Source organism: Chitinophaga sp. Cy-1792, from assembly GCF_011752935.1.
In the GTDB taxonomy this organism is placed as follows: Bacteria; Bacteroidota; Bacteroidia; order Chitinophagales; family Chitinophagaceae; genus Chitinophaga.
In genome coordinates this window covers 2,883,572-2,941,242 of sequence record NZ_VWWO01000001.1, presented here as the reverse complement: position 1 = coordinate 2,941,242, position 57,671 = coordinate 2,883,572, and the positions used below count along the sequence as shown (strand labels likewise).

41 protein-coding genes (1 of these 41 cut by a window edge) are annotated in these 57,671 nt (G+C 46.0%); 10 read left to right on the top strand and 31 right to left on the bottom strand.

What is annotated here, in order from left to right; genetic code table 11:
- Window positions 1-600: the 5' portion of a MoxR family ATPase gene (locus tag F3J22_RS11995; protein ID WP_167017410.1), read on the bottom strand. 402 nt of this gene lie to the left of the window's left edge; only the first 600 of its 1,002 coding nucleotides appear in the window; the start codon lies at window positions 598-600; the stop codon falls past the left edge of the window.
- A gap of 176 nt (window positions 601-776) precedes the next feature.
- On the opposite strand from F3J22_RS11995, the gene F3J22_RS11990 reads away from it, so the two are divergent.
- The 4 genes from F3J22_RS11990 (at window position 777) to F3J22_RS11975 (ending at window position 2,834) form a co-directional block, all read left to right on the top strand.
- A complete protein-coding gene (locus F3J22_RS11990; RefSeq protein WP_167017408.1) occupies window positions 777-1,397 on the top strand; it encodes a DUF4159 domain-containing protein in 621 nt (206 codons plus the stop codon).
- 472 nt (window positions 1,398-1,869) lie between these two features.
- The gene (locus F3J22_RS11985; protein WP_167017407.1) at window positions 1,870-2,043 is read left to right on the top strand and encodes a hypothetical protein; all 174 of its coding nucleotides are present in this window, start codon (window positions 1,870-1,872) and stop codon (window positions 2,041-2,043) included.
- A 99-nt stretch (window positions 2,044-2,142) separates the two neighbouring features.
- Window positions 2,143-2,310 (top strand): hypothetical protein, encoded by a 168-nt coding sequence (locus F3J22_RS11980; RefSeq protein ID WP_167017405.1) that lies wholly within the window; start codon window positions 2,143-2,145, stop codon window positions 2,308-2,310.
- Window positions 2,311-2,378: 68 nt separating this feature from the next.
- On the top strand, window positions 2,379-2,834 hold the full coding sequence (locus F3J22_RS11975; RefSeq protein ID WP_205195189.1) for a GNAT family N-acetyltransferase: 456 nt from the start codon (window positions 2,379-2,381) through the stop codon (window positions 2,832-2,834).
- A gap of 467 nt (window positions 2,835-3,301) precedes the next feature.
- Here the strand turns inward: F3J22_RS11975 and uvrA are convergent, their stop codons facing one another.
- Together uvrA and F3J22_RS11965 are read right to left on the bottom strand one after the other, a co-directional pair.
- Window positions 3,302-5,794: an excinuclease ABC subunit UvrA gene (gene uvrA / locus F3J22_RS11970; RefSeq protein WP_370459412.1), complete on the bottom strand. Its 2,493-nt coding sequence runs from the start codon at window positions 5,792-5,794 to the stop codon at window positions 3,302-3,304.
- A 117-nt stretch (window positions 5,795-5,911) separates the two neighbouring features.
- Window positions 5,912-7,060, bottom strand: coding sequence for an aldose epimerase family protein (locus F3J22_RS11965; RefSeq protein ID WP_167017400.1), 1,149 nt, complete (start codon window positions 7,058-7,060; stop codon window positions 5,912-5,914).
- Window positions 7,061-7,384: 324 nt separating this feature from the next.
- Between F3J22_RS11965 and F3J22_RS11960 the strand changes: the two genes are divergently transcribed.
- Entirely contained in the window at window positions 7,385-8,596 is a 1,212-nt protein-coding gene (locus tag F3J22_RS11960; protein WP_167017398.1) for a histidine kinase dimerization/phospho-acceptor domain-containing protein, read from the top strand.
- A gap of 54 nt (window positions 8,597-8,650) precedes the next feature.
- Window positions 8,651-9,997: a sigma-54 dependent transcriptional regulator gene (locus F3J22_RS11955; protein ID WP_167017396.1), complete on the top strand. Its 1,347-nt coding sequence runs from the start codon at window positions 8,651-8,653 to the stop codon at window positions 9,995-9,997.
- A gap of 103 nt (window positions 9,998-10,100) precedes the next feature.
- Here the strand turns inward: F3J22_RS11955 and F3J22_RS11950 are convergent, their stop codons facing one another.
- Window positions 10,101-11,453, bottom strand: coding sequence for an outer membrane beta-barrel protein (locus tag F3J22_RS11950; RefSeq protein ID WP_167017394.1), 1,353 nt, complete (start codon window positions 11,451-11,453; stop codon window positions 10,101-10,103).
- Window positions 11,454-11,829: 376 nt separating this feature from the next.
- Between F3J22_RS11950 and F3J22_RS11945 the strand changes: the two genes are divergently transcribed.
- Entirely contained in the window at window positions 11,830-12,399 is a 570-nt protein-coding gene (locus tag F3J22_RS11945) for a hypothetical protein (protein WP_167017392.1), read from the top strand.
- Window positions 12,400-12,927: 528 nt separating this feature from the next.
- Here the strand turns inward: F3J22_RS11945 and F3J22_RS11940 are convergent.
- From F3J22_RS11940 to F3J22_RS11885, 12 genes are read right to left on the bottom strand one after another with little or no spacing between them, the layout of a single operon-like run.
- Entirely contained in the window at window positions 12,928-14,667 is a 1,740-nt protein-coding gene (locus tag F3J22_RS11940; protein ID WP_167017390.1) for an alkaline phosphatase family protein, read from the bottom strand.
- A 25-nt stretch (window positions 14,668-14,692) separates the two neighbouring features.
- Complete coding sequence (locus F3J22_RS11935) at window positions 14,693-16,351, bottom strand: LamG-like jellyroll fold domain-containing protein (protein ID WP_167017388.1); 1,659 nt, start codon at window positions 16,349-16,351, stop codon at window positions 14,693-14,695.
- A 31-nt stretch (window positions 16,352-16,382) separates the two neighbouring features.
- Window positions 16,383-17,852, bottom strand: coding sequence for a M60 family metallopeptidase (locus F3J22_RS11930; protein ID WP_167017386.1), 1,470 nt, complete (start codon window positions 17,850-17,852; stop codon window positions 16,383-16,385).
- A 25-nt stretch (window positions 17,853-17,877) separates the two neighbouring features.
- Complete coding sequence (locus F3J22_RS11925; RefSeq protein ID WP_167017384.1) at window positions 17,878-19,623, bottom strand: alkaline phosphatase family protein; 1,746 nt, start codon at window positions 19,621-19,623, stop codon at window positions 17,878-17,880.
- Window positions 19,624-19,649: 26 nt separating this feature from the next.
- Complete coding sequence (locus F3J22_RS11920; RefSeq protein ID WP_167017382.1) at window positions 19,650-21,290, bottom strand: DUF5008 domain-containing protein; 1,641 nt, start codon at window positions 21,288-21,290, stop codon at window positions 19,650-19,652.
- Between the two features lie 20 nt (window positions 21,291-21,310).
- A complete protein-coding gene (locus F3J22_RS11915; protein WP_167017380.1) occupies window positions 21,311-22,021 on the bottom strand; it encodes a hypothetical protein in 711 nt (236 codons plus the stop codon).
- An 18-nt stretch (window positions 22,022-22,039) separates the two neighbouring features.
- On the bottom strand, window positions 22,040-23,545 hold the full coding sequence (locus F3J22_RS11910; protein WP_167017378.1) for a RagB/SusD family nutrient uptake outer membrane protein: 1,506 nt from the start codon (window positions 23,543-23,545) through the stop codon (window positions 22,040-22,042).
- Between the two features lie 33 nt (window positions 23,546-23,578).
- Window positions 23,579-26,770 (bottom strand): SusC/RagA family TonB-linked outer membrane protein, encoded by a 3,192-nt coding sequence (locus F3J22_RS11905; RefSeq protein WP_205195188.1) that lies wholly within the window; start codon window positions 26,768-26,770, stop codon window positions 23,579-23,581.
- Between the two features lie 48 nt (window positions 26,771-26,818).
- A complete protein-coding gene (locus F3J22_RS11900; RefSeq protein ID WP_167017376.1) occupies window positions 26,819-27,850 on the bottom strand; it encodes a DUF5007 domain-containing protein in 1,032 nt (343 codons plus the stop codon).
- 39 nt (window positions 27,851-27,889) lie between these two features.
- Complete coding sequence (locus F3J22_RS11895; protein WP_167017374.1) at window positions 27,890-28,558, bottom strand: fasciclin domain-containing protein; 669 nt, start codon at window positions 28,556-28,558, stop codon at window positions 27,890-27,892.
- 8 nt (window positions 28,559-28,566) lie between these two features.
- On the bottom strand, window positions 28,567-30,102 hold the full coding sequence (locus tag F3J22_RS11890; protein WP_167017372.1) for a RagB/SusD family nutrient uptake outer membrane protein: 1,536 nt from the start codon (window positions 30,100-30,102) through the stop codon (window positions 28,567-28,569).
- 20 nt (window positions 30,103-30,122) lie between these two features.
- The gene (locus F3J22_RS11885) at window positions 30,123-33,167 is read right to left on the bottom strand and encodes a SusC/RagA family TonB-linked outer membrane protein (protein WP_167017370.1); all 3,045 of its coding nucleotides are present in this window, start codon (window positions 33,165-33,167) and stop codon (window positions 30,123-30,125) included.
- 735 nt (window positions 33,168-33,902) lie between these two features.
- Between F3J22_RS11885 and pepE the strand changes: the two genes are divergently transcribed.
- Entirely contained in the window at window positions 33,903-34,610 is a 708-nt protein-coding gene (gene pepE / locus F3J22_RS11880; RefSeq protein ID WP_167017368.1) for a dipeptidase PepE, read from the top strand.
- 63 nt (window positions 34,611-34,673) lie between these two features.
- Here the strand turns inward: pepE and F3J22_RS11875 are convergent, their stop codons facing one another.
- From F3J22_RS11875 to F3J22_RS11820, 12 genes are all read right to left on the bottom strand, one after another.
- Complete coding sequence (locus F3J22_RS11875) at window positions 34,674-35,201, bottom strand: hypothetical protein (RefSeq protein WP_167017366.1); 528 nt, start codon at window positions 35,199-35,201, stop codon at window positions 34,674-34,676.
- 69 nt (window positions 35,202-35,270) lie between these two features.
- A complete protein-coding gene (locus tag F3J22_RS11870; protein ID WP_167017364.1) occupies window positions 35,271-36,590 on the bottom strand; it encodes a DEAD/DEAH box helicase in 1,320 nt (439 codons plus the stop codon).
- Between the two features lie 162 nt (window positions 36,591-36,752).
- Window positions 36,753-37,364, bottom strand: coding sequence for a hypothetical protein (locus F3J22_RS11865; protein WP_167017362.1), 612 nt, complete (start codon window positions 37,362-37,364; stop codon window positions 36,753-36,755).
- Between the two features lie 46 nt (window positions 37,365-37,410).
- Window positions 37,411-38,448, bottom strand: a complete 1,038-nt coding sequence (locus F3J22_RS11860) for an SO2930 family diheme c-type cytochrome (protein WP_167017360.1) — start codon at window positions 38,446-38,448, stop codon at window positions 37,411-37,413.
- Between the two features lie 35 nt (window positions 38,449-38,483).
- On the bottom strand, window positions 38,484-39,758 hold the full coding sequence (locus F3J22_RS11855; protein ID WP_167017358.1) for a parallel beta-helix domain-containing protein: 1,275 nt from the start codon (window positions 39,756-39,758) through the stop codon (window positions 38,484-38,486).
- Between the two features lie 25 nt (window positions 39,759-39,783).
- Complete coding sequence (locus tag F3J22_RS11850) at window positions 39,784-42,531, bottom strand: TonB-dependent receptor (protein WP_167017356.1); 2,748 nt, start codon at window positions 42,529-42,531, stop codon at window positions 39,784-39,786.
- A 107-nt stretch (window positions 42,532-42,638) separates the two neighbouring features.
- On the bottom strand, window positions 42,639-43,547 hold the full coding sequence (locus F3J22_RS11845) for a LytTR family DNA-binding domain-containing protein (RefSeq protein WP_167017354.1): 909 nt from the start codon (window positions 43,545-43,547) through the stop codon (window positions 42,639-42,641).
- A 126-nt stretch (window positions 43,548-43,673) separates the two neighbouring features.
- Window positions 43,674-44,570 (bottom strand): hypothetical protein, encoded by an 897-nt coding sequence (locus F3J22_RS11840; RefSeq protein ID WP_167013031.1) that lies wholly within the window; start codon window positions 44,568-44,570, stop codon window positions 43,674-43,676.
- Between the two features lie 241 nt (window positions 44,571-44,811).
- Window positions 44,812-45,792 (bottom strand): type I glyceraldehyde-3-phosphate dehydrogenase, encoded by a 981-nt coding sequence (gene gap / locus F3J22_RS11835; protein WP_167017353.1) that lies wholly within the window; start codon window positions 45,790-45,792, stop codon window positions 44,812-44,814.
- 28 nt (window positions 45,793-45,820) lie between these two features.
- Window positions 45,821-46,822 carry a GlxA family transcriptional regulator gene (locus tag F3J22_RS11830; RefSeq protein ID WP_167017351.1) on the bottom strand — a complete coding sequence of 334 codons (1,002 nt, stop codon included), beginning with the start codon at window positions 46,820-46,822 and terminating at the stop codon, window positions 45,821-45,823.
- 102 nt (window positions 46,823-46,924) lie between these two features.
- Complete coding sequence (locus tag F3J22_RS11825) at window positions 46,925-47,995, bottom strand: serine hydrolase (protein ID WP_167017349.1); 1,071 nt, start codon at window positions 47,993-47,995, stop codon at window positions 46,925-46,927.
- Window positions 47,996-48,068: 73 nt separating this feature from the next.
- Entirely contained in the window at window positions 48,069-48,644 is a 576-nt protein-coding gene (locus F3J22_RS11820) for a dihydrofolate reductase family protein (protein WP_167017347.1), read from the bottom strand.
- 114 nt (window positions 48,645-48,758) lie between these two features.
- Between F3J22_RS11820 and F3J22_RS11815 the strand changes: the two genes are divergently transcribed.
- Window positions 48,759-49,751 (top strand): GlxA family transcriptional regulator, encoded by a 993-nt coding sequence (locus tag F3J22_RS11815; protein WP_167017345.1) that lies wholly within the window; start codon window positions 48,759-48,761, stop codon window positions 49,749-49,751.
- Between the two features lie 57 nt (window positions 49,752-49,808).
- On the opposite strand, the gene F3J22_RS11810 is transcribed toward F3J22_RS11815, so the two are convergent.
- The 3 genes from F3J22_RS11810 to F3J22_RS11800 all read right to left on the bottom strand — a co-directional run bounded on the left by F3J22_RS11810 (window position 49,809) and on the right by F3J22_RS11800 (window position 56,499).
- A complete protein-coding gene (locus tag F3J22_RS11810) occupies window positions 49,809-50,273 on the bottom strand; it encodes a DUF1772 domain-containing protein (RefSeq protein ID WP_167017343.1) in 465 nt (154 codons plus the stop codon).
- A 444-nt stretch (window positions 50,274-50,717) separates the two neighbouring features.
- Window positions 50,718-51,509, bottom strand: coding sequence for a helix-turn-helix domain-containing protein (locus tag F3J22_RS11805; RefSeq protein ID WP_167017341.1), 792 nt, complete (start codon window positions 51,507-51,509; stop codon window positions 50,718-50,720).
- Window positions 51,510-53,859: 2,350 nt separating this feature from the next.
- Window positions 53,860-56,499, bottom strand: a complete 2,640-nt coding sequence (locus F3J22_RS11800) for a glycoside hydrolase family 2 protein (RefSeq protein WP_167017339.1) — start codon at window positions 56,497-56,499, stop codon at window positions 53,860-53,862.
- Window positions 56,500-56,980: 481 nt separating this feature from the next.
- On the opposite strand from F3J22_RS11800, the gene F3J22_RS11795 reads away from it, so the two are divergent.
- Window positions 56,981-57,577 (top strand): PAS domain-containing protein, encoded by a 597-nt coding sequence (locus tag F3J22_RS11795; RefSeq protein WP_167017337.1) that lies wholly within the window; start codon window positions 56,981-56,983, stop codon window positions 57,575-57,577.
- The last annotated feature ends 94 nt before the right edge of the window (window positions 57,578-57,671 follow it).

Here is a 57,671-nt window from a genome sequence, read left to right as displayed (position 1 = left end):
GCCGGTGGTACCGGCGAGGATCGCTGTTTCTTCCTGTTCGCCGGGGTAGCCGATGCGGATATACAGGAGGAACCTGTCCAGCTGCGCTTCCGGCAGCGGGTAGGTACCAGATTGCTCGATGGGATTTTGTGTAGCCAGGATGAAGAAGGGCCTGTCCAGCGGGTATGTTTGTCCGGCGTAGGTCACTTCAAACTCCTGCATTGCCTCCAATAGTGCAGATTGTGTCTTCGGTGGTGTCCGGTTTATTTCATCCGCGAGGATGATATTGGCGAATAGCGGGCCCTTATTGAATTTAAAGAAGCGTTTACCGGTGATATGATCTTCTTCCAGCACTTCCGTACCGATGATATCTGTGGGCATCAGGTCGGGTGTAAACTGGATACGGCGGAAAGGCAGGTCCAGGGCTTGCGCCAGGGTGCGTACCAGGAGCGTTTTAGCCAGGCCCGGCACCCCTTCCAGGAGGCAGTGGCCACCAGCCAGCATACTTACCAACACCTCATCCAGTACAGTTTCCTGGCCTACAATAACTTTTTGTATTTCCCGGCGGAGCACAGGCAATTTTTGCAGTAACTGCTGCAACATATTCTCATTAAGCATCATACCATCGGTTTAGCGAAGAAAGTTGGTTGTGGCAAATTTCCATTAGCCGCCCACAAAGTAATAACAATCACTTACATTTAATAACCGGTCATCCTTAATATGCTGCGTCCGTCTATCCATCTTTCTGATAAAAATTAAAAAATGCCTTATCTTGACCGTCGCTGCTTATAAGAACTATGGCTGGGAATACATTTACATTTGTCCGACTACGATATCATTCCGGCGACTGGGATACCGACCAGCGCATGCCTTCCAATATTCTCAATTCGTTGATAGAATATACCACGATTCCTGTAGCTATGCAGGAGAAGGTCATTGATTTGAGTAGTCCGGAGATTTTTCAGTATCCTTTCTGCTACCTGAGCGGGCATAAACTGGTACAGTTCGACAGTAAGGAGGCGGCCAATTTCAAACAATATGTGCAGCATGGCGGATTTGTATTTGTGGACGACTGCAACCATGATATAGACGGGCTGTTTGCCAGGTCTTTCGAAAAACAGATGGCGGCGCTGTTTGGCGCTAATGCATTAAAAAAAATCCCCAACAACCATGCGATTTATCACTCCTTTTTCAAGTTTGAGCAGGGTCCGCCGAATACTTCCTTTGAACTGAATGGCTGGGGCGACGACCTGGTACATGAGTATTTAAAGGCTATTGAAGTGAATGGTCGTATAGGCGTATTGTATAGCAATAAAGACTATGGATGTGAGTGGGATTATGATTTTCGCAACAAGCGATTCTTAGCGGAAGATAATACGAAATTCGGCATCAATATAATCGTGTATGCATTACAGTGATAACCATTTTATCATTTTGACAAATCCGCTGTAACCCTTTATTTTATTGGACTTACCCAACCTTTTACAACAACAATTTATTAACAAAATAATTTTTCTTTAAATAGAAAAAGCGGTTTAATTTTGGTCATCATTAACCCTCAATCGTTACAACAAAAGATGATTAAACCGATTCATGTAGCGCCGATTATCGGAGGATAAGAAAATATTCCCGGTACGCATTGTTCCTCTCCAGTGTGCGTCCGGAATAGATAGCAGAAAAACCTGCAGCATGCTACGATGCTGTTTATTCATGATTGAATAGTGATGCAACCTGAGATTGCGCTTTTATTTATGTCCTTATTTTTTTGGGAAGATGGGAATGCAGTATAGCTGTGTTTATGGGATTGCATTTCATTGACGGGGATTTTGTGGGATATACTTTTAGAATGTATTTAGGTAAATATTTTTTTAACAATTAAAAACGATGACCATGTTTAAACCAGTATCCAGACCAATCGCAGACACACCTGCCTTATATGGCAAGGCGGCAAAAAAGTTCCGTAAAGAAACGGAGAAAAATGCTCACAAAAGAACAAGTCCAGAGGAAATTGAAAGGATAAAGAGAAATTTTGAAAAATTTAAAGCCATACAACAATTCGAATGACATCTTTGAAACAACTGCCTTTTAAATACAAAGGCCGACAACAAAATATTGTATCTCCGAAGTATATTTTTCATCTAAATAAATTTTAAACTTAAAACTATGGCACGTCCAATTGCAGAAACGCCGCATTTAAAAGGTAAAGCGGCTAAAATTTTCCTTGATGATGTCAGGAAGAATGCTCACAAGAGAGCCACAAAAGAAGAAAAGGAAAGAATAAAAAAAAATTATGAAATGATAAAATCCATTGCGCGATTCGAATGGTCATAAATAGGTTCAACCTTGTCAAGTTAACCCAAAACACAATCATCAAACCCTTTAACTGTGGAGATCAAGACTTGAATGATTTCTTATTCAATCATGCTCATAGATATTCAAAGGAGTTATTAACAGTAACCTATCTTGTAGAAACTGATACTGAAACTGTAGCTTTCTTCAGTTTACTGAATGACAAAATTTCATTTGAGGATGCAAGTAGCAAAAATCAATGGAAGAAAATACAGGGTCATTTGCACGGTAAAAAAAGAACACCTGCGAATAGTTTCCCAGCTGCAAAAATAGGCCGTTTGGGTGTTACAGATTCTATCCAAAATCAAGGTATTGGTGCCTCCATACTGGATTTCATAAAGAATCTTTTTCTAAATAACAACAAAACCGGTTGTAAATTTATCACTGTAGATGCATATCACCAATCGGTCAAATTCTATGAAAAGAATGGCTTTAGATATTTTCCGGCCAAATCAACAGACGGCCATACAGCAATGATGTATTTTGATTTAATATATCTTGATTAACCGACAAAATAATAGTCTAGTTAGTCAACTGAACTGAACAATCCCCTACTACTAATATCCGAGCCAATGCTTTGCTTGCAAACACAAAGCATAACCGGCTATCCTCAACAACCATCTTGCTGGGCCTTCCTTCAGCAATGAATGAACCACTTCCTGTGTCTTTACAATTAGTGTCACCTGCATAGACAACTATGTAGAATGGCAGTCTATTGTATAGATCAGGGAAAATTTGCTGTTTGTAGTAGTAGGAAGAGGAGATTACAGGCTGTTGTAAAACATAAAAGCTATATCACAGCAAACATACTGTGATATAGCTTTTATAAATATTGCCATAATACCAGATTTCACCGCATGGCACGAGGATTTTATTATTAGTAGTGATGCGACGCATTACTGTATAACTTATTGCATATATACTGAGCAGCGCTACTTGGCGTGCTATTATCTCACAACAGCTAAATGCAACATCACGCAGGGAAATAGCGTTTCAGAAATTCCGCTGTCCGGCCAATACCGCCGTGAGCCACACTTTCAGGCGTACCGGCCGCTACAATCTTCCCGCCTTCTTCGCCGGCACCCGGCCCTATATCGATGACCCAATCCGCGCCGGCCAGCACCCGCATATTATGCTCTACCACTATCACGGTATTCCCGGCTTCTACCAATAAATTCAACTGCGACATCAATCTGTCCACATCGGCAGGATGCAGGCCTGTTGTTGGCTCATCAAGGACATACAACGTATTTCCTTTGCCCATACGCTGCAACTCCGTAGCCAGCTTTATACGCTGTGCCTCTCCGCCGGAAAGCTCCGTGGCCGGTTGTCCCAGGCGTAGATAGCCCAGCCCTACTTCCTTCAGCACATGCAAAGAATGATGAACAGCTGCATCATCCCCAAAAAATTCGTAGGCATCATTTACCGTCAGTTGCAAGACATCGGCAATAGATTTCTCTTTATATTTTATCTCCAGCGTTTTGGCATTATACCTGGCGCCATGGCAGGTAGGACAAGGTGCATATACGCTTGGCAGGAATAATAATTCTACCATAACAAAGCCTTCTCCGTTACAGGTTTCACACCGCCCCTTCGGCATGTTGAAGGAGAACCTGCCGGCATCATATTTCCTGGCCTTAGCCGCAGGGGTAGCCGCAAATATTTTTCTTACATGATCGAATAAGCCCGTATAGGTAGCGAGATTAGATCTGGGCGTACGGCCTATCGCCTTCTGATCTACCAGCACCAGGCGTTTTACCTGGTCCATTCCTGCCGTGATACGGCCATCCGTAGTAGCTGCCGATTGCTGGTCTATATCAGCGGCTTCTTCCTCGGATTGGATATTGGTGCCAAGGTGCCCGGCTACCAGTTCTACCAGGGCCTGACTCACCAGGCTGGATTTTCCAGAACCTGAAACACCCGTTACTGCCGTGAAGCAATGTAGCGGAAAGTTGGCTGCCAGTTGATGCAGGTTATTCCTGGTAACATCTTTTAGTTTCAGCCATGCGTCGGTGCTACGTGGCGAATGCGGAATCAATTTTTGTTTATTGAACAGGTAGGCGGCAGTAACAGAAGTAGCTATTTTTTCCAGATCAGGCGTACGGCCACTGAAAAGCACCTGCCCTCCTTCTGTGCCGGCACGGGGCCCTACATCTACGATCCAGTCGGCATGACGGATAACATCCAGGTCATGTTCCACTACAAACAATGAATTGCCGGCAGCTTTGAGTCTGTCCAGGGCACGTAGCAATGCCTGCGTATCGGCAGGATGCAGTCCGGCAGAAGGTTCATCCAGCACGTATACCACCCCGAATAAATTGGAGCGTACCTGTGTGGCGAGGCGGAGGCGTTGCAGTTCTCCGGGGGATAGCGTTGGCGTGCTTCTGTCCAGCGAAAGGTAGCCAAGCCCAAGGTCCATGAGCACCTGCAAGCGGGCTACGAGGTCGCCGGCGATGCGTTGTACCACGATTGCTTTCTCCGGATGCTTTTTATCTTCCTTCGGTTGCAGCTTTTCCTGCATCAGCTGAAAGAGTCTTTTTAGTGGTAGCTGCGCCATGTCTGCGATATCCATGCCTGCAAATTTTACAGACAGCGAAGCAGGTTTCAGGCGCTTACCATGACAGGTGGGGCATTCTGTACTGAGCATATACTGCGACACCCTTTTCTTCATCATAGCACTTTGGGTGCTGGAGAAAGTATGCATGACATATTTTCTGACGCCCATGAAAGTGCCCATATAACTGGGTTCAGCTTTTCGTTTCAGGGCCGCCTTCACCTCTTCCGGGGTAAAGCCGGCGTATACGGGCACGGTAGGCTGTTCATCGGTAAAGAGTATCCATTGTCGTTGTTTTGCCGGGAGATCTTTCCAGGGGATATCTACATCGTAACCCAGGGTCGTGAGTATGTCGCGGTAGTTCTGGCCCTGCCAGGCGGTGGGCCATGCGGCAACGGCTCTTTCCCGTATGGTGAGGGTATTGTCGGGCACCATGGATTGTTCCGTAACATCGTAGATGCGGCCCATACCATGACATTGCGGACAGGCACCTTCGGGGGAATTAGCAGAGAAGGCTTCGGCATGGATGATCTCCTGGCCTTTGGGATAATCGCCGGCCCTGGAGTACAACATGCGCACCAGGTTACTCAGGGTGGTTACACTGCCAACAGAAGAGCGGGTGGTGGGAGTACCGCGTTGCTGCTGCAGGGCTACGGCTGGTGGCAGACCGTCGATTTCGTCGACTTCCGGTACCGGCATCTGGTGAAATAGTCTGCGGGCGTAGGGAGATACCGATTCGAGGTAGCGGCGCTGTGCTTCGGCATATAGGGTACCGAATGCCAGCGAGGATTTGCCGGAGCCGGAAACACCAGTAAAAACTACCAGGGCATCCCGGGGTATCTGCACGTCAATATTTTTGAGGTTATGTTCACGGGCACCTCTCACATTCACAAAGCCTGCTAATGGGCTCACAGGGGATTTTTGCTGCATAGGGCAAGCGCCACAAAGATAATGCCGTTGACAAAAAAGGCTGATCTCTATTTAGCAGAGATCAGCCTTTGTCAGGAAAATACTGTCAATCCAGTATAATTATTTTACAGAGAATTTATATACAGTTGTTTGTGCGTAGGTTTCACCTGGTTTCAGGATAACATTCGGGAATGAAGGCTGATTAGGTGAATCCGGGAAATGTTGTGTTTCCAGGCACAATGCACCATGTTGTGGGTATTTTTTTCCACCAGCGGTGAATTGTAAGGTTCCATCCAGGAAGTTGCCGGAATAGAACTGTATACCAGGTTGTGTGGTAGCCACTTCCATGTAGCGGCCGGAGGCCGGATGATAGAGGGTTGCTACTGTTTCCAGGTCTCCTTCTTTTTTGTCCAGCACCCAGTTATGGTCGAAGCCACCTTTCACTGCGGCAATGTCTTTACCTACCTTTTTAGGAGCGGTGAAGTCCATCGGTGTGCCTTTAACATCTGTAAGTTTGCCGGTAGGTATCAGCTGATCATTTACAGGAGTGTATTTGCTGGCTTTGAGCGACAGTTCATGGTCGAGGATGGTGCTGTCTGCGCCGGCAGAGAGGTTAAAATAGGCGTGGTTGGTGAGGTTTACCGGGGTAGCCTTATCTGTAGTAGCTTTATAGTCAATACGGAGGGCATTTTCCGGTGTGAGTGTATACATCACTTTGGCAACGAGGTTGCCAGGATAGCCTTCTTCTCCATCTTTGCTGCTATAGGAGAGCTCGAGGGTACTGTCGCCCTGCTGTGTGGCCTGCCATACTACCTTATCGAAACCTTTGAGGCCACCGTGGAGTGTATTGCCATGATCGTTGGCTGCCAGCGGATAGCTTTGGCCATCGAGGGTAAATTTAGCATTGGCGATACGGTTGGCATACCTGCCTATCAGGGCGCCGAAGTATGGCTGTCCTTTTTGCTGATAGCCTGCCAGCGTGTCGTAGGATAATACTACGTTTCCAAGGGTACCGTTTTTATCCGGAGTGATGATATCGGTGATGGTACCACCGTAGTTCAGGATTTTCACCTGCATGCCGGCGGCGTTGCGGAGGGTATATTGCAGTACCTGCTGACCATCCGACTCGCCGTAGGGGCGTGCCTGTTGTGCTGCTATCATTGTATCTTTTTTAGTTGCTGTCTCTGTGGTGCCGGATTGATTGTGACAGGATGCCAGCGTTGCGCCGGAGATCAATAGGGTGGAAAGTGCCCTGGAGCTGAATTTCATAACGTAACAAAGTTATTTTGTGTAAGAAAATACAATAACTAAATATCGTGATTATCTCCCTAACCCCAAACACTAAACGCACTACTTTATGTTAATCATTGGTTAGTCCGACAATCCAACAGCACAAATTAATTCTTAGCATCCAGGATTGCAAGCCACCCTCCCAAAATGGAAAACCACCTCCTCATTTTGATATACCCTGTCTATCTTCCCAAAACAGCAACAAAACACAATCATCTGCAAATCAATTAATTATAAAAATAACATTTTGTATAGCAGTGCTGGCATTTCATTCGCTGCAACTTTTATATAAATAATCAGGAGATGACATTAAGAACAAAGCTAACGCTGGGGCTCACCTTCCTTTTTCTGATGGCGCTCGCCATCAGTATGACGGGAGTATACCAGATATACCGCTATAACGACAACGTGAAACAGGTGTTAAAGCAGAACCTGCATTCCATCATGTTCTCCAACAATATGCTGCAGGCAATGGAAAGCCGGCCAGTGCAGTTTGATTCGCTGCAGTATAACCTTCAGTTGCAACAAGCCAATATCACCGAACCGGGAGAAGCCAACGTTACCGAAAAAGCGGTATCACTCTCCCAAGACCTCCGGCAACACCCCGATGACGCAGCGCTCACGGAACAACTACGGCTGGCCATCCTGCAGATATCGTCCATTAACCAGCAGGCCATCATCCAGAAAAATGCGGCAGCGTCTGTCGTAGCCAACAGAGCCATGCTTACACTGTCTGTTATCACGATGGTACTGCTGGGCGTGTCTATCATTTTCATCGCCAGCTTCCCGGCCATTGTTACCAAACCTGTACAACTGCTCACCGCAGGCATACGCCAGGTATCCAACAAACACTACCAGACCCGCATTAACGTCTCCCGAAAGGATGAATTCGGAGAACTGGTGGCTGTTTTTAATATGATGGCGGAACAATTGCATGCCTACGACACCAGTAATACAAAACAGATAAAAACGGCCAAAAACAATATTGAAACAATCATTAACCAGATTAATGACGGTATCATCGGATATGACAAGGATCAGCATCTGATTTTCGCGAATAGTATTATCAAAGACATCAGTGAAGCCAGGAAGCAGTCTGGCCAGGAATTCCTGCAATCGATACACTCCGCCCCTCCCGGATCACAGTTGTGCCTGCCCTACAAGCAAGACAACCGCGTATTTGTCAAGGAAGTGTTTAAAGTAAGCAACGAACATGACGAGACAGGAGAAGTGATTGTATTGCGGGATATCAGCGCTGCAGCGGCATTTGCGGCTGAAAAAACAAAATTCATCGCAGCAGCATCACATGAACTTAAAACACCGATCGCCTCCATGAAAATGAGTATTTCCTTGCTGCAAGACAGTCGCACCGGCCCACTGGGCGGTGAACAGCTGGAACTACTCCAAAGCATACACGAAGACACCGAACGCATCTTACAAATCAGCAGCGACCTGCTGGAATTTACGCAACAAAAGATAGCGGCCATTCCTGGGGCATCATCCTATCAGCGCTGATTATAAACAGCGCTGACAACAACATACTGGTTACAACAAAATAAGCTACAACAAATGCATACGGGAACCGTACTGCTGGTGGAGGATGAGGAAAAACTCCGCCAGCTTTTAAAGCGCATCATTGCGCTGGAAGGCTTTCAGGTACTGACAGCAGAAAATATCAAAGCCGCCAGGCACTTACTTCACACCGAACAACCAGACGTCATTCTCAGCGATGTCATGCTGCCAGACGGCAATGGCATTGACCTTGTCAGCCATATCCGGGAACGGGGCATCATCGCAGAAATCATACTGCTCACTGCCTACGGCAATATCGCCGATGGCGTACGCGCCATTAAAGACGGGGCTTTCGACTACATTACCAAAGGGAATGACAACATGCGCATCATTCCACTCCTGCACCGTGCCATGGAAAAAGTACAGCTGCAACGCAGGATCCAGCAGCTACAAACCAAGCTACAGGACCATCAGCCTTCCTTTGATACCCTGATAGGTTTCAGTGCCGCCATCAAAGAAGCGAGGCAGCAGGCAGCCCAGGCAGCACCCAGCGATGCGGCCGTATTACTCTCCGGCGAAACAGGATCAGGGAAAGAGATGTTTGCACAAGCCATCCACCGGGCCAGCAGCCGCGCCCATAAAGACTTCCTGGCCATCAACTGCAGTGCCATCGGCAGAGATATTATGGAAAGTGAGATCTTTGGCTATAAAGCCGGCGCCTTTACCGGCGCTATCAAAAATAAAAGAGGGCTGATTGAAGAAGCCAGCGATGGTACGCTCTTCCTCGATGAAATCGGCGAAATGCCGCTGGACCTTCAGGCAAAACTACTGCGCGTACTTGAAACAAGCGAATTTATTAAAGTTGGCGACACCAAAGTAACGAAAGTGAATATACGAATTATCGCGGCCACCAACCGCCGACTCGAAGAAGAAATAGCACAGGGGCGGTTTCGCGAAGACCTTTACTATCGCCTGAATGTTTTCATGATACACCTCCCTCCCCTGCGTGAACGCGCCGAGGATATCCCACTTTTTGCCAGCCATTTCCTGCAATATTTCGCAGGTAAAACAAATAAACAGATAGATGGTATGAGCCCGGCCTTCCTCCAACAATTAAAAGACCATTCCTGGAATGGTAATATCCGTGAACTTAAAAATGTCATGGAAAGGGCCATCATACTTACTTCAGGGAACATACTCACGCCGGAAGTATTACCACTGGAGTTCAGACTGGAACGTAACCCGGCGAAAAACAGGTCCACCTTTGATCTTGCAGTAGTAGAACAACAGCATATCCGGTGGGTCATCGACTATGTAAACGGGAATAAGTCGAAAGCTGCCAGGTTATTGAATATAGGGTTATCGACCCTGTATAGGAAAATGGAGGAGTATAAGTTATCTTAATATTTTTCCTGTAAACAAAAGTGGGTCTCTACTTCGTAGAGACCCACTTTTGTTTTATTTTTTATTGCCCTGCCTGCGGCAGGGCAATAAAATTCTTTGAGCGCTAGAATCTTACGATTAGATCCATGGCACCAGTAAACTGATATCCTTTAGTACCGTTATCGTATGGTGTGGCATCATTTGTCCAGGCTTTTTCATAGCGGATTTCAGGGCGTATCCTGATCAGGTTATTGAAATGATGCACCCATCCGATGGTGTGGCTGCTATAAGCAGTAGTAAAGCCCGTACGGTTTCCCTGGGGATCATTCAGGAAATCATTCCTGATGGAGAGGTAGTCTTTCTTAGGTGACAGCTGGATTTCGAAGTAGTTTACGGCGCCTACGGCAGATGCTATACCGGGAATAGTGGCACCGAGGCCTGTACCCATATACCAGTCTTTGCCGGGGCCTTGTATGGCCGTACCTCCCACTGCCGCATCATGTTGCCACATGTAATATACCTCTGTATTCATGTGCACTTTCTCACTGAATTTATGCCCCCAGGTAGTCACGACCATTTGCAGGTTATCGTGTGCATCTTTATAATAACCACGGCCGAGGGAATTGATACCGCCATATAATGAGTTGCGGTTATTATTGGATACCCAGCGAACCATGAACAGTCCGTTCAGACTTGCGGAGCTGCTCCATGGCGCCATATCATTACCTGCATGGGCGCCGGCAGCCAGCTGCCAGTGTTCATTCAATCGCAGTACGGCGTGTACACCGGTAAACGTATAGGGATCTACGGTAAACATCAGCGAGTGAGAGTACAGGTAATTATCCGGCGCCCACTGCGCTTCAATATCCGCAGGAGAAATAAAACGACCTACTTTAATGAGCAAGCCCTGTGCTACCTTGGGGATGTAGAGCATACCATATACCTGTGTCGGATCATAACCATACAGGTGATTATATTTCAAGAGCTGATCACTGAAGATACCTTTAGCGAGAGTATAACGATAATCGGTACCAAAGATATTATCTACCACAAAACCCCAGTCTACATGGTCGGTCTGGACTGTATTGGGTTGTCTTTCTGCGCGTAAAATCAGCTGGTCGAGTACGGGCCTGTTGGGCACGAGGTTATAGCTGGTAGGCGCATTGGAATTTTTGGAGGTGCTGACGTTCATACCTACACTTGCCCAGCCATAAATTTTAATACGGCTTTTACTTCCTGCCAGTCCGAGTGCTTTTGTCAGCGGATAATCAGGCGCGTCTGCGGGGATACCGATAACGGGGCCGCCTACCCATTCTCCGCTGGGGAATGGTGGTGAAGAGATAGGTGATGGCAATGATCTGCCGTTACTTCCGTCTACTGATACAGGTTGGTGTTTTACGGTGGTCGAGTCTACCTGGGCGTATCCCTGATACATGGCACTGGTCAGGATAAGCCCCATTAAAAATACTTTCTTCATGTTTTGGCATGTTTTTTCAAATGCTGCCCAGGATAATCGAATAGTATGCCCTGTTGCAAGAAAATAATGCCGTAAACGGCAAAACCTATACTATTCAATACTTCCCGCATGTAACATTATTGGCATCAGGAAAGTTTGATCTTAAAAAGATATGCAGAAATGGAAAAACCATGTCAAAATGAGAAAAAGACATGTCGGGGGAGGGAAATGTTTCCCATTTTGATAAATATTGTCAAAATGATATGCTTTACCTTTGCAGGAATAGGGAGCGTAGGAAAATTAAGATCCGCTACCATAGCATCTTTACACCAATATTTATAAAAAACAAAAGACAGGCATCTGTCTTGTTTATTATCTACCCAAAAGCAGCACACTCATGAAAAAGCACTTTAAAATGGCAGGCAGCGTGTTACTGGTGATCTCTTTGTATGCTTTGCCAGTAAAGTCACAGGTGAAAACATATGGCATTTACAGTACAATATCCGACTATTTAAATAACCGCCCTTCGTACGGGCCCGATAGTCTGCACAGTGGCAGTTTATACCTGCATGATTTTATCAGCAAGCCTTATATCAGTCTTAAATACAATGGAAATACCCGGCAGATTCCTAAAACGGAGATCTACGCCTTTACCGGCGCCAATGGCACCGTATATCGCCTGCAAGACAACAACCGGTATGAAGTCCTGAATAAAAACGGTCAGTTGCAGCTGTACAGAAGAAAGCAGCAACATACCGGCAAGGATTTATACACAGAAAAATATGATTACTATTTCAGCGCCCGTGGCGGTAATATTCAGCCACTGACAACCTGGAATGTCAAACGTGCCTTTCCGGAACATAAAGAGCTGGCGGATAAAATCGACATCAACTTCCGGCAGGATAATGAGTTATGCGTGTTTGACACCTATCATGGGATGTATAAGCTGGAGTGGTTGTTACAATAGTTTCATTTTGTAGTTAAATAGAGAATCAGTTATACTGAGTCTACGTAACGATTATATAGTGGCGCCTGTTTTTACAGGCGCTTTTTTTATATAGATTTTTAGTTTTCATTTTTTCAGATGCCTTCGGCATCTGAAAAAATGAAAAGGGATCTCACCGCCTACGGCGGTGAGATCCCTTAAACCCTGAAAGAGATTACTTGCGGCGCAACACCCTTAAACCTTGAAAGGGATTCCCTAAGCGGAAACCTCTAATCCTGAAAGGGATTGTCTCAGGCGCGGCACCCTTAAACCTTGAATGGGATTCCCTAAGCGGAAACCTCTAATCCTGAAAGGGATTGTCTCAGGCGCGGCACCCTTAAACCTTGAATGGGATTCCCTAAGCGGAAACTTCAAATCCCGAAAGGGGTTGCCTCAGGCGCGGCCCCCTTAAACCTTGAAAGGGATTCCCTAAGCGGAAACCTCTAATCCTGAAAGGGGTTGCCGCAGGCGGTGAGACCCCTTAAACCCTGAAAGAGATTACCCAAAAAACTATTTAGTTCCAATTACCTGAATGCGATTGATACCTGTCGGCATTGTAGAAGCAGGCAATGAAATACCTATCCAGCTTAGCACAGACGGGAAGATATCTATATTAGAAGGCGCAGTGGTGGCACTCTTGCCATCGAGCACATAGCCAAGCGCATCCCAGCGGTATTTTCCCACTACCTTGAAATCTTTTTTGTAACTGCTATTATCATGCAATACGTTGCCGCCATGATCGTTACCACGCCAGTCGCCAATCAGATTGGCATAATACGGATGCGTAGCATCGATATTACTTAATGGCGCATATTTCTTAATAACATCATCCGGCAGTACCTTATTCCAGATCCTCACATCCATCATATACATATCGATTTCATTATTATCGTTGTATATCACCGGTCTGTAACCAATTACCAACGGGCTCTCCGTCACAATTTCAGGGGCGCCGCCATCAAATGATTCCGATTGCTTTGCCTGACCGTCTACAAATATACTTGCCGTATATCCATGACCGTGAGCAGCACTATACGTATGTTGGAGTGTAGCCGTTATCGTATGAAAGTTACCATCCGCGATGCTGGCAGCAGGGCGTACTTCATCCGCATTGATACCATCCTGGAACGTAAAAGCGATATCGTCATTATCTCTGTAAAATGCCCAACCGGGAATAACATCATCCAGCGAATCACATTTACTCAGAAATGGCGGATACTGATACCGGTAGTTGTTTCTCGGGCCTTTGTTGAATCTTACCTTAGCCTCAATCGTCAGTTCCCCGCTACCTAAATTGTACAATCCACCGTCATAGTTTTCTGCACGGATATAGTTGGACAATCCACCGGTATAACGAACGCCAAGATCGTAATACGCAGGACCATCGAGTCTTTGCGGCGTAATAAGCGGACTATAGTAAATCGTCATGTTATTGCGGTCACCGACAGAGGCCCCTCCCATCTGATTGCCGGTACCACCGCTGGTGTTCTGAATGACTACCAGCCAGTCTTCCTTGGCGGCGTTCTTTCTCGCTTTCAGCGCTGCCAGGATACTACCAATATAGGTATCCACATCCGTCACCGCTTTTCTGTAAGCTGCATTATCCGTAAAGCCCGATTGCAGCCCGGCCAGCGCAGGCCCGTTGAAATTGGCTATCAGCACATCCGGATTATTGCTGTTCAGCTCCGCAACCGTTGCATCAGCCACCGTTTTATCGCCACCACCATTTACGTTGTAGATCTTGTCTGCCACATTCATGGTGAAATAGTTCAGGTCCGCCCACTGTGAAATGCTGGAGACCTTCGCCTGGTTATTATCGTCCTTGATATAATATAAAAAACTATTATAGTAAGTGATGGCAGTGTGGCTGCCTTCCACAGATCGCGGAATCAACGTACTGTCAATAATTTTGTGCGCTGCCACTGTTCTTCCGGTCATAATGGTAGACCATGCCGCCGCCGGCGTGCTGATCGTATCATTGATGCCGGAGAAAGTATAAACACTTTGCGGCAGCAGCCCTGTAATCACCGGTGTCTTAAAACTCTCCACCAGTGAGGCAACGGCGCCATCAATGCCTATCAGCAATACTTTCCTGTCTTTAAGGGTAGCAGTACCGATCAGCTGCCTGGAGGTATCGGTGTCGTACCGCACCGGCTTCAATACTTCCCTGGTACAGGCACTCAGCGCGATCATTCCCGCCATCGCGGCACCAATCCCGCATTTCAGATATCCTGATAATATTTTCTGCATAGTTCAGTTTTTTAGGAATGTCGTGTTAAAAGAATTTCAGCCAGAGACGCCCGCCAATTTCCCAGTTAGGATCAATCTTAAGATCCATCCAGTAAGATATCTGGTAGAACAGATCTGTAGTAGCCGGAGGCGCCTGTAATCCCATATTTCCCTGGCAAGGCAGTGTGTAGTTGAGCAGGTCCCACCTGGCCACCGCAGACATGTTAAAGTCCTTACCGGTGGCATTGGGGGCCTTATTCCTCAGCACCGTTCCCTTACGCTCATTCAAAGGCCAGTAGCCTATCAACTTGTTGTAATAGGGATGAGAAGCATCGATAACATTGGTACAGGAATATTTGGAGATAATATCTGCCGGCAAGGAATCAGCCCAGATACGCACGTCAGAGATATACATATTCACTTCGCCGTTACCGGGAATATAGCCTAGTGTCAGCGGTGCGGGCGTGCTGATAGATGCGAAAGAGGTAAACTCTGTCTGGTTATTGTACAAACCATCCGTATAGGTACGCATATACTTTTTACCATCTGCTCTTTTGGTGATGGTGACTGTCAGGTGGTGCCAGTTCTTATCAGCGATGGTAGCACCTTTACACTGTATATTTCCTTTACCGGTATTACCCATATTGATCTGCCACAACGTGCCTTCCTGGAAGAAACACCATCCGGTAGCGCCACTGGTAAAGGAAGGGCGTTTTGAAAAGAAAGGCGGATAATAGCGGTTGTTGGCATCCACAGATTTCACCTTCATCTCCAGCGTCCACTGACCACCTGATGCGAAATCGTATGCGGTATTATCATTCAGCACAGCATTGGCAGCGCTTGCATCAGCGCCATGAAAGGCCACCCCGTACTGGATCATCTGTGGCTTATCTACCTGGTATTTAAATAAATCAGGGCAATAATAGAGTGAGAAAGCATTCATTTCCTCATCAGAATCGCCACCATACGACTTGTTCAATCCACCATGGGTAGACTGCACAATTACCAGCCAGTTTTCATTACTATAATCCGGGCGGCTTTTCATGGCCGTCATAAGATCATTGATATATCCGTCTATGGTAGTAATGGCAGTTGCATAACCGGCATTAGAAGCGGTGAATCCGCCGCTGGCACCGGCTTTATTGATGCTGTTAAACTGTACAAACATCAGATCCAGGCTGTCTGACTTTAACCTGCCGGCAGCAGAATCTCTTACAGCAACGTCATTGTCTGCCACATTTACTTTTACGGTAGCATCTGCCAGCAGGGTCTTATTTACCTGCGACCAGGCGGTAACAGAAATCGTTTTCAGCTGACGTTGTCCTGATTTTTTTATCAGGGAGAGAAAAGGCGCGTACCGGGCACCACTGACAGAAGCCGGCGTTAAAGCACTGTCCCTGATTTCATTCTTCCCAACGGCCACACCTGTATAAATAGCTGCCAGCGAAGCACCATCGGTCGTGATGGTATCGGCCTGTGTTTCATAGCTATAGGTGCTATGCTCCATCATCGCCATTAATGCGGGCGGACGCACGGCTTTCAGCTGCTGTCCTGCAAGTCCGTCTACAATTACTACCAGCACTTTACTTTTATCAGAGAACTTCGGTTTCTCTGCATTATCTCCTGGTACCGTATCCACCTTGGTGCAGGAAGTAGCCATACCGGCCAACAGCACACCGCCAAGGATATATTTTATAAATTTCATGTTCCTGTTTTTTGGTTGATAATTGGTGCGATTACCTGATATCATTCAGCCAGATCTTTTCTTTCAACAATGGCAGGTTACTGACTTCTGCTCTTGCTGTTGGAGAAACAAAGATTCCCCAGTAGCGGAAGAATGGATAAAGATCTGTTTGTGCATATTTGCTGGCACTGGTATATAAAAAATCTTTCTTTACCTGGTCGATATAGGTAACACGCTGTTCATGGCGTGCTTCGCGGCAGATATATCCCATCATGCCGTATCCATAGCGCTGGAACAGCTGAACAAATGGCACCAGCCGCTGGAATACATCCGTTATGCCGGCGAAGTTTTTCGTGGTGTTGACAGTATCTGTTTTTGCCCAGTCCAGTGCGGGCTGCACGAAATTCTGTCCGGCATCGTATATGCGTGGGGGTTTCTTTCCGTGCCTGTTGGCCACCTGGAATACAAAGAGGTTATTACTGGTTTCTGTCAGTGCCTCCACGCCGCCCCAGCTCCAGGTGTTGGTCATCTGGTGGTTATGGCCGATTTCATGGCAAGGGCCCCAGCTGGCGCCGGTATTGATCACTGCGGTATCCAGGAAGTCGCTGTGCCAGTCGAGATAAGCCATACACGGATAGCCGCTATGGCCACTACCCAGTGATATCTGAATATCCAGTACAAAGCGGTGCGGGGTTCCCGGCGCCTGATCGATAGGATCCGCGGGGTTATCAGAAAGGCCATACCAGTCGTTATAATCTTTCTCTATTACCTCATCCCAGGTTTTCATCACTGCTTCCGCATTGAAATTATCCAACAAACCTAACAGCACCTTTCTGTACATGGTGATGACCAAACGTTTGCCTCTCAGCTCCACCACCGGCACCTGTGATTTACGCAGGCGGTCTTTCCATTCTGCATCAGCAGATTCTCCCAGCACGAAATCAGGAGATTTGCAGACATTACTCAGCTTCACGGTGATTTTTTTATTGGAAGGACCTGTAGGTATCAGGTATATCGGGCCGCCATAGATATTACGGATATAGTTCACGCCCGGCAGTACCGTTTTAGCAGTAACGATGAGGCCTGCACGAAGTTGCGGTGCTTTGCCCGTAACATTATCCGTATGGGCGCCCACCTGAACCGTCATACCTTCTGTACCCTGCGGGATTTCTATTTTCACCAGCTCGCCGGGGCCGGCATAATAGCCTGTGCTCAGCCAGTAGCCCGGAGGAGAAGAAATGCGAATCTGTGGAGATACTATCTTGAAGTTCAGGTCCAGCGTAACCGCCTGGTCATTGAGTCGGGGCTCTACAACAGATACAAGGCCGGGGAATTTTCTGGCATCGGGGAAACCGCTGCTGTCAATTTTATTAAGACTGGTATCCATCGACCCAATGCCAGTGGTATCAATGGCTTTAGGTTGATCGTAACCATCTTTAAAATTATAACTCTTGGTACATGCTGACAGCATGGTGGTGATAGCAGCTATGCCCAGGAAAGTTTTTAAAGTGAATATGTTCATGCGTTCATTTTTTGGATAAAAAAGATCATCTGCTTACCGGTGGAAAATCACGGAAGTTTGCCGGCCACGATTTGGCATCCAGCGACCAGTCAAGGCTGACAGGTTCATTCATCCAGTTGAAAATAACCATGGGCAGATCTACTGTATTAGGCACATAGCGCTCGAAGTTGGGAATAGCTGGATACAAGTACCCGCTCTGATCTGCAAATTCATCCCACTTATAATTTCCAACCAGGTTAAAATCATGCTTATTGGTAGTTTTATCAAGATATTTACTACCGCTGCCATCGAGGCATGGCCAGTACCCGATGAGATTTGCATAGTAAGGATGCGCTTTGTTTACTTCTGTTCTTTCGCCCCATGTTTTGATAACATCGTTCGGAACGGCTGTACTGAAGATCCTCACATCTACGATATAGGCATCTAAATACCCCCCGCTGAACACTTCCTTAAAAGGACCGATGATCGTATTGGCAGTGCTGGTAATATTGGCTACGTTGGCTACAGCGATGGAGCCCTGGTCTACCTGAACACCATCAATCAGCAGGGCTGTGTTAATAGTATTGGTGCCCACCCTGACAACCCCCGATATGTTATGCCAGTTGCCATCACTAAGTTCAGGACCTTGCGAACCTATTTCTGCTTTATTGGAGCCATCTGCTACAAAGAAGTTAATTCTGTTACCATTGCGGAAGAACGCCCAGCCAGGGTTATTACTGGACCTGGCGGAAATCTTACCCAGGAAAGGAGGGTAAATGTAGGAGTAGTTACCGTTGGCGTTCTTGTTCATTTTCATCTTACACTCAAACGTCATATTTCTTCCCTGCAGGTTGAAAGCCCCGCCATCATTACATTCTGCACGTACATAGGTATTGCTGGGATCACCGTACATGCGTACTGCTTTTCCTTCAAAGGCGACACGCACCTTTTCAGGCCTGGCGATAGGATCGCTGATAAAGCGTGGATTATAGAGGAAAGTAAATGTATTTACATCCGGTACGCTGAAGATAGTACCGTCATCATCTGCTGGCGCTACCGGCCAGCTACCGCCTTTACTGGAAGTAATGATGACCAGCCAGTCTTCCTTTGCATAGGTTTTGCGGGCACGCAGCACGTCCATGATGTCACCGATATTTTTATCGGCAGCAGCGATGGCATCGGTGTATTGCGGCACCGATTCATCGTAGCCGTATTGCGCGCCGGCTTTATCTACTTCGTTAAACTCTGCAAAAACGATATCGGTACTATCTTTCGTCAGCTGATCGAGTAATGCAGCTTTTACTGCTGCATCAGAAGAGAATGTTTTATTAACATCCATACTATTCCCTATCAGCTGCTGACTCAGCGTTGCACTGGCGCAAAAGGCCGCAGTGTTTAATTTCATACCTGCATCTTTGAGACGGGAGGTAAAAATGGGGTATGCCGATAGTTTGGCGGCAGACAAATCATTGCTATTGACGCCGTTTTTAGCGGCCAGTACGCCCGTGAGCATGGCCGTCCAGTTGGCGCCGTTCGTAGCGGATTTTTCGGCGATGCCCGTCCAGGTATAGATGGCGCTGTCGCGCATAGACCACAGCACAGGTGGCTGCATGGCACGCACCGTAGTTCCTCTGGCACCATCAATGACCAGGAAGAGTACTTTCTTTTGTTTGTCTGTAAGGCCGGCATCATTCTTATAATCTTTGCCTGCCAGCATATTGGTTTGCTCCTTGTTGCAGGCGACAGTCATAAGAATGGCAGCAAAGCCCAGCAGCGACATTATTTTTTTCATACTATATGCTGATTATGATGATGTAATTATTTGGCCAGGATAATACGGCAGATATTTCCGATAGGATTACTATCGAAGGACATCAGTACGCCATAAAGTATTACCGCTGTTTCTCCTTCTGCAGAGGTAGTTTCGACAATACCATATACTACACCTCCCAGCGCGCCGGTATTATTATAGGCCGCAGCATAGGAGCCATCTGCATTCAGTATTACTAATCCTACTTTGCGTCTGCTGCCATACTTTTCGAAGGAACCTGACACCAGTATCATTCCGTTCTTCAGCTGGCCGGCATGTAACGGAAAACCATTACCGAATATGTCGGTATTAAATCCAGGTACCGGCGAACCATCTGCATTGAGTAACATCACACCATTGCAGGGCTGACCATTATAGCTGGTAAAACGGCCGGAAAGAAGGTACTTTTGCGTAGTAGGGTTAAAGGTGATGGAGTAGATGTCGCCATCGGTACCTGTACCTGATTTGAAGGTTTTATCTACCTGACCGTTATTATCTAACCGGACGATATTGTTTGCCGGCTGGTTATCAAACTTCGTAAACTTACCTACCAGCACGATTTTCCCATCTGTCTGCATAATACCATCTTTTATTGAGCCGTCGGCACCCGATAAGCCCTGATGCTGCCCCAGATCATAGTGATAGGAAGAGTCCAGGTTACCGTCCACGTCTGTAGACATAATGCTATTAACAAACCGCATATCTGTTACTTTAGCATTCCTCGTGCTGCTCGGGTAATAGGTCTGAAAATAGGCATACAGACTACCAATGGAATATATCCTGTTGTTATAGTAATAAATCCTTGCCCCACCGAATAAGCTACCACCGTTAAATGCAGAAACGGTGTCTTTGGAATTGGCTTCAGTCATATCTTTTCCGCCGCTATCGGGATCGTAGTTGCCCATTTCCGGAATAACGGTTTGTACTACCGTATCGATCTGCCCGACAGAATTGACACGTACCATGTTGGAGATATTCCGTTTATAGCCGTAGGTGCTGAAGTTGCCACTCAGTATAAAACCGCCGCCGGGAAGTTCTGCGGCCGAATACAAAGTACCGAACCTGCCTGCTGCCGAATCCGTTTTCATATCGCTAACGTATTGTCCGTTTTTCTCAATTTTGGCGATACCATTGAGCCAGTTGCCCTGGCCATTGCTATTATAGAGGTGAAAGGAACCCGTGAGCAGGTAGCGGTTATCGCTGGTAGGAGTGATCTGATAGATCGGCCCATCTGTTCCCAGACCGGCTTTAAAGGTATTGTCTATTCTAACCTTACCGCTTACACGAAATAAGGGGGAAGAAAATACCTGTGCCCCAATGGCCACCCATCCTGTACCTGAACTGGCAGCTGCCGGCATTACCACTGTCAATGTGGAATCAGTCACATTTACGATCTGCGCCAGCTCACCATTCTGATAGAAGTGGATTGAATCTTTATGCGCCAGTAAGCCCACGACTTTATACACCACCTGCGCGCCGGCAGGGCCAGTATTCGGCGTGGGCAACACATCACTGAAAGCTATGCCCAGCGGCTTCTTACCGCCGGCATACGGATCAGGATAGTATTTGTCGTTATCCTTTTTACAACCTGCGAAAACGCCGGTCATCAACAGGAAACAAGCTATATGATATCTGAATAATTGCTTCATACTTCTTAGTTGAATGATTACTATTTATGCCCTACGCCATAGAAAATGCAGCGGTTATAAAATTCGAACAGACTAAACCCAAACAGGTGTGTCTTTGTCTGTATAGCATGCACGACGCCATTGGTGGGCTCTATGTTCACGGAGGCAACCGGCGCTATAAAACTCGGCCCCGAGGACAATTCCGGTGAAGGGGCATAGGATATAAACAACTGCCTGTACCCAACGTATTTCGCACTGCCTTCGTCGTGGTACACGACGCCAAGGTGCATGATCACATCATCGTAGGATTTCATATACTCGCCGTGATAGGTGGAAAATAAAGACCAGTCTACCTGTGGTACATCATTCAACATAATTTTACCACGGAAGATGTACCTGCCCAGCATTTCCCGCCATACCTGCGGAGGTACATCAGCAATGGATTTGATGGTATCCAGTCCGGTAGCGTATAACATCAGGTTGGTATAACGGATGGTACTATCGATGGAGGCATCACCCGGCGCGAAGAAGGTGATTTCTTCTTTGGAGAGAATATCTTCCATCTGCGCCATTTCTATCGTTTTCACCAGGTTCTTGAAATAGTCCGGGCGTGCTTTCAGGTACTGCAGTACGGTACCATCAAATTTTCCTTTAGCGAGGCCGCTATCCTGGTAGTAATCTTTTTTGCAGGCGCTGAACAGCAGCAGTACTGCTGCCAAACCTATCAGAAAAGGGAGCGGTTGTTTTTTCATTTTCATCTGTTATAAGGTTTAGAGCCAGTAATCATTGAGTTTCATCAGTGGGTTGTTGGTGAGTGCGCTGGCATCGATAGGCCAGGTCCAGGCACCACGCAGAAATGCAGAAGGGCTGATTGGCGCCGTACAGTATTCACTGTTGATAATACGATGTGTACGTACCAGGTCATAGAAGGCATGTCCCTCTCCCATTAGCTCCCGGGCCCTTTCCCAGAATATGGCATCTTTCAGGTCTTGCCCGCCTGCGCCTACATATGGAATTGTTTCGGCTCTTGCGCGGATGAGGTTCAGTAAGCGGGTGGCCTCGGCTTCATTACCGGCGCCCAGTTCTGCGTTGGCTTCAGCTGCCAGCAGGATAGCATCTGCGAGTCTGAATACGATGAGATTTCCATCGAAAGCGATATTACTGCCTACGTTGGCAGCAAATTTTCTGAACTCCACCAGGTTACCGCCGGTGTACATGGTATTCACATCAAACCAGGCATCTCTTCTTCTGTCTACTATACCCAGGGGGTACATTTTTTCCATGAATTTAGGCACCAGGTTTACATAGGAATAGCCGCCGCCGGAGTGTTCCAGTACATTATCATTCAGATACTGGTACCCGAATCCACGTACTTCTCCATAGTTGACATTCTGTGTAAACTCAAACAGCCCTTCTTCTGATCCGCCTCTGAATAGTCGCTTAAACTCTGAAATGGTCAGCAGTCTGTAAGCACCATTGTTGTTTTCCAGCAGCTCTTTTCCCAGCTGAACGGTGGCGGTATAATATTTGTCTTTATTGGCTTCATCAAAGCCGGCATTCCACATATTCATGTGCATCATCAGGTCGATGGCAGCACCGCGGGAAGGCCTTACGGCTTTCATCTTAGGGTCTGAATAGGCCCATGGGAGATCTCCTTTAATGGCGTCCAGATCAGCGATACAGCTATTCAGTACATCTGTGAATTTTGTTCTGCCGATGATACCCGCGAAATATGGGTCTTTGTAATAGGGTACGTCTCCATATAATCTTACCATAATAAAATACAGGAAACATCTTACCCATACTGCCTCTGCTTTATAACGACGTTTATCCGTATCCGATACTTCACTGCTGGAAACGCCCATTACCCTGTCTTGCAGGATACCTGCAGATTGTATCACTTTGAAATAACCATCCCATTTGCGGATATTATCGAAATGGAAGTAATCATTCCAATAGTTATGTATCTGCAGGGATTTCATGTTATTATAAACAAGAAAATCAAAATAGGTACGGTTCCATATCGCTTGTGCCATCGGTGTCTGGCGATAAACACCACACCTGAATTCGGCTGCCAGGAAGAAGGAGTTATTTAACAAAACATCTGCTATCTCTCCGTACATATTATTTGTAAATCGCTCCACATCTTCCCTGGTTTTCCAGAAGCTGGCGCCAGATTCCTTTGTAGGTGACTCGGTGTCAAGGAATTTCTTGCATCCCGACTGGCTGATGCAAAGCAATGCAGCCATTCCCACCGCAATGATAAAACGCTTCATATATCACTGTTTAATTGCTTGATTCATGATTGTTTAGAACTGTACGTTCAGGCCAATGGTGATTGTTTTACGTACCGGATAACCATCCTTCTGATCCCTTCCCAGTGCGGTTACAGCTTCCGGGTTCGGACCGCTGTAACGGGTAAGGATAACCGGGTTGGATACCGTCACATACGACCTGCAGGAAGTGACGCCCCAACGAATGGTTTTATCACGCGGGATCGTATATGCGAGTGTTATCGACTGGAATTTTACGTAAGAGCCATCTTCTTCAAACAACGTCTGGTCTACCCGATAAGGACGTATATTACCATATCGCGCATAGTCGTAAGGGTTAGGATAAGTTGCTTTGTCTCCCGTTTTTTTCCAGTAATTATAATCACTTAACGGCACCAGCGCCACATTGCTGGCGGTAGGATCGGAATAGCCATCAAACCGGGCCTGTACGGCGTTATTGAGGATGGAACGTATCAGGGTATAGGATCCTGAAATATTCAATGACCATGCACCATAGGAAAGATAAGAGCTGAAACCTCCTGTAATTAATGGCTGGGAGCTACCAGCATAGATAACATCGCGGTTATCGATCACATAGTCACCATTTACATCTGTCCAGATAGGATCTCCCTGGCGAACAACAACATATTGATCTCCCCCATAATTCAGCACTACAAGTGGATTACCGGAAGCCGGATCCACAGGCACATCACCGGTGGTAGCATAGGCGCCACGGGTATTCAGCAATACGTTGGTGAGCGCATTACGGCCAACACGATAGAGGATGTTCTGTTTATTGGTAGAGTCGTAATGCATGGCCTCTCTGGCGCCATTGGGCAGGCGGGTACAATAGTCTTTGTTGATGGCGCCATTCAGACTGAGTGTCCAGTTCCACTTGCTGGTTTTAGGCAGCGGGCGATAGGTGAAGTCCCACTCAAAGCCTACGTCCATCAGGCCCGCATCATTACTGTTCACCTTGGCAAAACCACTGCTGGTAGGCAGTTTGAGCTCCATCAGGTCATTATCTACATACTTGACATAGGCATCCATCATGATGTTGAGCTTACCATTCCAGAAGCCCCAGTCTGTACCAATATTGTACTGTGTGCTAATGGTGGGTTTCAGGTCGTTATTGGGCAGCTGTGAATAGTCGATGCCGCTCATAGGCTTGTCGTTATAACGGCCGCCGTTTCTGTCGTCGTAGATACCGTAGGCATCGAAGATGGTTCCTTTAGGCGTAACATTACGTCCCCAGGTGAAACGCAGCGCAGCATAGTCGAGCCAGGTTTTTTCCTTTAAGAAATTCTCTTTGCTGAAGTTCCATCTGAGACCGATATTCGGGTTATTGGAATACGGTGTTTTACGGCCCAGGTTGGAAGATGCATCCAGCCTGTAACCCAGGTCCAGCAGGTATTTGGTATTGTAGTTATAGCTGGCAGACACGGCAAAGGCAGCGGTACGCTGATCTGATGGTGTTCCGATAACACCTCCCAGCATATACTGGGGAGATGACCCCAGCGGCCCTTTCAGGTCATCACTGGCGGTACCGGTGATACGATATTGAGATGATTGTGCCGTATTACGGCTCAACTCATTAAAGACGTTTACACTCATGTTATGCACCTTATTCCATGTTTTGAAGTAACTCAGTGCAGTACGACTGTAAAGCGCCGTTTTGCGGCCGTTATAGGCCGTTATCTGGTCATAGTTTTTATTGATGGCAGCAGGCAGGAAGTTATCTTCCGTTTCGCCGGTATAGGTATAACTGAAATTGGTAGTAGCATGCAATCCCGGTACCACTTCATAGTCCACGTCCATCATGGTCATGATGTTCGCGGTTTTGTTGAGGTTATCGTTACGGAGTGCTGCTACAGCATTGGCCGATGCAGAATAGAAAGCCGGCGGCGGCAGCAACGACGACTGATTACCTGCCTTTCCTACGTCGGACTGTGTAATACCATTACCACTTCCCTTGCTGTTCTGCCCCATGGCCGTCATAATACCAGCGCCTACTTTTAATCGCTGCGTAGGCCTGTACTGCATGTTCATGTTCAGGTTATAGCGGTTGAAGTTGGTATTTTTCAGAATTCCCTTCTCTCCGTAATAACCAAGGTTCACTTTATAGTTAAACCGGTCATCTCCCCCGGACACTGTTATATTATGGGTTTGATTGTAGGTATACTTATAAAATAATCCCTGCCAGTCGGTGGAATTGTTATAATAAGGGTTCAGTGAATCTGACAGGAAAGGCGTGCTGTTGATCAGCTCCTTCGCATAATTGATAGAATCCGTATAATTGAGTATCTGCTGAATACGTGAATAGCGCTCTGCATTACCACCAATTACCTTACGTAGCGTTGGCGGTATACTAACGAAGAAGTTACCTGTATACGAAACGATCGGTACGCTGGACTTACCGCGCTTGGTAGTAACGAGGATTACACCATAGGCGCCGCGGGAGCCATACAGCGCCGTTGCCTGCGCATCCTTCAATACCTGTACGCTTTCTATATCTTCCTGCGGAATGAGCGACAGCGGGTTAAGGCCCGGACCTGCCTGATTAAAGCCATACTCATAGTTGGAGTTGGGATCTAACGGAATACCATCGATCACGAACAAAGGAGAGGTAGGCGTCAGGAAGGCATTGTCGCCGGAGCCGGAAATACTCATGGTAGAAAGGCCACGGGATTGAATAGTACCCGCATACCCGGGCGCACCGGTATTGTTCTGGATATTCAACCCGGCCACCTTACCCTGCAGCAACTCCATTACGTTAGCCACCGGCGTACTTTGTAATTCCTTACCGCTGATCAGCACCGTGGAACCGGTAACGGTTTCCCTCGACTTCTTCTGATAGCCGATCACCACCTGTTCATTGAGTTTATTCTCTTTAACGGTGAGGTATACACGCATTAATTCGCCGGGTTTGGCTTTGACGATAATGGGATTATAACCCATTGACTGAAAGGTCAGTTCAGCTCCTTCCGGTACAGTGGCGGTGAAGCTGCCATCCGCACCAGTAGTAGCTACACCTTTGGGTGGTTTACCCACCAGGATAGGAACGCCGGGTACTCCCACGTTGGCGCCCTTTTCGTATACAATCCCCCGCACAGTCACCATCTTAGGTTGTGCGCCGGCATGCAATGCCAGCAGCAGTACCATCAGCATGGTGAGAAGATGTTTCATCTTTCCCCCTGTCGTAGCTGGTATAAATTTATACTTATACATTAAGGTTAGATTTTTATCATTGATAATTTTAAACTGTTCACTGTATGACTATTTGCTTCCGAAGTCGGGGTTTCCCCTGTAGAACCAGAAAATAATCTTCCAGGCACCGGGCTCATAGATATTAAAATCACAGCCCAGGTAGGATTCTTCTATGAAGCCGCCGCCGGAAATCCTGTTGAACCCAAACTTTGCGGTAGCATGTTGTCCGCCGCTGGTAACATACCGGGTATCTATAGGTGCCAGCGGAATAGGATATGCCACCTGATAGGTTACGTTTTCAGGTGTAAACACCGGGTCTCCGAAGTGGTGACAAACTAAATCCCATCGGGTGATATTGAATTTTTTCGGATCGATGAGGTTATAGGAAGAATCGCGAAACTCGAAGGAGAGCGTATGTTCCGTGCTCTTGGGATCTTTAAAGAACACCATCTGTACATCAGAATTGAACAGATAGGTATTCTCCCTGGTCGTTTTCATATTGGATACCAGCTGCGGATAAAGGGCACCATATGCATTTCCCGTTACAGGATCAATATTGGTAGGCCAGTAAGGTTGTGCGCGAAGCGGCTGCAGTTCCAGGTTTCGTATCACTTTACTTCCACCGCCATTAGAGACTTCCACATCAAATTTATATCCCGGATCAGGCTGTACACGTATCGCATTCAGGTAGCTAAGGTTTATAGGCGCCCAGAACACCAGCTGCCCGCTATGCTCCCTTACTTCAAAGAGGTGGTGCTGTTCTATTGTACGTTTGGCTTCTATCTCTTCCCTGGTGGTTTCCAGGCCGGTATACTGGTGTTTCCATACCTGCACATCAAAAGTTTTGTTGAACAGGTCGGTAGTATCGCCGGTAACCACTTCTCTTACATTGAGCATTTTGAAGGTAAGCGGCAGTGTGGAGTTATCTGAGTTAAAGATAATATTGCCCTGTTCCGGCATCACGGTAGTTCTACCGATTACCGGCTGGAAATTGGTTTGCGTATATCCGGCTCCGCTACTCAGGAAATCAGCATCTGCCGGCAGTTTCACACATGCACCCAACATTCCTGCGGCCATCATCACCAAAAATATTTTTCTCATTATTCTTTCATTTTTATGGAGATCCAGCAATAGGGTTTCTTACTTATTGAACCGGTTAATGAATTCATCAAATCCAAACTCATGGTCGTTGGCAATTACATACAAGACACCATTACGTAAATAAGTATCCATGGAGATCGTGTTTGCACGTACCCATTTATTGATATAGAAGGAGCCTTTCGTGTCGCTATAGATCACATACTTTGGACCACCGCCCGCCATACCTGATGCTGTTTCGGTATATAGCTGCAAATTGGCGCCACCATTATATTTGAGGGAATTGAGTGTAAGCCCGTCAGGGTAGCCTGTCAGACTATCAGAGGGATATACTCCCTGAACCATATAGCGGCAAAGCAACGTATCCAGGTTAGGCGCATCCAGGGTAGAAAGCCACAGTGGCCCTTTTCCCTGCTTGGCTCTTAGAATATTGAGGTTGCGCACCGCCGTGCTGAAACTCTGGTTGGTGACAGCAAAAATGGTCACCTTGGTATTACTGAGGATACGTTTCAGTCCCACCCTGTCGATCACCAGCATCATAGAATCATATACCCCCTGCTGACTTTGCAGATAGTCGTATACGTTAGCGTCTATCTGTCGGGAGGATTTAGAATAAGAGATATACCCGCCATCTTTCTGGCAGCCTGCGATGAGCAGTACCGCCAGCAGTAGCGCGGATAAGCAGGAAATAATATTTTTACTGTACTGCATACCTATAATTATTTATTCCAGTAAGAGTTTTGAGTAAGCTTAGGATTGGCTGCCAGCACATCATCCGCGACCGGCCAATAAATTCCGCCATTCTGAAGCAAAGGCGTGATAACACTTTTTCCTGGTCGCAGTCTTGCATAACGCACCTGGTCGTACCAGCGCCAGCCCTCGCCCAGCAGCTCGCGGCGGCGTTCACGGAAGATTTCATCCAACAGGTCCACATTGGTAAATAAAGGCGAAGGAATGCCACGGCTTACCATTACCTGACGCAGCCAGGAGGTAGCCTCCGCAGTGTTGTTGGTCACCACTGCCGCCTCCGCACGCAGCAGCGCCAGTTCCTCCATGCGGGTAAACATCATCGTACCATTAAACATTCTGAAGGTTCCCTTATCTGCCTTACCATCCTGTATTACCTTTATCTTGCTGAAGACAGGTGTGTTCGTATTGTAATTCACGAAGTAATTCTCTGTAGCCGGGTAACCGGTGGTAATATCCAGACTGAAACGTTCATCTTTATCCCAGGTAAACATTTTGATGATGGTATCCTTCGGTACAAACAGATCCGGCATCAGCTTGCTGGTAATAGGTTTCGCCAGCGTATAGTCTTCAAGGTGACCCGCCGTAATACCTTCGCCGTTATTATAGTCAAAAGAGAAATTCAGCATCTGGCTGGGGCCCATGCGGTAAAAGAAACCACTATCACTTTTGCATAATTCTTCTGTACTATTGGTAAAGGTGATATTCGCAGACTGATAGTTATCGAAGATGAATTGTGTATACGACATCACATCCGCGTAATGCTGCTGCCATGCTGCAATATGCGCCAGCACAGCATAAGCACTCACCTTATTGATAAGACTGCCTTTCCAGAAGTCATAACCCAGGTTGAAATAGGCGCCAGGCATCACCGGATCGGCGATACCATAAACAAAAGGCAATCCTTTTGCTGCAGCTATCAGCTCCTTTTCAGCAAATGCCAGCACTTCTTTTTCAGGAGTACGCGGTAATTGCGGAAAGTTGCCATCGAAAGAGGAAACAACCAATGGTACATCTCCCCATATCCTTACCATATAAAAATAGAGGAACGCACGAAGGGCACGTGCCTGCGCCACATCGACATTATTATTTGTCTGGGAATAGTAAGGATCTTTCTTTGCTATTTCACCTGAACGCTCTATAAACAGGTTAGCGGCATTAATGGCGGCATAAAACCTGCGCCAGCTTTTCAATCCCTGCAACATAGGCAGCGAAACATTCAGGTCATTGTTCACGATTGCTTTCAGATCGGTTCGTGAAACGGCGGAAAAGTCACCCATCCTGAACTCGCCATACATCCAGAAAGCAGCGTTATCCGTCAGGGCCGCTCTGGTAAGCCCATACACGCCTACCAACGCACTACGCGCATCCTCCACGCTCTTCCAGTAATCTCTTTCTGATACCAGCCTGGAAGATTTTACATCCAGCATCTTACTGCAGGAAAACGCCGTGGTGATGCATATCAACACGAGTACTGCAAATCTTACTGAATAAAATATTTTCTTCATACTAATAAAATATCGGTTGATTATAAATCCAGTTTCAGTCCAACGGTATACGTCTTAGGCATCGGAATCGCATACCCGTTATCATAGCCGTTATAGAATACCAGCTCCGGATCTCCGCCGGTATATCCGGTGAAAGTCAGGATATTATTGGCCGTAGCATAGAAGTAGCAGCGGGTAAGCGTTGGGATTAAATTCTTCAGGAATTTGGTATTGCCCAAATCATAACCCACGCTAACGGTTCTCAGCTTTATATAGGTTGCCTTCTCGAGAAACAGGTCCTGATCAGCACGGAAAGGAATCGTTGCACTCCATGGATTATATAGCGGGTAAGATTTCATGTTGGTAGATTTTTGCCAGTAGGCGATATCCTTTACTGAAGCGATATCCGACTGTCCGTCGTGATTGGCAAAATCCAGTCTGGTAGACATTTTCTCGTTTAATACCGATTGTCCGCTTGCGAAATAAAAAGTAAAGGAAAGATCCAGGTTACCATATTTCAGGGTATTGCTGAAATTGCCGATATACACCGGCATACTGTGACCTGTCAATACTTTATCTTTATCATCGATGGTAAAGTCGCCATTATTATCTTTCCATTTAGCGTCTCCTGCCTGAAAAGCAGTTCCTTTAAACGTAAGCGGGGCACCATTTTTAGCATTAACAGGTACTTCAGCAGTAGTATTATAAATACCTTCGTTCTGGTATAACCAGAACATATCTACGGCTTTGCCTATTTCAAAATGACGGTCGCCGATGGTTAAAGACTTAACGCCACCGGGCAGTGCTTTCAGTTCGTTTTTATTGTAGGATGCACTGATTGCGGGTGTCCAGGAGAATTTCTTTGTTTTGATAATATCAACAGCCAGACTACCTTCTACTCCACTGTTATTCACTGCCATTCCACTCTGATAGATACCGGCATAACCACTTTCTGCCACTGCAGGCAGCATCGTGATCATGTTACGGTCTGTTTTGGAGTAGTAGTCTGCACTCACGCGTACACGGTTGTTCAGTATAGCCAGATCAGCACCAATAGTAGTGATATCGGTATAGGCCCAGTTGAGGTTCTCTCCTACCCATCCATAATTGTAAGGCCTTGAAATACCTGCTACGCCCGCATAGGAAGCGATATTATTATTTCCCCAGCCCATATCCGCTTTATATTGCGGACCGGCGGCATAGCGTTCATCACCGGGAAGGCGCCCTATACGGCCCAGACTCGCATGCAGCGTGAAATCATCCAGCCCGGATACAGCAGGCAGCAAATGCTTTTTTACATTATACTCAATACCCGCCGCTGGTGTAAACAGCCATCTGTGTGCCGGAGATATCAGCGAAGAGCCATCACTACGCAACGTCAGCGATACCTGCAAAAAGTTGCTGTAGTTATATTTTACATTTCCATGGAAAGAAAGCAATCTTTGTTTTTCTACGTCCAGGTAGCGGAAGCTCAGCTGGTTGGCGAAATACAAAGGCGATAAATAATTGGCTTTATCGGGATTAGGTTCCACCAGGTTTACCTTAATACGGTCGCTGATACCGTTGTAGGTACGCTGGTAGTTATATTTATAGAGATCTGCCTGCAGCATTTGTCCTGCTTCAAAGGCCAAAGTATGCATCGGAGAAGGTTTCCAGGAGTAATCGATGGTATTCTGGAAGCCGAGCCGCTGGTTATTGCCATAGTAGTTGGAAGCATAGTTTGCGCCATCCATCAGCGTAGAAGGATAAAACACATCTCTGCTGCTTTCATTGTAGTCGAAGAGCACACGGCTGGTATAACGTATATCCTTTGCCGTGAACATCAGCGAAAAAGCACCCTGCAGATAGTTGACAAAATTGCGGTCAAAACCTTTCTCCAGCTGCTTCTGATAAGCGCTGTAAGCCTCTTTGGTTGGCGACATCGGGCTGGTGATATCCGGCACATAGTTCGTTTCCAGGAAACGGTCTGTCAGCGAGGAATTGCGTTGTCTGTCGATACGATTGGCATTGATAAATGCACTTCCCATCAGCCATGGTTTTGGCGACATATTCACCAGGAAGGTGGCATTATATTTATCAACGCGGGTATTATCCGCGATACCATTCGCAGTAGTTTTATCGCCAAAGAAACGGAAGTTGGCCCTTTCGGAACCGCCACTGATACTAGCATTCACGCTATGAGAAGTGGTATTCCTGAAATAGGCATCTGTCCAGTTGGCATTACCGTAATACTGATTATTGGAGCTATCGCGGAGATAGGCCGGAAATGCCAGCGAGTCCGCCGCGTTGGCGTACTTCAGATAATAAGGCCTGCGTGCGCGTGTTTCATACTGGCCATTGGTCGTAAAGATAGGATCATAAAGATTTACACCTACATAGCTGTTGATACTGATCTTACGCTTGCCGAAGGTGGCATTTTTAGTGATGATATTAATGACACCATTTGCGCCGCGAGGACCGAAAAGACTGATAGCAGCGGCATCTTTATATACCTCTATTGCGGCTACGTTATCCATATTCAGCGCCGATAACATATTGATCGCCGGACCCAGTCTGTTCTTATCATTGGCCTGTACATCAAACACAATACTATTATCCTGTATCATAGGGATACCATTGATATAGACGGCCGGCTGTACCTGGTATACATCTGTTTTGGACAACAATGGCATGGAAAGGCCGCGGTTATACATAAATTGCTCCGTGCCCGGCTCTCCGGAAGGCTCCTGTACGTATAGCCCCTTTACGTTACCCTTCAGCATTTGCTGTATGCTGGTATAGGGATACAACGCTACATGCTTAACGTCTACCGTATCGTTATTCTTAAAGGCTGCGGGGAAATGCCGGCGGCTAAAAATGCGCACCACATCGTCTGGGGCAATAAGGGAGGTATCCTTACCAACTGTACTATCCCCTTTAACGGGAGGCACCGTATCACGCAGTAGCACAGGAAACATGCATTCCTTAGCCATAGCGCCTTTAGGGACTGCGCACAATACAACATTGAGCGTACAGCAGGTCACCAGCAGCGACTGCACCCAGCGCCGATTTTGCTTAGACAACCGCGTGGATAAATGATTTCTCATTGTTCAATAATGTTTAAAGTGATTCGTTCAGGCATGGGAATTCCGTTCAGGTATTTTGCAATACCTGTGCACAAGCGGAACCCCGCCGTAATTCAGCTATATGTTGTTAATGTTCTTTGGAAAAAATAACAGGCAGGTATCCGCGGGCACAACGCGGCACAAGACTATTGATAGAATAGTAGCATTCATTCATTGTTCATTATTTTTAGTTACCAGCAAACATAGTTTTCCCATCAGCAGAAAGAGGCGCTGCTGCAATCTTCAAAAACTCGGGGGAACGTTACTACGTGTTCATACAGGGTCTGTTCAACTTACATTGAACATAATAGGCACTTCTCAACTTTGCACAGTAATTAACGCTGGCCCTCTCACTGACGGGCGTGTTGGTGTAATCAGAGATGTTCTACATGATCGTTGATTACGGCTACGACTTAAATTTTGGTTCTTAGTTATCGATTCGGGTTGATATTACATTGCTCACTTTACTTCGTTACCAGATCACAAAATAATAAGCGTACTATATACCTTATAGTCTTCTGCTAAAAATTGAATATTCTATGACAATAGACCTCAATCTCAATGCATCAAGCCTGCACCAAATAGACATAACCATGACATGCCAACGAAAATAAACTTATCTATCTGCACCAGATATGCCTGACAACGCGATACTTAATGGGGATAAATTTCTATTTTCTTCCATGGTGTCCTTACATTTGTAAAAAATATTTTTAGATGAAGCAGATCGTGTTGGCCAGCACTTCCACCCTGTTTGGTGAAGAATACCTGGCTTATCTCAGACCGGTATTAGAAAAGTTGTTCGCGGGTGTAAAAGAAATTGTATTCATCCCTTACGCACGTCCGGGAGGAATTAGTCATGATGACTATACCAGCAAGGCGGCAGGTGCTTTTAAAGAACTGGGCATCGCTGTACGTGGATTACACACCTTCGACAACCCCGCAGCAGCGCTGGACCAGGCACAGGGCATATTCACCGGTGGCGGCAATACCTTCGTACTGGTAAAAGCCCTGCACGACAATGGCCTCATGCAACATTTAAAACAAGTAGCAGAAAAAGGTACCCCATACCTGGGTTGCAGCGCCGGCACCAATATCGGTGGACAAACCATGCAAACTACCAACGACATGCCTATCGTATATCCGTCCAGTTTCCAGACAACAGGGCTGGTGCCTTTCAACATCAACCCACACTACCTCGATCCGATCGAAGGAAGTCATCATATGGGAGAAACCCGCGAAACACGTATCAGGGAATTCCATTCTCAGAATACTACACCGGTAGTAGGATTGAGAGAAGGCAGCTGGCTGCAGGTAAACGGAGAAGAAATTACATTGGGCGGAAAGCTGACAGCCCGCATCTTTGAGCAGGGGAAAGCAGCTTACGAAGTAGAAAGCGGCAGCACCTTACAACATCTTAAATAAATAAAAATGCCCCGTAAACATGCATCTGGCATAGCTTACGGGGCATCACTATTTTTTAAGCCTTTATTTCAAAGCATCACTCCAGTAGAAAAAAAACAAAGCGCTGGCCAGCAACACCAATATCAGAAAGCCTTGCCAGCTGCCAAACATATAGCCCAGCATTCTCCTGAAAAGCGTTACCGGAAAGAATATCACTGCCCATGGTCCTGTTAAGGGTTTTATCCCTCCGATTCCTTCCATTGCATGTTTGATAGCATCTTCTGCCTGCAGTTCTTCCTGGTTATCCGGCCACAGCATAAACTTTGCCCTGTAGTTCAATCCGGGAATACCCCGCGTCAGCAGGCCTCCATCCGGTGTACGCACCATACGGGTAATCACCTGGTTTTCGTGCAGGATGTCGAGCCCCTTATCATTTTCCTGGTAATAGATCTCCGTTTCCATATTGCTGTTGTTGCGGCTGAAACGGTGTTCTATCCAGTGCCGTACATAGGTTTCCTGATGGTCCATATCTGCAGAAACAAGTGAACCATCTGTATAAAAGCGGATGATAAATAAATTGGCAGGGGTCTGATGATAATATATTCCTTCCATAGTCCGGATAATAACTAAAAAAATACCCTCCTGTGTTTGCAGGAGGGTTGTAATGTATGAAGATTAATATTACCGGGCAATATCAATCTTTACTTTCTTATTCTTGATCTTTTCATTTTTGATCATCTCCAGTATCTGGCCTGCTTTAGACCGCACTACGGCTACAAAGGAGAAGAAGTCTTTTACTTCGATCAGGCCGATATCTTCTTTCTTCAGCTTGGCTTTGTTACCCAGGAAACCTACGATATCGATTTTATTTACTTTATCTTTTTTACCTGCGGCGATGAAGAGCGTTACCCATTTTGGTTTTTCAGGCAGTACTGCTTTTTCAGGCAGTTCGATGGTTTCAACTTCATCGGTGATATAAGGCATCAGCTTTTCTTCCGGAGATAATATCAGGATGGCGGTACCGCTGGCATCCATACGGGCTGTACGGCCGTTACGATGCGTAAAGCTGTCTTCCGTATGAGGCAGGTGATAATGGACGATGTACCTGATATGCGGAATATCGAGGCCTCTTGCTGCCAGGTCGGTGGTCACCAGTACGTTGGTGGTACCGTTCCTGAACTTGCAGAGGGCGCTATCGCGCTCCTGTTGCTCCATGGCACCATGATAGAATGTATTCAGGATACCTTTTTCTGAGAGATAGGCACTGGTACGTTCTACGGCTTCTCTGTGGTTACAGAAAACGATGGTGGAGCGGTTACCCAGGTGGCATATCAGCCTGAACAGGGTTTCCAGTTTATCATTTTCGGGAGATAATACCTGTTTGATCGCCAGTCTTTCAGGCGTTCCACCTTCTTCAGGCAGGAAATTCAGCTTAGCCGGGTCTTTCAGTGCGATAAACTCCGGAATCTCTACTGCTTCGGTTGCAGAAGTAAGCTGGTGGCGGTTTATATTAGGCAGGGATGAAACGATAAAAGATACTTCTTCCTGGAAGCCCAGCTCCAGCGTTTTATCGAATTCGTCCAATACCAGGGTTTCTATGGTGTTTACCGTGATATTTTCCCTGCGGATATGGTCGCCAAGGCGGCCTGGCGTACCTACTATCACAGCAGGTGCTTCTATCAGGTTATTTTCTTCTGTTTCACGCAGATGCCCACCATAACAGGCGGTGATTTTATAGCCGGTACCCATCTGGCGGAATACCTTTTCTATCTGTAATGCCAGCTCACGGCTAGGCACCACAATCAAAGCCTGGGTGCTCTTTTTTCCCGGCTCCAGCCGCTCCAGTACAGGAAGCAGAAAAGCCAGTGTTTTGCCACTACCGGTGGCCGACAGGAGAATAACATCGTTATGTGTCCTGTTTGCCTCCAGGGAGGCCTGCTGCATTTCATTCAGCGCGTCTATCTTCAGATTGGCAAGAATTGCCGGAATTTCCTTTTGCATTTGCGGCAAAGGTAAGGTATTTATTCCGGGTAGCGCTGCCAGGATGCAGCGGCGGGTATTTTGCCCGCTACCAGCAGGTATTTCGCCGCCGCAGGCAGTAAGAAAAAAGGCTTATTCACGGCCCGCCTCCGGCAAGCCGTGAATAAGCCCGAAGATAACATATCAGGGCCTGGAGATGATAAGCTTTACTTTCTTCTGGGTAAAATTATCGTCTTTAGGATCTTCCTCCCAACGATAAACAACGCTATCCTCCACAAACACCCTTGCATTCATAGCAGAATCGCTTAACCAGTCGCAACTGGATGGTATCAGAATTCCCTCTCCAAACTCTTTCCATTCATTCCTGGCATTGTTATAATAAGTGTTACTCATCATCGTACAGCCATGCAGCGCCTCATTAAATACAGTAATATCATCCTTCCCATCTCCATTTAAATCCCCTTCATTCGTGATATAAATCTGATTGTGAAACTCAGGCATTTTCGCCAGCCCCGGAGAGGTAAATCCCAGGGTATATAAATTTTCACCGTCTTCCTCATTGGCCACAGCAGGTGTTGATAAAAACACATAGGCAGAATCAAGAACATCCGGAGAAAAATAATGCCCGGGCAGGAAAAAAGTATCCCGTTTCTCTTCAACACGCGCTTCAGCAACTGGTTTAGCTGTATCAACAGGGACGGTCGCAGCCGTATCTCCTGCTGCACTATTTTTATTACCGGCATCATGACAACTACAGGTTGCCAGCAAAAGGCCCATAGGTATAAGTTTCTTCATATACCTGCTAATATATCCATTCCCGTTATACCATCCAACCTTTTAACTATTTCTTCAAACCATTCACCCATTGCGTGATCAACGCCACGCCTTCCTTATGAATCACGGTCCTGGCCAGTTCGGGCATAGCTGTTCCAGGCTCTGTACTATTCATACGATATACCAGTATGCTATGTTTTGCATCTCCGGGAATAACATCATAGTTCAGTCCACCTGCGCCACCGCCGGCAGATACCGGCTCTTTCATCACACCAGGTGTTGCTGCGGTATGCTCATAATCCAGGAACAATCCGGTATTGTAGGCATCGCCGCCACGGATATGGCAATGCGCGCAATTCACATCCAGGTAGGCACGCGCCCGCTCACTAACGCTGAAGGATACACTATCTGTCCATACCGGCAAACGGGCTATACTATCTGCCGAAGGCAAACCCTTTAAAATACCCGCTGATGCAAACTGCGCCAGCTGATTCATATCTGCTCCCTTACGCGTAAAATTCAGGTTGCGTACTTTAGGGCCAATAGGTGTTAAAATGCTGTTGTTGATATGACAACGTTTGCAATCATTGGTATTAGGCACCTGATAGGTTGTCGTATGCTCGTTGCCGTTATCATCCAGGAAGGTGACTGGCACCCGCTTTCCGGAAATCCACTGTTCCGCATCCGTTTGCGCTTCATTCCACAAATAGTTCATCACCCGCCACGAATGATCCGCAGGATCCTTAAATAAAATCCTCGTTTCTATCAGCTTCAGCTGATGATCGGGTTGCAGAAATGCAAAGTTTTTAATGATAAAGGTAGAATCGGGAAACTCCGGCAAACCCGCGCCGTTATAGCGTATAACACTGTCTTTAGGCAAGGCAATGAAGCGCGATTTATGCGTGTAGTCCGTAAATAATGGAGTAGCCAGGTCGTACCCGGTTACTCCATTACGTGGTTGTAGCTGCTTTAATGCGCCTTCAAAGAAATGATAGCCGGACAAATGACTTTGCCACTCAAACGCTTTATTGACAGGCTGCTTAGCGGTTTGTCCGCAGCAATAAAGCAAAACCAGACAAACACCTGCCACTACCAATTTTCTCATAAGCAAAAAATTCTTTTCCATTCGAACAATCATCTCTATTTACAAATAAATGGCGCCACGTCTGTATTCGGCTTCCATCCTGGTTTTCCAATATGTGCTGCATCAGCGTTTACAAATAAATTCTGCTCCTTTTGCTGGATACAGATAGAATCCGGGTTGATACCGGTTTTGCCTGTCAGCATATTGGTAGTAATACCATCCCAGATGATATAAGGCAGCCTCGCTCCCTTCCTGGACGCATCCTGCGCATTCAGCTGCTGGCTGATACCCACCAGGATCCTGCCCACATGATGACCGTACATCGCAGGCGGGAACGTATCGGCTACCTGCATTTCATTATCATGGATATGTATGTTTTTAGGTATAGGGAAATAGTGATCGTTCATTTTTTCGCCCGCTTTTTCATCTATAAAAAATCCGGAAACAACAGAAATTACTGCCGCATTATTATTGATAATCCTGTTATGGTGCAGGTTAATATCTGATGCCGCCAATATCACCACTCCACTGCCGGGTGCAGCATTACCAACTCCCCATGTAGAGCCAAAACTCCCGGCCTTGGCGAAATTGCGCTCGTTATTATCGTGGAAATAATTATTGTAAGCCTCTACAAAACCTCCTCTCTTACTCAAATCAGGTAAATCGAAAATTAAAAATCCTGCGGTATTTCCCCAGAACTCATTATCGTATACCTGTGCATGTGAGGTATTCTCAATCTCGCAGCCAGCCACATTTTTAAAGGCTTTGCATTTACGAACGATTGCACTATCCGTCTGCCCTACATAAATACCGGCATCTGAAGCGCCCTGCGCATAACAGTTTTCTACCAGCACACGTTTGCACATCACCGGATAGATCGCATACCCGCCACTGGTACTGTCAGATACCTGCCAGATAGCATGCAGGTTCGTAATGACCACATCTGTACACTTATTCAGTTTTATCAGGTCTCCTTTCGAATCACGCAAGGTCATGCCATCAATAACAAATCCATTTACATCTGTTACACGCATCCCTTCTCCACCCTGCGTCTGCGCGGAAAAATCCAGAATGGTTTTATCATGCCCCGCACCCTGCACACGTATATGCTTCAACTGGGCCAGACTAAGATTATCAAATTTATAAATGCCCGAATCCAGCTGTAACAGGCTGCTGTCTTTCATCGACAGCATGGCTTCAATTATTTTCGCTTCTTCACCAGGCTTAAAATTCAAATGGTGCACATAGCCGTCTTTATTTTCCGGCGTTTGCATACAGGCATTCATGACCAACATAAATGCGAGTAAAAAAATGTGATTACGTTTATGCATATATTATATTTTTTTAGGTAGATGATCAGAATACATTGTAAGCGAAAGTGGCGTAATACATACCGCCAATAGCCGGACTACCAAAACCAGTTCTGTAATAGGTATTGGTCAGGTTAGTTGCACCCAGCTTGATGCGTGAATGCGCCTGTACCAGCTTATAACTGATCTGCGCATCCAGTACTGCCGATGCTGCCACGTTTCCGCTCGCAAAGCCAATCTGGTAGTAGTATCCAGGTCTATACCTGAAAGTGGTATTGAAAGAAAACCGCTCCTTCTTACCAAATCCTTCGTTACCAAAATCAATATTAAACTTGTAGTTAGGCGTGTTAAAATTGTTGATCTGACTATTATTCCTGTTCTTTAAGAAGTCGGAGGAGAAATTAGCTTTAGCCAGAAAATGGTGCGACAAATCAAAGCTGATACTGGCCGCATAACCATATGTATTTACCTTCTCCGCACCATTGTAGGCAATGTTGTATTGCACATAGGTACTGTGGTCTTTAAACGCCGTAACATCAGTAGTACCGGGCGTATTCGCCACATTGGTATAACCAATGAAATTTTTCCAGGTAGAATAATATCCCAGTACATCTATCAATACTTTACCACCAATCAGCGCAGAATACCCTAACTCGAACGCATCTACGGATTGCGGCATAATATCTTTAGGTACGAATTTCTCCAGGGAGTCAGCACGCTCTGTACGCTGATAGGCCTGCACACTGGTAAGCGTATACGCAGGATACTGATCGAAATGGTACACACCATTCAGCAACCGCGTAGATCCGCCGGAGGCAAAGCTATTATAGTCTATAGGGGTAGATTGTAAAGCCTGTATGTTGGAAGGAAAGCTATACGCGTTCTGATAAGATCCACGCAGGAAGCTCTCTCTTCCCAGCTCCAGCACAGCAGATGTTCGGGTGGTAACACGCGGTTTCTGGAACAGCGTATTTTTATCGTAACGGAAGGCCGCGCTCAGACTCAATTTATCATGTATCACTTTTTTGGTACCCTGTACATAGGCGCTGTACTCTGCCACATCGATCGGACTGGTGATATCCGGGAATAAAGTTCCTTTGGAATTCAGTTTATACAGGCGGTAATTCAATCCGGCTATGATCTCTGCAAACTTAAACAGCGAAGAAAAATTGTATTGAAATTCTGCATTATATAACCTGCTCTTATCGAGGAACAGCGTACCTCCCTGGGAAGTAGGCAGGGAAGCAATACTATCTTTCAGGTGATTAAAATAACCACTGCCGGCAGCCGGACGGCCCTGGTCCGCAAACTGCCTGGCGGCATAGCTGGCAGAATTATAATCCTGTCCGGAGGCTAAAGCCTGCAAAAGCGCACCGGTATATTGCGGGTACCAGCCGTCGCCGGTATTGGCGTCGTAACTGGGCTTCCAGGCTTCATTTATCAGCTGGGCCGTTGGACTCGCAATAATGGTATGACCGGAATTTTCCTGGGTGGTATAGGCACGTACAAACCATTGCTTCGCTTTCAGCTCCAGGCGGTACTGCGATAAGCGGTAGCCGGTAAGTGCATAACGGGTATCATTGCTGTATACCGAATTACCTTCGCCGTAAGTAGCGCTGGCAATAGCTTCCAGCTCCGGTTTGATTTTATAGCGTATTTCAAAGTTGCCCTTGAATAATTTAGCATCGCTGCTGAGGTAGTCGTATTCACCGTAGCCGGTACGCGCCACATAGTTATGTGCGCTGTCCAGCAAAGGGTTGACAATAGGCGCCAGGTCAGGATTCATAGCCAGGGCCCCTTCCAGGAAAGGGTTAATATCCACGGAAGTTTTACTGCCGTACATATTCACACCGTTATAGTTCGGATCGGTATACCTGTTTCCCAATCCGTTGGTATTGGTGGTATCTGCTGCCACCCAGTCGCGGGCTTTTATATACTGGACGTTTACTTTAAAAGCGAGTTTATCGTTTACCTTCTTGCCCCAGCGGAGTGTCCAGTCGTAGTACGGAGAAGGGCCCAGCGGATCGTTGGACTTCCCTTTGCTGATATGATTCACTCCTTGCGTGATCTGGAAGCTAAGCCCCTGGTATTTGAAGGGGTCTTTGCCTGTCATAACCATGGTACCGTTGAGGCCTCTGGAGCCATACAGTGCAGAAGAGGCCCCGGATAAGAGCTCCAGGTTATCTACATCCAGCTCGGTCAGACCTATGGCGGCACCCAGCGCGAAGTTGAGTCCCGGCGCCTGGTTATCCATACCATCTACGATTTGTGTGAAGTTGGTATTACCACTGGTATTAAACCCACGGGTGGTAACAGTGGTGAAAGTGAGACTGCTGGTGGTAATATCAACACCTTTCAGTCCCTGCAGCATATTGTAATATCCCGGCTGCGGTGAATTGATGACGTCCCGGTTACTGATACGCTCGATGGTAACCGGCGATTCGATCTTTTTCTGGATACTTCTGCTGGCATTTACGACAACTTCCTTACCCAGGATAGACGTGGGGACCAGAATAATCTGGACATTTCCCGGGCCTTTTACATCCAGCGTCTGGGATTCAAAGCCTACACAGGAAAATACAAGGGTCATGGGATATTCGTGGTGAGTCGTAAACCGGAAGTTTCCCTGGTCGTTGGTATAATCGCCATTAGGGGAACCTTTTACGGTAACAGATACTACAGGAACAGCTTCTTTGGTATCGCGGTTGCGGACGTTACCACTGATCACATGCTGTGCATGTGCAACAGAACAGCAACATAAAATCATTGTTAACCACTGTACGATTTTGACCATGGTGGGAGCGTTTTAGATTTCGGCTCCGGCGATATTAGTCAAAAGCTGCGCGAGAAAACGCCTGCTGTAGCTGTTTTGGGGCGAAATTGCCGCCTGGCGGGGTGAAATTAAACCGCCTGGGAAAAACGGGCGGTGAAAAATTCCAGGTAAGAACCGGACACAGGTATCTGCATATCATCTAACCCTTCCAGACAAACGAAATACCCTTTGGCCTGTTTGTGAAAAAGTACCACCCTGCCGATATTAATGACATAGGAACGGTGGCTACGGTTAAACCCATGCATACTGATGGTAGCCTCTACTTTTTTCAGGGAAGTGCGTACGAGTTCTTTTTTAGTGAGATTTCCTGCCTGATAAAAAATATGGACATAATTATCTTCTGCTTTTACCAGCAATAATTTCTCCGGTGGTAAACTAAGCACCAGCTTATCATTTTCATCCCTGATATTGATAATAGGCTCCCTGGCTGCCGGTACTGCCACCGGCACTATATTCGTCAGCTCCCTGACCTGGTCCATCTTCTGACGGGTATAAAACCACAACAGGGCCAGCGAATAAGGAATGGAGATAATGAGTGTGATATAGGGAAGTGTAGAGAGAAATTCACCAAAAGTGAGAAATATACCGGGATTGATAGCAGCGTTGACCATGGTAACTACAGCGCCGATCAATATAATTTCAAGTGCAAACCAGAACAGATAACCACTATTGGAGAGCTGCCGCCTGATAGCCAACCTGGATAATATGAACTGGGAAAAGGCCATCGCCAGCGCACCGCATCCGGTAAATATCAACAGGATAGTGGCCAGGGTAAAATGTTGATCTTCATACCAGATATTCATATTAAACGGCATGAAAACATACATGAAACCATAGGAAAACAGGGCGATGAACAGAATTAATACAATTCGGTTACTGACAGCATCCAGCAGCGCAAACCGCTGCCGCCCTTCTTCCCGTAGGAAATGGCTGCCAGACAGCACCCCTTTTTTGATGGACCAACTCAAAGCTTTCATAACATTGGAAGTTGGAATTAAGATAAGGAAAAATACTGTATCATTTCCGCAGTGAACATGTGTACAAAAAGCAAAAGCTATCTCCGGTCAGCAGAGATAGCTTTTGCAAAATATTATTTATCAGACTTATTCTATAATCGCTGTGATGCTTCCGCTGATGGTTACCGCCTGTTGGGTACTGAAGTCAATTGTTTTTCCGGAGAAGGTTCCTGTTAAAACTTTATTGGCTACAGAGGTCACCGTTAAAGTGGTCACCGCACCATTAGAGACGAAAGTGGTAGAGTAAAGCGGACCAGACATGTTGGTCAGGCTGAACTGTGCCAACATATTTCCTGTAGTGCTGTAAGAGCCGACTTTTATACTGGACGCCAGGCTGGTAAAGGCAAATGCATAAGTGGAACTGCTGGCCCCAACTACCAGGATGCTGGTGCCAGTACTGTTATCAATCGTTGCAGAAGCACTGTTTCCTGTATAAGTTTTGCCACCTATTACCAGGTTGATACTTCCATTCTGGCTCGAACCCGGATCAGTACCGGTACCTGTTCCCGGATCGGTGCCGGTGCCGGTTCCCGGATCAGTACCCGTACCAGTTCCTGCGGTTACAGCAATATGTATCGGGCAGGAAGTACCGCCATAGCTCAGCGTATAGTCGGTACCGGTAGCCGTCTGGAAAGTCCCATTCGGTACCAGGCGAACTGTTTGCGTTCCTGTGGCGGTGAAAACACCGGTAGCAGAAAACACCACCCCATTCTGGCGGTCGGTACTGATCGTGTACATTCCCGGAACAGTAACGTTTACATTGGCGGTGATATATGTAGTACTGCCATTCAGCGTGGTAGCGGTAGCAAATGTACCTGTAGTTGCATACGGCATGCAACTGTTATTGTTATCTTTCAGCGTGCCGGTAGCATTCTGACTCTGATTAGGATTAAGGGTGAAGCTGCCATCACGGGCCATTTCTGCACTACAGCCCCAGCTCATTACTGCCAGGAGTATAACCAGGTATCGGGAGATTATCTTCATGGATATCTACGGGTTTACTTTATTATATATTTATAAAGACATACAAATATATAATTTAATATTTAATAAATCTTCCAACTGAAACGCCGGACACCTTCTCCTTATTGTACAAAACAAAAAACCGGCATGGAAGATACCAGTCTTATATATTTACCGCCATCAGGCGGAAGGGACGTGCGGGTTAAGCAAAACCGAAAAGACTATCCACGTCTGTAAAACTAAAACAGTGTTTAATAAGGTATTATAAAGTGGCAACCAGTCCGGCGATGCGATTGGAAATACCGATCTCATTATCATACCAGGCTACCACCTTAACGGTATTGCCTATATTTTTTGTAAGCAGGCTATCTACAATTGAAGAATGCGTATTACCGAGGATATCAGCAGATACAATTGGTTCTGTGGAATATTCCAGTATCCCTGCCAGATCAGTGGCGGCATGATGTTGCAGCAATTCATTGATTTCTGCAGCTGAAGGCGATTTCGCCAGGTTCAGGGTGAGCTCTGCAATAGAGCCATCTATCACCGGTACGCGGTAGGAAAACCCGTCCAGGCGGCCTTTGAGCGCCGGCAACACTTCCCCGATAGCCTTGGCAGCACCGGTGGTGGTAGGAATGATAGACTGTGCAGCTGCCCTGGCCCTGCGCAGGTCTTTGTGAGGCCCATCCTGCAGCATCTGGTCCATGGTAAATGCGTGAATGGTAGTCATAAAGCCAGATTCCACACCATATGCATTATGCAGTACATGCAGCACCGGCGCAATACAGTTGGTGGTACAGGAAGCCGTAGAAAGAATAATATCTTCCGGCGTAATGATATTATTGTTAACACCGTCTACAATGGTTTTTACGCCACCGCTGGCAGGAGCTGTAATCAGGACACGCCTCGCCCCCGCTGTAATATGGGCCTGCGCCTGATCTTTAGCAGTAAAACGGCCGGTAGATTCTACCACAGTATCTATCTCCAGCTCTTTCCACGGCAACTGCTCCGGATTTCTTTCATTGAGTAATCGTATATGCTTTCCGTTTATGACGAGATGGTTGCCATCCACGGCAACAGTGCCGGCAAACCTGCCATGGGCGGAGTCAAACCTGAACAGGTGCGCCAGGGTATTAATATCTGCGAGGTCGTTAATGGCTACTACTTCTGCGCCAGGCTGGGCAAGCAATACCCGCATGGTCATCCGGCCGATACGGCCGAACCCATTGATAGCAATTTTCATGATATCCAGTTTTATTTAAGATGAAAAATCAATCGGTATGTAAAGCAGTACGGAACGTACTTCGATAGGTTCCTGGCGAAATTTCCAGGTGACGGAGAAACACCCTGCGCATAGATACAAGGCCTCCCAGACCACATTTTAAGGCTATCTCTTCCAGGGAAAGGCTGGAGTTTTCGAGGTAATTACGGGCTATTTCCACCCGTAGCTTCTCCAGGAATTTGGCAGGGGTGAAAGTGGTTTCTCTGAGAAATACCCGGGCAAAATTCCGGGCACTCATATGACTAAACGCAGCCATTTCGTCTACGTTTATGTTTTCATGCAGATGCTCCAGCATCCAGGGCCTTAGCTGTGCCAGCAAGGGCGATGTCAGTTCGTAATCCGGTAGCAGCCCGCCAAACTGTTTCTGGTTACCCGGCCGCTTCAGGTGAATGACCAGCTTCCTGGCTACGCGCAATGCCGTTTCACGGCCATAATCTTCTTCTACCATGGCTAACGACAGGTCCATGCCGGAGGTAACCCCACCTGCTGTATAGATATTGCCGTCTTTAATGAAGAACGGTGTGGTGTCTACCAGCACATCGGGATAGCGCCGTTGCAGGTCTTCCGTACGCTCCCAGTGCGTGGTAGCGCGTTTATGCTTTAGTAACCCTGCTTTTGCCAGCACAAAGGTGGCCACGCAAACGCCCGCCACTCTTCGTATATGCGGTGCATTTAGATGCAGCCAGTGATAAAAGTTGTCGGTGTCGGGCTGTTCCTCCAACCGCATCCCAATCAGAATCAACGTATCTATCGGACGGTCCATTTCCAATAGCGAGGTAGCGGCAATAAGCCTGGCGGAACTGTTCAGCTTTATCTCTTTGTCGGCAGTGGCACTTGCAATTACTACTTCATAACCTTTGAAACCCTTTCCGTGCTCTTCTTCCAGCATCAGCTGGGCAAAAGAAAACACATCTGCCGGGCCTGCCATCGTTAAAAGCCTGCTTCCCGGAAGTATCGTGATTACAATAAGTTTGGATGATTCGTCTGCCATTGCTTTTGCTTTACTGAAACAAAAATACAAGTAAATCAACGTGGCTGCAATGACAAATAATATACAGATCCTGCCACAAAATCTAACCGTATGAAAACCAGCTTATTTGCCGTAACGGGTTTGCAAGGTATCCATCAACAGCGCCACCGCCTCTTCTGTGGCTTTGGTCTGGCTATTGGTAAAGATCACATAAGCCCTGTTGGCCGCCGGGATCAGCTGCACCGCCGTATAGAAAGTGCCTGGGTTACCGATGTTGTGGGATATGATATGGGGAGCATCTTTGTTGATCATCCATCCAAAAGAAAATACCGGCAGGTGGTAATGCATGAATTCAATATCTGACTTTGATAACTGCGGACTCATACCCCTGAAAGCTTTCAGCTGTGTTTGCAGGTAGGATATATAACCGGGTAAGGTGGTATTAAGATTTCCCGCTGCCTGCAGCCATTCCAGTTTGATATTTTCCTGTGGTGCTTCCGGTTGCAGTTCACTGTTGTGCCCCCATACCTGGTTGCTGTCGGTGGCATTGGGATTGCCTGTAGCGAAGTCGGTATGCCAGCGTTCATTAAATTCCTGCACTAATTCAACATAGGATTTGCCGCTGGCTTTTTCCAGCATTACGCCTGCCAGTATATAACCGGCATTGGTCAGGTACAATCCGTTAGATTGTTGCTGGCTGGGCTTTTGCTGTAGCAGCCATACCGCAAACTGCCTGCGTTGAGCAGCGCCATCGCCGTTAAACTGGTCAATGGCCGGCAGCTTGTTAGTATAAGTATATGGTGGCAGTGGTGCACGCATAGATAATAGCTGCGTGAGTGTAAGGCCGGCATACCCCGGATCGGAAGATTTTTTCAGCTCAGGCAATACATCAAAAAAGCGGGTATCAAAACGGAGCTTTCCCTGCTGTACCAACATTTCCGCCAGCAGCGAGGTAACTGCCTTTGTGTTGCTTCCTATCCTGAAACGGTCTGTCAGCGCTGCCTGTAGACCACTGCCCGTCTTATTCTCACCACCGATATGCATTTCCAGTACGGTATCAGCGCTAAGCACCGCATAACCCAGTTCGGGCACTTTATATTGTTTACGTAAACTATCGGTATAGGCTTTCATTTGCTGCGCAAAGGCATTACGGCCGGAGATCAGTATCAGGATAAGAATGGCTAATTTTTTCATGGCCCGCAAAGCAACTAAAAAGTTGTTGATTAGTACATTGAAGCCGAAATTTTTTTTAACACATGATAAGCATCTACATAAAACTACATTTCCATTGGGGAGCAGGCTTATAAACGCCCAGCAGCACGCCATTGCTGAAAATACGGGAACGTATAAACGTAAATTGCTGCAGCTCGCTGAGATTTGCAAACAGGCGCCGACCCGTACCCAGCATGACCGGATAGATGAGCAAACGAAATTCATCGATCAGCTTCATGTTGGTAAAACTTTGTATCAATCCTATACTTCCCACTATCAGCAAGTCTTTCCCCGGTTGTTGTTTTAGTTGTGAGATGACCAGTGGTATGTTGTTACTAACCAGTGTGGTATTTTTCCAGGCAGCTGTTGTCAGCGTATTTGAAAAAACAATCTTTGAAACACTATTCATGCGTAATGCTTCAGGATCCGCTGCTGGCTGCTGTTGCCAGTAATCTGCAAACTGCTCGTATGTACGACGCCCTAACAATAATATATCTGCCGCTGCATATTCCTGGAACACAAATTCTCCCATCTCCTCATTAAATGCCCGCAACTGCCAGTCTGTTTCTCCACCAGGCCCGGTAGTAAAACCATCAAGGGTAACAAATGCCAACGCAACAACTTTTCTCATTCAGATATAAATATTAGTCATTGCAAAAATAATGGTGTTACAACTGATAAAAAGGTTGTTGTTGCGACAATATGAAAGGTTGATCCCGACATTTTTTTTACCTAACTTTAACGTATGAAACACGTATCCATATTGATCCCCTTTGGTGCCTGCAGTCTCTCCAACATCGAGGGCACCTGGCATATCTTCACGGAAGTAAATACTATTCTCCGGCGTATGGACCGCGAACCATTTTTCGATGTGCACCTGGTAGGTATTTCTTCTGCCGCCACACAACGTAATGGTTTGTTTACCATCACCCCTGACGCGCTGATCCGTGAAGTGCCTAAAACTGATATGATTTTTATTCCTGCCATGCATCAGGACCCTCGTGAAGCATTCAGGTTAAACCAGGAATTTGTTCCCTGGATTCAGCAGCAATACGCAGATGGCGCGGAAGTAATCAGCTTCTGTATCGGCGCTTTCTTCCTGGCAGGAACAGGATTGCTGACCGGTAAAAAATGTGCTACCCATTGGGCTGCTGCCAGTGATTTCAGGATGATGTACCCTGATATCGAAGTGGTAGACGAAAAAATCATGACCGAAGAAGAAGGCATCTATACCAGCGGTGGTGCTTATTCTTACCTCAACCTCCTCCTGTATATCATTGAAAAATACATGGGCAGGGAAATGGCGATCATCATTGCCAAAACGTTCATGATCGACATCGACAAAGACAGCCAGTCGCCATTTATCATGTTCCAGGGCCAGAAAACCCATGAAGATGAACCGGTAAAACAGGCACAGGAATTTATCGAAAAAAACTTCCAGGACAAAGTAACCGTAGACCAGCTGGCAAATATGCTGGCATTAGGCCGCAGAAGCCTGGAACGCCGCTTCAAAAAAGCTACCAGCAACACCGTTACGGAGTATATCCAGCGTGTTAAAATCGAAGTAGCCAAGAAAAGCTTTGAAACCAGCCGTAAAAATATAACAGAAGTAATGTATGATGTTGGCTATGCAGACATCAAAGCATTCAGAACAATATTCCGGAAAGTAACAGGACTCTCCCCTGTTGAATACCGCAACAAATACAACAAAACAGCTGCCATGGCAGCTGCTGTATAACGTTATTGCATAAACGGAGACTATTAACCGGCAGGCCTGTAGTACAGGCCTGCTTTTTTAATGCCTGCATATAGCGCAAAGGCAGCATACAAAACTAATAATCATCATAACTGTCCGGATAGTATGCCATGTTATCCAGGCACTCACAAAGTTCAGCCGCTGCTGCTTCAACACGTCCGCGCCGGCCTGCGCTACGTCTACCTTATCCAGTGCCTCATTCAGCGGCACATTGCAAACCATAGTGATCAAAAAAGATACTATATACAATATGGTGGCTGTCAGAATGATGCCAAACGCCGGATGGTGCAGCGTTTTCCAGGAGAGCAATGGCAGCAATACCAATGGCGCCATATAGGAGATCACGAATACCGGGTTTACAATGGCCCTGTTCATAGCCTGCATGGCAGCAATAAACTGACTGTCGTTCAATTGAGTAATGCCAGGCATTGTAGCGATAGACCAGCAGAGGAAGAGCCCCGCCATCAGGCCTGTCAGGCAACAGGAAAGAATATAAATAATCATATTTGATTTTTTGTGAGATGAAGATGTAGCAGATGATTGCGTGTACATAGCATTAATTTTTACCGAAGGTAGGACGGGCAGCAGGCGGAAAATAGAATAAAACCGACACGGGAGAAAAAGCAGGCACGCCGGAAGATTCCGGTGTGCTTTGGGGTATTGCTGGAGAATACCATCAGCAGGTATTCAACCATAATGAACAAGAAAACTTTTACAGGAAGCGTGGCATTCCGAAGGATATGCCGTAATAAATGACTTTGTTGCATGAAACCATTTTCCGCGGCCGGCAGGATATGCCGGAAACAAAGCTGGGTAGCCGTAGCCTTTTCAAGGGCTACGGCATACTCAGCACGGAATAACAAAGAGCGGGAAGAATCCCGCTCCGGCTGATAAAAAGTTTAGCAGCTCCGCGTTACGGCGAAGACTGCATATAATAAGTTGAATGATTTATCTTTTTTGTATAGGGAAGTTTTCCAGTATCTCCTCAGACTGTCGTTGATATTTGTTGGGAGATGCTCCCGCGAATTCTTTGAAAGCGCGGATAAAGTGGGACTGATCAGCATACTCCTGTTCAAAGGCGATATCTGATAGTTTGGAAAACTGATTGTTACGTAACTGGCTCAGGCTGGCCTGAAAGCGGCAGATACGCGCAAAGAGTTTGGGGGTCATCCCGATATGTTGCAGGAACTTTCTTTCGAGGCTTCTTTCGGAGAGTTGTAGCTCATCCAGTATTGTTTTCAGGGAGATATTACCCGCATTTGCTACAATACGGTGCAGGGCGTTATACAGGTCAGCATCTGTTTTATTTTCGCGTTGCTGAATCTCTTCGTATAGCCATGCCGCGATAATATCTATCTGTTCCCGTATAGAACCGGCGTTCAGCAGCATTTCCGGTAGCTGTCCCGTTATTTCGGTACAGCCATCTGTCAGTTCCTGGGCGTTATAGCCAAAAATACTTTTGAGTGCATGTGGCTGGAAATAGACACCTACAGACCTGAACGAAGCCGGCGTAATGATTTCGGTAAAGGTAGTTGCCTGGCCATAGAGAAAAACGGTTGGCAGGTCTTTACCAAACTGACTGAAGGACCCTTTTTCAGCAAACTGGAACATCAGGCCCGGACAACCATCTGCAATGGTTTTGAAGGTTTTGGGCAAACCATTATCAGTACTGGTTAATGTCCAGAAGTACCTGACATAGTTTTGAAGATAAGCAGGCGGTACTATTTGCTGAAATTCCATCCCGGGAGCTCTTTCCGTAAATGTAAGAAAAATAGGCAGGATTTGCCCCTGCCTTTTTTGAGGGTCTATCATCTGGTATGGACTATACGGGCAGCTATCGGCTATTCAGTTGTAATGATTGGAAACGGCATAAAAATAAGCGTAATGCCTCCTCTTATCAGACATTACGCTATTATGCGATGACAAATTGATAAAGAAAACACAAGGATAGCAGTGTTGCCTGCAACCATATTGTCATGGCCCTGGAAAGGGAGGCCCCTTTCGGGGCCTGTCCTGATTCATTGAGAACAAAGTATCAGAACGACCAATGAACAATAGTAGTAACTCTTAACACTTAAAAAAAGATATAATTACGAATCAGTTATAACAGAATGATGACGTGCATTGCAGCTCCCGTATCGGTTGCTGCCGGCATCCGGTAGGCCAGAGATATTTCCTCAGGATACTTCATGCCGTATTCACTGCTCTTCAATTATTTAAAGATTAAAAATGTGTCTCTTAACGTAACCGTGAATTATAAGGAATAAGACCTGTAATAGTAGGGAAAAGATGTATTCAATCTAATAATTTAACAGGCGCCGGCATCCTATGCCGCTAAGCAATCTGATGCGATGGCCTGCTTTATGAGCAAGGCAGAAATGGAATCATGAACAATATGTCAAAGAACACAACTTCTTAACTAATACCTGATAAATAACAATCAGACATTAACTATCGGGTGAAATAAGCTGGTAATCTCAAAAGGTCTGTGGGTAAGATCCGCATAATACCGGCCAACCAGACGTTTTGTTAAAGTATGTGAGTTTGATCTGAGCCTTCCGAATGAGTATACCTATTGTACCTGTATCCGGCGGCTATATTATTTCTTGATGAGTATTTCAATTTACCGCTAAGTGACATGAACTCCGTCAGCAAATTTTCTTTGTTTAATAATTTTGATGATTGAAAAAGCATGCAAGGAACTACTCCATATTATAATTTTCTCTTTCCGTTTCGATCCACTACAACAACTATCTAATAAATCGAGAGACTGTATCTTTAAGAAAGTACCGAAAATTGATCAGTAATTTTTCATTTTAATATTTACAGTCTAAAAAACACAACTGCAACTACCGAATTGATAACATCATTATCAGTTGTAAGGCATCCTGTCAATATAATAAAATCACTCAATCCACTTTCCATACCACTACAAGCAATAATATTAACAGGTATTTTATAATGAAAGGCTATACCACTACATCATATTCATTCTCCTTCACACGAATAATTATTATCACAGGCCTTTATAAAAGATGTGAGAATAAAGATACTGGCACTCCGATCCCGGGAATTGTTTCATAATATTCCCACCTGGTATAAACCCGGTTCCCATGGAATAAAATGATGAGTGTAGAGCTTTGTTGATATGCTTTTTGAAATAAAAGAACTTTATAACATGCACGAAGCCTGTTTTCTAGTCAGCATAAACCAGTTTTTCATTTTGTGAATTTTAAGCTGTGTACATTTTAGCATTCACACTTTTACTGAGAAATACTGTCCATTTAAATATAACCAACCTGTTCATTGACGGCACATAATCCAAACCCGACTGCACTATATTCATTCTTCGCATAATCCTGTCTGTATACGATATGTCCGATGCTACCGGAATAAGGCTCTTCAGATACCACCGTTTAAGAATTGAACCAGGAAGAGTCCAGGTTCCTTTGGCCATATCTTTTCGAAATGGTAAAAGACAGATTCTCTGTCTGCCATAGAATCTTCTTTTTTGGGGGTATAAAAAAACTTTACTTATCCAACAATTTCAACACGACTGATTATTTATCATATTCACCAAGCAACGCGGGATTTCGGAAACCGCTTACATATAATTTAGTGAATAAAAATTTCTGGTAGATATACTATCAGGCACTGATAATGCTGCACCTGACAGCGGAGAAAATATTTATTTCATAAGATCTTCTTTCAGGCTTATTATCTCATACCGGGGCGACACTATTTTTTAAAACTATACTACATGGATCAACGGAGAAAACCGTATTAAGCTGAATCGTGCTTTCGACAATCTTTCCTGCACATAAACAATCCGCTGATAAAAAACGCTTTTAAATGGCTGTTATTAACCTTTGCACAAGGGCATTCTTCTTTTCAGATACTAAGTTCACACTTTAACGTGATATATCCGAATTTGTTGATGGTTATTTTGTTAAGCATTTGTTATGCAGAAAAGATTACGGAACAGTAACGGAAATCAAATTTCCATTTTAAAATTTGGGACCAGGAAGAATCCCGGCCCCCTTGATGCATGTAGTTTTACAGTAGAGTTCACGTTTATTATATAGATGACTTAATTCTTTGATTCGGGCCATGTAGGCTGTCCGGCCTCCATTTTACGAAGCGTTTCCACGAGTTCTTTATTTCCACTAACGGCAACTGCTTTCCGTTCCCACTTGATGGCTTCGTCTTTGTTACCTGTTCTGTACAACAGGTTTGCGTAGGTATCCATTGATTCCTGAGAGCTATCCCGTTGTTCCACGTTGAATTTAGCTACCGTGGTTGCAAATTTCAACAGGTCTTCATCCTTACAGTTTACAAATACCTCCCAGGTAATATTATTAATATGGTATTCGCTGTGTTCGAGGTTTGCCTCATAATACTTGCGGTAGTATTTACCGAATAAAGGCCAGTCTTTATGCTGCCAGTAATACAGTAACGCTCTTCCATCTACGAAGGTGCCCATTTTACTACCATATTCTTTGGCAACAGCAGCGCTGATCTCGTCCCATTTGGCACTGGTAATGTTTGGTAATGCCGGGGTAATGTATTCGGCTTCGATCTTTTTCTTCGTCAGACCAGAGAGCATATCTGCGGCACTGCCGGAGAGTTTGGAGCGGTTCTCCATCAGGTAGGCATAGCCCGGATTACCTGGTACCATTGCAGCATTTGCAATAAACCGCAGGTTATCTGTTGAAGTTGGTGCTTTTAAGCTCTTAATATATTGATCTGTCAGCAGGTTTGCGTTGGTATTATCTTTCTGGCGCATAGACATCAGGATCATTCTTCTCACGAATGCCGAATCTTTTTTGCCATTTTTAAAGTCGTTGATGTAGGCATTATATCGGCTGTCATCGTCATGTACATCCAGGTTTGCGGCCAGGTTGAAAGGAGGATTGAGCTTGCTGTTATTGGCAGTAGGGTTCAGGATGGCATTGATGGCACGGATACTGTCCAGGTTGATTTTCAATACCTTTCTGTCGTATGTCAGCAAGCCATTTTCTTCTGTTTCCACATCAAACGGTTGTGTATATATGGAAGCAGACAAGCCACTATCTTCCAGCTGTTTCAATCTGCCAACGAAGCCACGGTATACCTGCGGGAAGTCGGTCGCTTTTTGTGTGGCATAGCCCCAGCTTTTGATATCATCCCACTGATGGTAAGGCACGGATACGTTGATACCACCGAACTCACCGATTACTTTAGCTTTTCCAGGGAGGTCTGGCACTGTCATTGGTGCAGGGTAAGTATGTACGTCTGTAATATCAGAATTCACCCATGGATTGTCTGATGGTGCACGCAGCTGATTATTTACATAGAGTAATTCACCGCTATGGCCGTTGACGAGGCGGGTAGGATCAGATTGCTTCACCCATTTGGTTAATCTTTCCTGATCATAGGCTCCCCAGCGTTCGTTAAACAACACCCATACAACAATGGAAGGGTGATTGTACAGCTGCTCCATGATCGCCTTGGATTCTTTCTCGAACTCAGCTTTAGCGCCTTCCGGCAGTCCATGTGGAGGATTTACAAAATCCTGCCACACCAGCATACCATTTTTATCCGTGTAGTAGTACCAGCGCTCAGGTTCTACTTTAATATGTTTTCTGATGGTATTAAAGCCCATGGCTTTAATAGATTTGATGTCGGCTTCCATCGCTTCATCTGAAGGAGGTGTCATCAGGCCGTCGGGCCAGAAACCCTGATCCAGCACGCCCAGGTTAAATACCGGCTTGTTGTTCAGCATGATCCTGGTAAAGCCTTTACTGTCTTTTCCAAGGGAGATCTTCCGCATACCGAAATAGCTGGAAGCTTTATCCACCACTTGCTTGCCATTGAGGAGCTGCAGTTCGGCAGTATAAAGATTTGGATTATCAGGTGTCCACAACTGCGGGTTCTTAATAGCTATTTTATTATCAACACCGGTTTTGTATTCACCGGAAGCTACTACCTTACCGGCAGCATCTTTAATGTTTATTTTAAATGGCTGGGCAGCTTCGTTGATATCTACTTTTACCAGGATCTGGTTATTATCGATATCAGGGGTGAAGTTTACACCTGTGATATAGTGTTCAGGTACTTCTTCCATCCATACCGTCTGCCAGATACCACTGCTGGGTGTATAGTAGATACTACCCGGATTGAGGGTCTGTTTACCGTGTGGGTTAATGCCCTGGTCAGAAGGGTCTTTTACTTCTACCCTGATCTTATTGGCACCGTTTGCATTCAGGTATTTGGTAATATCAAAGGAGAACCGGGTATAACCACCTTTGTGGTCACCTACGGCCTGATCATTTACAAATACCTTTGAATCCCAGTCTACCGCATCAAAATGCAGCATTACCCGATGATTCTTTAGTTTATTGGGGATGGTTACATTCCGCTCATAAACCAGTACATCATCAGGGAACAGTTTTTTCTGTACACCAGAAAGTTTGGATTCTATAGGGAAAGGCACCTGAATAGTACCTTGTTCTGTCGTTCCTTTTCCGGAGCGAACCGTAAAGTTCCACTTACCGTCGAGGTTTACCCAGTTATCTCTTTTAAGACCTGGTCTGGGATAGTCCATGTCTTTCTCTGTTCTGGCTTTTTCTCCCCATGGAGTTACCAGGTTAGAGGCTTGCACCTCTCTGTCCGCTTGTTGCCCAAAAGAAACAATAGAAGTTAACATTAATGGACAAAGGAAACCAATAATACGTGAACGCTTACTCATTCTCATTAGGATACATTTCAATTGCTGTGGATAATCGATAGTTCAGATAAAAATTTCGATGGCTTTAAATCTACCTCTTACTACAAATAACCAGCGAACCAACCTTTTTGTACTTTATATTCCATCCGACATGCTACTTCATTAACAAAGTATTTACGTCGCACATAACTTTATTGATTTTTTGTTAATTAAATTTGCTTAACTATAGATTAACGTATTTGATGCGCTGCGCCATCCTACACCAGCACACTATTCCAGCGGGCACTATACAATCATTCCCCCCACTACCATTAACTACCTCCCAGGGAAATACGAAAAATAACAAGCGCATAACTGATATTCATTTCATTCAAATTGATAATTGGCTGTTCATTTTGTTCATTTCATAATTACATACATCGCTTAACAACTTTCCAATTGAATTTTATATATTTTTAAGTAAAGCGCGAAGCTATCTCAGCCATCTAAAAGACATCATTTCATGAAAAACCTCAAAGGCCTGCTCCAACAGGTAAACAGATACCAAATATCTATTCCCGGCATCATTACAATCGTTTGTCTCACTTCCATCATCAACTGGTTCCTCTTCTCCGGCTTCAAACCTGACAGCATCACCGGACTCACCCTGCTCGCCTCCTTCAACACCGCCATCGTACTCACCTTCTACAAAAGAGCCACCTCCAGAGCAGAAAAAATCGTTGACGCCTACCGTAAGGCTACCGCAGAAGATGAAAAACAATTCGAAGGTATCAGAGAAGTGGCCGTATTCTTCGTCGACCAGCAACACAATATCTCCTACATCAATCGCGAAATGATCCGACTCACCGGCTACACTTCCAAAGAACTGATCGGACGTCCCTGGACTTTCATGTGCACCCCCAAACTGGCCACACAACTCAACATAAATATTTCCGAAAATCTGGATGATATCATGCAGACACAAAGACCCATGTACCACCTTCGCAGAAAAGATGGTATCTATATATACGTTATTAACTACATCAGCCTGATGGAATCACACGATTCCAATACCAAATTCCAGGTAATAGTGAAGTCACTGCCAACTGGTGAGATTTAGGTTCATTTCTTTCTTTTAGATAGCCCTGTAGCAATACAGGGCTTTTCCCCCTCAGCAGCAAACGAAAATTTTAACCAAACCTTTGCAATAAAGT

Bases quoted from the DNA above. Each gene is read 5' to 3' on its own strand.
- F3J22_RS11940 (WP_167017390.1), bottom strand. From the start codon at position 14,667: ATGCAGAAAATATTATCAGGATATCTGAAATGCGGGATTGGTGCCGCG.
- F3J22_RS11925 (WP_167017384.1), bottom strand. From the start codon at position 19,623: ATGAAAAAAATAATGTCGCTGCTGGGCTTTGCTGCCATTCTTATGACT.
- F3J22_RS11905 (WP_205195188.1), bottom strand. From the start codon at position 26,770: ATGTATAAGTATAAATTTATACCAGCTACGACAGGGGGAAAGATGAAA.
- F3J22_RS11875 (WP_167017366.1), bottom strand. From the start codon at position 35,201: ATGGAAGGAATATATTATCATCAGACCCCTGCCAATTTATTTATCATC.
- F3J22_RS11860 (WP_167017360.1), bottom strand. From the start codon at position 38,448: ATGAGAAAATTGGTAGTGGCAGGTGTTTGTCTGGTTTTGCTTTATTGC.
- pepE (WP_167017368.1), top strand. From the start codon at position 33,903: ATGAAGCAGATCGTGTTGGCCAGCACTTCCACCCTGTTTGGTGAAGAA.
- F3J22_RS11810 (WP_167017343.1), bottom strand. From the start codon at position 50,273: ATGATTATTTATATTCTTTCCTGTTGCCTGACAGGCCTGATGGCGGGG.
- gap (WP_167017353.1), bottom strand. From the start codon at position 45,792: ATGAAAATTGCTATCAATGGGTTCGGCCGTATCGGCCGGATGACCATG.
- F3J22_RS11990 (WP_167017408.1), top strand. From the start codon at position 777: ATGGCTGGGAATACATTTACATTTGTCCGACTACGATATCATTCCGGC.
- F3J22_RS11825 (WP_167017349.1), bottom strand. From the start codon at position 47,995: ATGAAAAAATTAGCCATTCTTATCCTGATACTGATCTCCGGCCGTAAT.
- F3J22_RS11845 (WP_167017354.1), bottom strand. From the start codon at position 43,547: ATGAAAGCTTTGAGTTGGTCCATCAAAAAAGGGGTGCTGTCTGGCAGC.
- F3J22_RS11800 (WP_167017339.1), bottom strand. From the start codon at position 56,499: ATGAGTAAGCGTTCACGTATTATTGGTTTCCTTTGTCCATTAATGTTA.
- F3J22_RS11895 (WP_167017374.1), bottom strand. From the start codon at position 28,558: ATGCAGTACAGTAAAAATATTATTTCCTGCTTATCCGCGCTACTGCTG.
- F3J22_RS11965 (WP_167017400.1), bottom strand. From the start codon at position 7,060: ATGAAATTCAGCTCCAGGGCACTTTCCACCCTATTGATCTCCGGCGCA.
- F3J22_RS11985 (WP_167017407.1), top strand. From the start codon at position 1,870: ATGTTTAAACCAGTATCCAGACCAATCGCAGACACACCTGCCTTATAT.
- F3J22_RS11910 (WP_167017378.1), bottom strand. From the start codon at position 23,545: ATGAAGCGTTTTATCATTGCGGTGGGAATGGCTGCATTGCTTTGCATC.
- F3J22_RS11930 (WP_167017386.1), bottom strand. From the start codon at position 17,852: ATGAACATATTCACTTTAAAAACTTTCCTGGGCATAGCTGCTATCACC.
- F3J22_RS11920 (WP_167017382.1), bottom strand. From the start codon at position 21,290: ATGAAGCAATTATTCAGATATCATATAGCTTGTTTCCTGTTGATGACC.
- F3J22_RS11960 (WP_167017398.1), top strand. From the start codon at position 7,385: ATGACATTAAGAACAAAGCTAACGCTGGGGCTCACCTTCCTTTTTCTG.
- F3J22_RS11870 (WP_167017364.1), bottom strand. From the start codon at position 36,590: ATGCAAAAGGAAATTCCGGCAATTCTTGCCAATCTGAAGATAGACGCG.
- F3J22_RS11840 (WP_167013031.1), bottom strand. From the start codon at position 44,570: ATGAAGATAATCTCCCGATACCTGGTTATACTCCTGGCAGTAATGAGC.
- F3J22_RS11830 (WP_167017351.1), bottom strand. From the start codon at position 46,822: ATGGCAGACGAATCATCCAAACTTATTGTAATCACGATACTTCCGGGA.
- F3J22_RS11805 (WP_167017341.1), bottom strand. From the start codon at position 51,509: ATGGAATTTCAGCAAATAGTACCGCCTGCTTATCTTCAAAACTATGTC.
- F3J22_RS11900 (WP_167017376.1), bottom strand. From the start codon at position 27,850: ATGAGAAAAATATTTTTGGTGATGATGGCCGCAGGAATGTTGGGTGCA.
- F3J22_RS11890 (WP_167017372.1), bottom strand. From the start codon at position 30,102: ATGAAGAAAATATTTTATTCAGTAAGATTTGCAGTACTCGTGTTGATA.
- F3J22_RS11865 (WP_167017362.1), bottom strand. From the start codon at position 37,364: ATGAAGAAACTTATACCTATGGGCCTTTTGCTGGCAACCTGTAGTTGT.
- F3J22_RS11815 (WP_167017345.1), top strand. From the start codon at position 48,759: ATGAAACACGTATCCATATTGATCCCCTTTGGTGCCTGCAGTCTCTCC.
- F3J22_RS11950 (WP_167017394.1), bottom strand. From the start codon at position 11,453: ATGAAGAAAGTATTTTTAATGGGGCTTATCCTGACCAGTGCCATGTAT.
- F3J22_RS11850 (WP_167017356.1), bottom strand. From the start codon at position 42,531: ATGGTCAAAATCGTACAGTGGTTAACAATGATTTTATGTTGCTGTTCT.
- F3J22_RS11980 (WP_167017405.1), top strand. From the start codon at position 2,143: ATGGCACGTCCAATTGCAGAAACGCCGCATTTAAAAGGTAAAGCGGCT.
- F3J22_RS11795 (WP_167017337.1), top strand. From the start codon at position 56,981: ATGAAAAACCTCAAAGGCCTGCTCCAACAGGTAAACAGATACCAAATA.
- F3J22_RS11935 (WP_167017388.1), bottom strand. From the start codon at position 16,351: ATGAAATTTATAAAATATATCCTTGGCGGTGTGCTGTTGGCCGGTATG.
- F3J22_RS11820 (WP_167017347.1), bottom strand. From the start codon at position 48,644: ATGAGAAAAGTTGTTGCGTTGGCATTTGTTACCCTTGATGGTTTTACT.
- F3J22_RS11955 (WP_167017396.1), top strand. From the start codon at position 8,651: ATGCATACGGGAACCGTACTGCTGGTGGAGGATGAGGAAAAACTCCGC.
- F3J22_RS11885 (WP_167017370.1), bottom strand. From the start codon at position 33,167: ATGAGAAATCATTTATCCACGCGGTTGTCTAAGCAAAATCGGCGCTGG.
- F3J22_RS11915 (WP_167017380.1), bottom strand. From the start codon at position 22,021: ATGAAAAAACAACCGCTCCCTTTTCTGATAGGTTTGGCAGCAGTACTG.
- F3J22_RS11945 (WP_167017392.1), top strand. From the start codon at position 11,830: ATGAAAAAGCACTTTAAAATGGCAGGCAGCGTGTTACTGGTGATCTCT.
- F3J22_RS11855 (WP_167017358.1), bottom strand. From the start codon at position 39,758: ATGCATAAACGTAATCACATTTTTTTACTCGCATTTATGTTGGTCATG.